The 55,369-nt window shown below is 31.5% G+C and carries 70 protein-coding genes and 24 pseudogenes (2 of these 94 running past the window's edge); 21 read left to right on the top strand and 73 right to left on the bottom strand.

Annotated features, from left to right (window positions below; genetic code table 11):
* The 11 genes and pseudogenes from PL321_RS18455 to PL321_RS18510 all read right to left on the bottom strand — a co-directional run.
* A protein-coding gene (locus PL321_RS18455; protein ID WP_273962945.1) for a glycosyltransferase crosses the window boundary here: on the bottom strand, positions 1-189 show its 5' portion. Its footprint begins 147 nt before the window's first position; the window shows 189 of its 336 coding nt (coding positions 1-189); it begins with the start codon at positions 187-189; the stop codon falls past the left edge of the window.
* Between the two features lie 20 nt (positions 190-209).
* Complete coding sequence (locus PL321_RS18460; protein ID WP_273962946.1) at positions 210-356, bottom strand: hypothetical protein; 147 nt, start codon at positions 354-356, stop codon at positions 210-212.
* Positions 357-417: 61 nt separating this feature from the next.
* Positions 418-1,038: an acetyltransferase gene (locus PL321_RS18465; RefSeq protein ID WP_273962947.1), complete on the bottom strand. Its 621-nt coding sequence runs from the start codon at positions 1,036-1,038 to the stop codon at positions 418-420.
* A gap of 32 nt (positions 1,039-1,070) precedes the next feature.
* Positions 1,071-1,709 (bottom strand): annotated as a pseudogene (locus PL321_RS18470) (sugar transferase).
* Positions 1,710-1,886: 177 nt separating this feature from the next.
* Positions 1,887-2,970: pseudogene (locus PL321_RS18475) on the bottom strand (DegT/DnrJ/EryC1/StrS family aminotransferase).
* Positions 2,971-3,086: 116 nt separating this feature from the next.
* Positions 3,087-4,938: pseudogene (locus PL321_RS18480) on the bottom strand (polysaccharide biosynthesis protein).
* A 186-nt stretch (positions 4,939-5,124) separates the two neighbouring features.
* Complete coding sequence (locus PL321_RS18490) at positions 5,125-5,625, bottom strand: tyrosine-protein kinase family protein (protein WP_273962950.1); 501 nt, start codon at positions 5,623-5,625, stop codon at positions 5,125-5,127.
* Between the two features lie 149 nt (positions 5,626-5,774).
* Complete coding sequence (locus tag PL321_RS18495) at positions 5,775-6,053, bottom strand: GNVR domain-containing protein (protein ID WP_337961238.1); 279 nt, start codon at positions 6,051-6,053, stop codon at positions 5,775-5,777.
* A gap of 263 nt (positions 6,054-6,316) precedes the next feature.
* Positions 6,317-6,466 (bottom strand): Wzz/FepE/Etk N-terminal domain-containing protein, encoded by a 150-nt coding sequence (locus PL321_RS18500; protein ID WP_273962951.1) that lies wholly within the window; start codon positions 6,464-6,466, stop codon positions 6,317-6,319.
* 47 nt (positions 6,467-6,513) lie between these two features.
* A complete protein-coding gene (locus tag PL321_RS18505) occupies positions 6,514-7,200 on the bottom strand; it encodes a tetratricopeptide repeat protein (protein ID WP_273962952.1) in 687 nt (228 codons plus the stop codon).
* A 69-nt stretch (positions 7,201-7,269) separates the two neighbouring features.
* Complete coding sequence (locus PL321_RS18510; RefSeq protein WP_273962953.1) at positions 7,270-7,482, bottom strand: hypothetical protein; 213 nt, start codon at positions 7,480-7,482, stop codon at positions 7,270-7,272.
* Positions 7,483-7,780: 298 nt separating this feature from the next.
* Between PL321_RS18510 and PL321_RS18515 the strand changes: the two genes are divergently transcribed.
* The gene (locus PL321_RS18515; RefSeq protein WP_273962954.1) at positions 7,781-9,172 is read left to right on the top strand and encodes a transposase; all 1,392 of its coding nucleotides are present in this window, start codon (positions 7,781-7,783) and stop codon (positions 9,170-9,172) included.
* A gap of 251 nt (positions 9,173-9,423) precedes the next feature.
* Here the strand turns inward: PL321_RS18515 and PL321_RS18520 are convergent, their stop codons facing one another.
* The 3 genes and pseudogenes from PL321_RS18520 to PL321_RS18530 form a co-directional block, all read right to left on the bottom strand.
* The gene (locus tag PL321_RS18520; RefSeq protein WP_273962955.1) at positions 9,424-10,005 is read right to left on the bottom strand and encodes a 50S ribosomal protein L25; all 582 of its coding nucleotides are present in this window, start codon (positions 10,003-10,005) and stop codon (positions 9,424-9,426) included.
* A 182-nt stretch (positions 10,006-10,187) separates the two neighbouring features.
* A pseudogene (locus PL321_RS18525) lies at positions 10,188-11,369 on the bottom strand (RNA-guided endonuclease InsQ/TnpB family protein).
* Positions 11,353-11,758, bottom strand: a pseudogene (locus PL321_RS18530) (MerR family transcriptional regulator). The pseudogenes PL321_RS18525 and PL321_RS18530 overlap by 17 nt, the downstream one beginning before the upstream one ends.
* A gap of 276 nt (positions 11,759-12,034) precedes the next feature.
* On the opposite strand from PL321_RS18530, the pseudogene PL321_RS18535 reads away from it, so the two are divergent.
* Positions 12,035-13,496 (top strand): annotated as a pseudogene (locus PL321_RS18535) (aminotransferase class I/II-fold pyridoxal phosphate-dependent enzyme).
* 170 nt (positions 13,497-13,666) lie between these two features.
* Here the strand turns inward: PL321_RS18535 and PL321_RS18540 are convergent.
* From PL321_RS18540 to PL321_RS22025, 21 genes and pseudogenes are all read right to left on the bottom strand, one after another.
* Entirely contained in the window at positions 13,667-13,825 is a 159-nt protein-coding gene (locus tag PL321_RS18540; protein ID WP_273962956.1) for a hypothetical protein, read from the bottom strand.
* Positions 13,822-13,968, bottom strand: a complete 147-nt coding sequence (locus PL321_RS18545) for a hypothetical protein (RefSeq protein WP_273962957.1) — start codon at positions 13,966-13,968, stop codon at positions 13,822-13,824. Before PL321_RS18545 ends, PL321_RS18540 begins: the two co-directional genes overlap by 4 nt.
* 74 nt (positions 13,969-14,042) lie before the next feature.
* Complete coding sequence (locus PL321_RS18550; protein ID WP_273962958.1) at positions 14,043-14,498, bottom strand: hypothetical protein; 456 nt, start codon at positions 14,496-14,498, stop codon at positions 14,043-14,045.
* A gap of 123 nt (positions 14,499-14,621) precedes the next feature.
* Positions 14,622-15,070 (bottom strand): annotated as a pseudogene (locus PL321_RS22020) (VanZ family protein).
* A 97-nt stretch (positions 15,071-15,167) separates the two neighbouring features.
* On the bottom strand, positions 15,168-16,178 hold the full coding sequence (locus PL321_RS18560; RefSeq protein ID WP_273962960.1) for a murein hydrolase activator EnvC family protein: 1,011 nt from the start codon (positions 16,176-16,178) through the stop codon (positions 15,168-15,170).
* 169 nt (positions 16,179-16,347) lie between these two features.
* A complete protein-coding gene (locus PL321_RS18565) occupies positions 16,348-16,707 on the bottom strand; it encodes an FtsX-like permease family protein (RefSeq protein WP_273962961.1) in 360 nt (119 codons plus the stop codon).
* A gap of 29 nt (positions 16,708-16,736) precedes the next feature.
* Complete coding sequence (locus tag PL321_RS18570; RefSeq protein WP_273962962.1) at positions 16,737-17,234, bottom strand: permease-like cell division protein FtsX; 498 nt, start codon at positions 17,232-17,234, stop codon at positions 16,737-16,739.
* A pseudogene (gene ftsE, locus PL321_RS18575) lies at positions 17,224-17,908 on the bottom strand (cell division ATP-binding protein FtsE). The gene PL321_RS18570 and the pseudogene ftsE overlap by 11 nt, the downstream one beginning before the upstream one ends.
* Positions 17,909-18,138: 230 nt before the next feature.
* Positions 18,139-18,987 carry a YitT family protein gene (locus PL321_RS18580; RefSeq protein WP_273962963.1) on the bottom strand — a complete coding sequence of 283 codons (849 nt, stop codon included), beginning with the start codon at positions 18,985-18,987 and terminating at the stop codon, positions 18,139-18,141.
* A gap of 219 nt (positions 18,988-19,206) precedes the next feature.
* A pseudogene (locus tag PL321_RS18585) lies at positions 19,207-20,136 on the bottom strand (transketolase family protein); the annotation flags it as partial.
* Positions 20,129-20,958 (bottom strand): annotated as a pseudogene (locus tag PL321_RS18590) (transketolase). The pseudogenes PL321_RS18585 and PL321_RS18590, both read right to left, overlap by 8 nt.
* 209 nt (positions 20,959-21,167) lie before the next feature.
* Entirely contained in the window at positions 21,168-21,524 is a 357-nt protein-coding gene (locus tag PL321_RS18595) for a type II toxin-antitoxin system PemK/MazF family toxin (protein WP_273962964.1), read from the bottom strand.
* The gene (locus tag PL321_RS18600) at positions 21,484-21,783 is read right to left on the bottom strand and encodes a CopG family ribbon-helix-helix protein (protein WP_273962965.1); all 300 of its coding nucleotides are present in this window, start codon (positions 21,781-21,783) and stop codon (positions 21,484-21,486) included. The genes PL321_RS18595 and PL321_RS18600 overlap by 41 nt, the downstream gene beginning before the upstream one ends.
* 422 nt (positions 21,784-22,205) lie before the next feature.
* Positions 22,206-23,359 (bottom strand): annotated as a pseudogene (gene alr / locus PL321_RS18605) (alanine racemase).
* A 69-nt stretch (positions 23,360-23,428) separates the two neighbouring features.
* A complete protein-coding gene (locus PL321_RS18610) occupies positions 23,429-23,995 on the bottom strand; it encodes a hypothetical protein (RefSeq protein ID WP_273962966.1) in 567 nt (188 codons plus the stop codon).
* Between the two features lie 49 nt (positions 23,996-24,044).
* Positions 24,045-24,548 carry an NAD(P)H-hydrate dehydratase gene (locus tag PL321_RS18615; protein WP_337961239.1) on the bottom strand — a complete coding sequence of 168 codons (504 nt, stop codon included), beginning with the start codon at positions 24,546-24,548 and terminating at the stop codon, positions 24,045-24,047.
* Positions 24,549-24,573: 25 nt separating this feature from the next.
* Positions 24,574-24,783, bottom strand: a complete 210-nt coding sequence (locus PL321_RS18620) for a hypothetical protein (protein ID WP_337960885.1) — start codon at positions 24,781-24,783, stop codon at positions 24,574-24,576.
* 47 nt (positions 24,784-24,830) lie between these two features.
* Complete coding sequence (locus tag PL321_RS18625; protein WP_337961240.1) at positions 24,831-25,223, bottom strand: NAD(P)H-hydrate epimerase; 393 nt, start codon at positions 25,221-25,223, stop codon at positions 24,831-24,833.
* Positions 25,220-25,444: an NAD(P)H-hydrate epimerase gene (locus tag PL321_RS18630; RefSeq protein ID WP_337961241.1), complete on the bottom strand. Its 225-nt coding sequence runs from the start codon at positions 25,442-25,444 to the stop codon at positions 25,220-25,222. The genes PL321_RS18625 and PL321_RS18630 overlap by 4 nt, the downstream gene beginning before the upstream one ends.
* Positions 25,445-25,540: 96 nt before the next feature.
* Positions 25,541-25,897: pseudogene (gene acpS, locus PL321_RS18635) on the bottom strand (holo-ACP synthase).
* Positions 25,898-26,226: 329 nt separating this feature from the next.
* Complete coding sequence (locus PL321_RS22025; RefSeq protein WP_443110841.1) at positions 26,227-26,379, bottom strand: DUF6514 family protein; 153 nt, start codon at positions 26,377-26,379, stop codon at positions 26,227-26,229.
* A 734-nt stretch (positions 26,380-27,113) separates the two neighbouring features.
* On the opposite strand from PL321_RS22025, the gene PL321_RS18640 reads away from it, so the two are divergent.
* Positions 27,114-27,356 (top strand): cupin domain-containing protein, encoded by a 243-nt coding sequence (locus PL321_RS18640; RefSeq protein ID WP_273962967.1) that lies wholly within the window; start codon positions 27,114-27,116, stop codon positions 27,354-27,356.
* Here PL321_RS18640 and PL321_RS18645 read toward each other — a convergent pair.
* The 12 genes and pseudogenes from PL321_RS18645 to PL321_RS18700 form a co-directional block, all read right to left on the bottom strand.
* Complete coding sequence (locus tag PL321_RS18645; RefSeq protein WP_337961242.1) at positions 27,286-27,753, bottom strand: type II toxin-antitoxin system death-on-curing family toxin; 468 nt, start codon at positions 27,751-27,753, stop codon at positions 27,286-27,288. The two genes, PL321_RS18640 and PL321_RS18645, sit on opposite strands and share 71 nt — an antisense overlap.
* Positions 27,750-27,992 carry a type II toxin-antitoxin system Phd/YefM family antitoxin gene (locus tag PL321_RS18650; protein WP_273962968.1) on the bottom strand — a complete coding sequence of 81 codons (243 nt, stop codon included), beginning with the start codon at positions 27,990-27,992 and terminating at the stop codon, positions 27,750-27,752. The genes PL321_RS18645 and PL321_RS18650 overlap by 4 nt, the downstream gene beginning before the upstream one ends.
* Positions 27,993-28,067: 75 nt before the next feature.
* On the bottom strand, positions 28,068-28,196 hold the full coding sequence (locus PL321_RS18655; RefSeq protein ID WP_273962969.1) for a hypothetical protein: 129 nt from the start codon (positions 28,194-28,196) through the stop codon (positions 28,068-28,070).
* Positions 28,174-28,614 carry a hypothetical protein gene (locus PL321_RS18660; RefSeq protein ID WP_273962970.1) on the bottom strand — a complete coding sequence of 147 codons (441 nt, stop codon included), beginning with the start codon at positions 28,612-28,614 and terminating at the stop codon, positions 28,174-28,176. Before PL321_RS18660 ends, PL321_RS18655 begins: the two co-directional genes overlap by 23 nt.
* 2 nt (positions 28,615-28,616) lie before the next feature.
* Positions 28,617-28,889, bottom strand: a complete 273-nt coding sequence (locus PL321_RS18665) for a hypothetical protein (protein WP_273962971.1) — start codon at positions 28,887-28,889, stop codon at positions 28,617-28,619.
* 245 nt (positions 28,890-29,134) lie between these two features.
* Entirely contained in the window at positions 29,135-29,407 is a 273-nt protein-coding gene (locus PL321_RS18670) for a hypothetical protein (RefSeq protein ID WP_273962972.1), read from the bottom strand.
* Positions 29,407-29,613, bottom strand: coding sequence for a hypothetical protein (locus PL321_RS22030; RefSeq protein ID WP_273962973.1), 207 nt, complete (start codon positions 29,611-29,613; stop codon positions 29,407-29,409). Before PL321_RS22030 ends, PL321_RS18670 begins: the two co-directional genes overlap by 1 nt.
* Positions 29,586-30,040, bottom strand: a pseudogene (locus PL321_RS18680) (thioredoxin domain-containing protein). Before PL321_RS18680 ends, PL321_RS22030 begins: the two are co-directional and overlap by 28 nt.
* An 88-nt stretch (positions 30,041-30,128) precedes the next feature.
* Positions 30,129-30,269, bottom strand: coding sequence for a DUF4351 domain-containing protein (locus tag PL321_RS18685; RefSeq protein ID WP_273962974.1), 141 nt, complete (start codon positions 30,267-30,269; stop codon positions 30,129-30,131).
* Between the two features lie 100 nt (positions 30,270-30,369).
* Entirely contained in the window at positions 30,370-30,570 is a 201-nt protein-coding gene (locus PL321_RS18690; protein WP_273962975.1) for a hypothetical protein, read from the bottom strand.
* A gap of 23 nt (positions 30,571-30,593) precedes the next feature.
* Positions 30,594-30,779, bottom strand: a complete 186-nt coding sequence (locus tag PL321_RS18695) for a hypothetical protein (RefSeq protein ID WP_273962976.1) — start codon at positions 30,777-30,779, stop codon at positions 30,594-30,596.
* A gap of 541 nt (positions 30,780-31,320) precedes the next feature.
* Positions 31,321-31,476 carry a hypothetical protein gene (locus PL321_RS18700; protein WP_273962977.1) on the bottom strand — a complete coding sequence of 52 codons (156 nt, stop codon included), beginning with the start codon at positions 31,474-31,476 and terminating at the stop codon, positions 31,321-31,323.
* A gap of 135 nt (positions 31,477-31,611) precedes the next feature.
* Between PL321_RS18700 and PL321_RS18705 the strand changes: the two genes are divergently transcribed.
* The 7 genes and pseudogenes from PL321_RS18705 to PL321_RS18735 all read left to right on the top strand — a co-directional run bounded on the left by PL321_RS18705 (position 31,612) and on the right by PL321_RS18735 (position 34,911).
* Complete coding sequence (locus PL321_RS18705; protein ID WP_273962978.1) at positions 31,612-32,001, top strand: ABC transporter transmembrane domain-containing protein; 390 nt, start codon at positions 31,612-31,614, stop codon at positions 31,999-32,001.
* The gene (locus tag PL321_RS18710) at positions 31,998-32,093 is read left to right on the top strand and encodes a hypothetical protein (RefSeq protein ID WP_273962979.1); all 96 of its coding nucleotides are present in this window, start codon (positions 31,998-32,000) and stop codon (positions 32,091-32,093) included. Before PL321_RS18705 ends, PL321_RS18710 begins: the two co-directional genes overlap by 4 nt.
* Positions 32,090-32,482, top strand: coding sequence for a hypothetical protein (locus PL321_RS18715; protein ID WP_273962980.1), 393 nt, complete (start codon positions 32,090-32,092; stop codon positions 32,480-32,482). Before PL321_RS18710 ends, PL321_RS18715 begins: the two co-directional genes overlap by 4 nt.
* Positions 32,482-32,688 (top strand): annotated as a pseudogene (locus PL321_RS18720) (ATP-binding cassette domain-containing protein); the annotation flags it as partial. The gene PL321_RS18715 and the pseudogene PL321_RS18720, both read left to right, overlap by 1 nt.
* A gap of 437 nt (positions 32,689-33,125) precedes the next feature.
* Positions 33,126-34,100 carry an ABC transporter transmembrane domain-containing protein gene (locus PL321_RS18725; RefSeq protein WP_273962981.1) on the top strand — a complete coding sequence of 325 codons (975 nt, stop codon included), beginning with the start codon at positions 33,126-33,128 and terminating at the stop codon, positions 34,098-34,100.
* Complete coding sequence (locus PL321_RS18730; protein ID WP_273962982.1) at positions 34,049-34,438, top strand: ATP-binding cassette domain-containing protein; 390 nt, start codon at positions 34,049-34,051, stop codon at positions 34,436-34,438. The genes PL321_RS18725 and PL321_RS18730 overlap by 52 nt, the downstream gene beginning before the upstream one ends.
* Before the next feature lie 47 nt (positions 34,439-34,485).
* Positions 34,486-34,911 carry an ATP-binding cassette domain-containing protein gene (locus PL321_RS18735; protein ID WP_273964701.1) on the top strand — a complete coding sequence of 142 codons (426 nt, stop codon included), beginning with the start codon at positions 34,486-34,488 and terminating at the stop codon, positions 34,909-34,911.
* Between the two features lie 108 nt (positions 34,912-35,019).
* Here PL321_RS18735 and PL321_RS18740 read toward each other — a convergent pair whose 3' ends face one another.
* The 3 genes and pseudogenes from PL321_RS18740 to PL321_RS18750 form a co-directional block, all read right to left on the bottom strand.
* Positions 35,020-35,262: a hypothetical protein gene (locus PL321_RS18740; RefSeq protein WP_273962983.1), complete on the bottom strand. Its 243-nt coding sequence runs from the start codon at positions 35,260-35,262 to the stop codon at positions 35,020-35,022.
* A gap of 27 nt (positions 35,263-35,289) precedes the next feature.
* A pseudogene (locus PL321_RS18745) lies at positions 35,290-35,855 on the bottom strand (CapA family protein); the annotation flags it as partial.
* Positions 35,792-36,037 carry a hypothetical protein gene (locus PL321_RS18750; RefSeq protein WP_273962984.1) on the bottom strand — a complete coding sequence of 82 codons (246 nt, stop codon included), beginning with the start codon at positions 36,035-36,037 and terminating at the stop codon, positions 35,792-35,794. The gene PL321_RS18750 and the pseudogene PL321_RS18745, both read right to left, overlap by 64 nt.
* 170 nt (positions 36,038-36,207) lie before the next feature.
* Here PL321_RS18750 and PL321_RS22035 point away from each other — a divergent pair.
* The 4 genes and pseudogenes from PL321_RS22035 (at position 36,208) to PL321_RS18770 (ending at position 39,421) form a co-directional block, all read left to right on the top strand.
* Positions 36,208-37,138: pseudogene (locus PL321_RS22035) on the top strand (AAA family ATPase).
* A gap of 195 nt (positions 37,139-37,333) precedes the next feature.
* Positions 37,334-38,260: a DUF58 domain-containing protein gene (locus PL321_RS18760; protein WP_273962985.1), complete on the top strand. Its 927-nt coding sequence runs from the start codon at positions 37,334-37,336 to the stop codon at positions 38,258-38,260.
* Between the two features lie 415 nt (positions 38,261-38,675).
* Positions 38,676-39,164 (top strand): hypothetical protein, encoded by a 489-nt coding sequence (locus tag PL321_RS18765; protein WP_273962986.1) that lies wholly within the window; start codon positions 38,676-38,678, stop codon positions 39,162-39,164.
* Positions 39,161-39,421, top strand: a complete 261-nt coding sequence (locus PL321_RS18770) for a hypothetical protein (RefSeq protein WP_273962987.1) — start codon at positions 39,161-39,163, stop codon at positions 39,419-39,421. The genes PL321_RS18765 and PL321_RS18770 overlap by 4 nt, the downstream gene beginning before the upstream one ends.
* Before the next feature lie 84 nt (positions 39,422-39,505).
* Here the strand turns inward: PL321_RS18770 and PL321_RS18775 are convergent.
* From PL321_RS18775 to PL321_RS18800, 8 genes and pseudogenes are all read right to left on the bottom strand, one after another.
* Positions 39,506-40,519, bottom strand: a pseudogene (locus tag PL321_RS18775) (permease).
* Positions 40,520-40,592: 73 nt separating this feature from the next.
* Positions 40,593-40,769, bottom strand: a complete 177-nt coding sequence (locus PL321_RS22040) for a hypothetical protein (RefSeq protein ID WP_443110845.1) — start codon at positions 40,767-40,769, stop codon at positions 40,593-40,595.
* Between the two features lie 27 nt (positions 40,770-40,796).
* A pseudogene (locus PL321_RS22045) lies at positions 40,797-40,996 on the bottom strand (SDR family NAD(P)-dependent oxidoreductase); the annotation flags it as partial.
* A gap of 61 nt (positions 40,997-41,057) precedes the next feature.
* Positions 41,058-41,282 (bottom strand): SDR family NAD(P)-dependent oxidoreductase, encoded by a 225-nt coding sequence (locus PL321_RS20525; RefSeq protein WP_337960887.1) that lies wholly within the window; start codon positions 41,280-41,282, stop codon positions 41,058-41,060.
* Between the two features lie 12 nt (positions 41,283-41,294).
* Complete coding sequence (locus PL321_RS18785) at positions 41,295-42,239, bottom strand: SPL family radical SAM protein (RefSeq protein ID WP_337960888.1); 945 nt, start codon at positions 42,237-42,239, stop codon at positions 41,295-41,297.
* Between the two features lie 36 nt (positions 42,240-42,275).
* Complete coding sequence (locus tag PL321_RS18790; protein ID WP_273962988.1) at positions 42,276-42,437, bottom strand: hypothetical protein; 162 nt, start codon at positions 42,435-42,437, stop codon at positions 42,276-42,278.
* Between the two features lie 2 nt (positions 42,438-42,439).
* A complete protein-coding gene (locus tag PL321_RS18795) occupies positions 42,440-42,871 on the bottom strand; it encodes a hypothetical protein (protein WP_273962989.1) in 432 nt (143 codons plus the stop codon).
* On the bottom strand, positions 42,814-43,092 hold the full coding sequence (locus PL321_RS18800; protein WP_273962990.1) for a 5'-methylthioadenosine/S-adenosylhomocysteine nucleosidase family protein: 279 nt from the start codon (positions 43,090-43,092) through the stop codon (positions 42,814-42,816). The genes PL321_RS18795 and PL321_RS18800 overlap by 58 nt, the downstream gene beginning before the upstream one ends.
* 214 nt (positions 43,093-43,306) lie before the next feature.
* Here PL321_RS18800 and PL321_RS18805 point away from each other — a divergent pair, with 214 nt between their 5' ends.
* The 5 genes from PL321_RS18805 to PL321_RS18820 all read left to right on the top strand — a co-directional run bounded on the left by PL321_RS18805 (position 43,307) and on the right by PL321_RS18820 (position 44,937).
* Positions 43,307-43,438, top strand: coding sequence for a DeoR family transcriptional regulator (locus PL321_RS18805; RefSeq protein ID WP_273964704.1), 132 nt, complete (start codon positions 43,307-43,309; stop codon positions 43,436-43,438).
* 101 nt (positions 43,439-43,539) lie between these two features.
* Positions 43,540-43,869 (top strand): hypothetical protein, encoded by a 330-nt coding sequence (locus PL321_RS18810; RefSeq protein ID WP_273962991.1) that lies wholly within the window; start codon positions 43,540-43,542, stop codon positions 43,867-43,869.
* A 188-nt stretch (positions 43,870-44,057) separates the two neighbouring features.
* Positions 44,058-44,240, top strand: a complete 183-nt coding sequence (locus PL321_RS20530) for an HAD family hydrolase (protein ID WP_337960889.1) — start codon at positions 44,058-44,060, stop codon at positions 44,238-44,240.
* Between the two features lie 98 nt (positions 44,241-44,338).
* Complete coding sequence (locus tag PL321_RS20535; protein ID WP_337960890.1) at positions 44,339-44,725, top strand: hypothetical protein; 387 nt, start codon at positions 44,339-44,341, stop codon at positions 44,723-44,725.
* The gene (locus tag PL321_RS18820) at positions 44,668-44,937 is read left to right on the top strand and encodes an HAD hydrolase family protein (RefSeq protein ID WP_273962992.1); all 270 of its coding nucleotides are present in this window, start codon (positions 44,668-44,670) and stop codon (positions 44,935-44,937) included. The genes PL321_RS20535 and PL321_RS18820 overlap by 58 nt, the downstream gene beginning before the upstream one ends.
* Before the next feature lie 129 nt (positions 44,938-45,066).
* Here the strand turns inward: PL321_RS18820 and PL321_RS22050 are convergent.
* The 12 genes and pseudogenes from PL321_RS22050 to nagB all read right to left on the bottom strand — a co-directional run bounded on the left by PL321_RS22050 (position 45,067) and on the right by nagB (position 51,940).
* Positions 45,067-45,368, bottom strand: a pseudogene (locus tag PL321_RS22050) (alanine:cation symporter family protein).
* Positions 45,338-45,487 (bottom strand): annotated as a pseudogene (locus tag PL321_RS22055) (alanine:cation symporter family protein); the annotation flags it as partial. The pseudogenes PL321_RS22055 and PL321_RS22050, both read right to left, overlap by 31 nt.
* Positions 45,488-45,648: 161 nt before the next feature.
* Positions 45,649-45,828: pseudogene (locus tag PL321_RS18830) on the bottom strand (zinc ribbon domain-containing protein); the annotation flags it as partial.
* A gap of 11 nt (positions 45,829-45,839) precedes the next feature.
* Positions 45,840-47,190, bottom strand: a pseudogene (gene rlmD / locus PL321_RS18835) (23S rRNA (uracil(1939)-C(5))-methyltransferase RlmD).
* A 261-nt stretch (positions 47,191-47,451) separates the two neighbouring features.
* Positions 47,452-48,708: an MFS transporter gene (locus tag PL321_RS18840; protein ID WP_273962993.1), complete on the bottom strand. Its 1,257-nt coding sequence runs from the start codon at positions 48,706-48,708 to the stop codon at positions 47,452-47,454.
* Positions 48,709-48,767: 59 nt separating this feature from the next.
* A complete protein-coding gene (locus PL321_RS18845; RefSeq protein WP_273962994.1) occupies positions 48,768-48,893 on the bottom strand; it encodes a hypothetical protein in 126 nt (41 codons plus the stop codon).
* Positions 48,890-49,246, bottom strand: a complete 357-nt coding sequence (locus tag PL321_RS18850) for an ArsR/SmtB family transcription factor (protein ID WP_273962995.1) — start codon at positions 49,244-49,246, stop codon at positions 48,890-48,892. Before PL321_RS18850 ends, PL321_RS18845 begins: the two co-directional genes overlap by 4 nt.
* A gap of 292 nt (positions 49,247-49,538) precedes the next feature.
* Positions 49,539-49,874, bottom strand: a complete 336-nt coding sequence (locus PL321_RS18855) for a hypothetical protein (protein WP_273962996.1) — start codon at positions 49,872-49,874, stop codon at positions 49,539-49,541.
* 276 nt (positions 49,875-50,150) lie between these two features.
* Entirely contained in the window at positions 50,151-50,300 is a 150-nt protein-coding gene (locus PL321_RS18860) for a hypothetical protein (RefSeq protein WP_273962997.1), read from the bottom strand.
* 35 nt (positions 50,301-50,335) lie between these two features.
* Positions 50,336-50,632, bottom strand: a complete 297-nt coding sequence (locus PL321_RS18865) for a chromate transporter (RefSeq protein WP_273962998.1) — start codon at positions 50,630-50,632, stop codon at positions 50,336-50,338.
* Positions 50,619-51,095 (bottom strand): annotated as a pseudogene (locus PL321_RS18870) (chromate transporter). The gene PL321_RS18865 and the pseudogene PL321_RS18870 overlap by 14 nt, the downstream one beginning before the upstream one ends.
* Positions 51,096-51,213: 118 nt before the next feature.
* Positions 51,214-51,940, bottom strand: a pseudogene (nagB, locus tag PL321_RS18875) (glucosamine-6-phosphate deaminase).
* A 182-nt stretch (positions 51,941-52,122) separates the two neighbouring features.
* Here nagB and PL321_RS18880 point away from each other — a divergent pair.
* The gene (locus PL321_RS18880) at positions 52,123-52,302 is read left to right on the top strand and encodes a hypothetical protein (RefSeq protein ID WP_273962636.1); all 180 of its coding nucleotides are present in this window, start codon (positions 52,123-52,125) and stop codon (positions 52,300-52,302) included.
* Positions 52,299-53,513 (top strand): transposase, encoded by a 1,215-nt coding sequence (locus PL321_RS18885; RefSeq protein ID WP_273962637.1) that lies wholly within the window; start codon positions 52,299-52,301, stop codon positions 53,511-53,513. Before PL321_RS18880 ends, PL321_RS18885 begins: the two co-directional genes overlap by 4 nt.
* A 197-nt stretch (positions 53,514-53,710) precedes the next feature.
* Here the strand turns inward: PL321_RS18885 and PL321_RS18890 are convergent, their stop codons facing one another.
* The 3 genes from PL321_RS18890 to PL321_RS18895 all read right to left on the bottom strand — a co-directional run.
* Complete coding sequence (locus PL321_RS18890) at positions 53,711-54,772, bottom strand: PTS transporter subunit EIIC (RefSeq protein WP_337961246.1); 1,062 nt, start codon at positions 54,770-54,772, stop codon at positions 53,711-53,713.
* Positions 54,773-54,923: 151 nt separating this feature from the next.
* Entirely contained in the window at positions 54,924-55,070 is a 147-nt protein-coding gene (locus PL321_RS22060) for a PTS transporter subunit EIIB (RefSeq protein ID WP_443110679.1), read from the bottom strand.
* A gap of 40 nt (positions 55,071-55,110) precedes the next feature.
* Positions 55,111-55,369: the 3' portion of a hypothetical protein gene (locus PL321_RS18895; RefSeq protein ID WP_273963000.1), read on the bottom strand. The gene runs 164 nt beyond the window's last position; the window shows 259 of its 423 coding nt (coding positions 165-423); the start codon falls outside the window, past its right edge; its stop codon occupies positions 55,111-55,113.

The raw sequence follows: 55,369 nt of genomic DNA on the forward strand, positions 1-55,369 counted from the left end.
AAAGAAGTGAAAACCGTGGGCTGTGTAAATAACTTTAGTATATTCTACTTTTCTGCAAGCTAATCTTGTTAAAAATGACGCTACTGGTGTATGACAATGAATAATATCATATTTACCATTTCTTATTATTTCTTTAATTTTTTTATATGCGGTAATATTATTTTTATTTAAAGGATTTCGATTAAACACGATTTCAAATGAAGTTGTAATTATTTTTTTAATTTATCATCTATTGGGTTTACGATATTGCAAGCTATATCAACTTGATATCCCATATTAACTAACATATCTATATGTGGTATTAAAAATGCATTTAGTGTATTGGATATTGTTGTAACATACAATACCTTTTTCATGTAAGCACTTCCTTTATTAAAGCTATTTATAAATTTTATTTATTAATGCAGCTAAATAAATTTAATCTATCTTTCTTGCAGGTACCCCTACATACGTTCCTGGTTCACTAATATCATTTACAACTACAGCACCTGCACCGATTTTACAACTACTAATAACATTTATATTATTAATTATAGAACTACCTATCCCAATCCAACTTCCCTTACCAATTGTAACTGTTCCTGCTAAATTCGCACCCGGAGAAATATGAACATAATCTCCTATAATATTGTCGTGATCTACACTCGAATTTGTATTTATTATGCAACCTTTGCCTATTTTAGTAGAACTGTTAATAACAGCACCTGCCATCACAACTGTACCAACACCTATTTTTACATCTGTTCCTATAACTGCGTTTGGATGAATTAAACTTACTATATTAAATCCTTCATATATTAGATTCTCCTGTATTTTTTCTCTAACTTCATTTTTACCTATAGCTATAAAAAAGTCTGCAACTTCTTTATACTTATAAGCTTCCGAAATTTTTCCCACAACTCTAAAACCTAAACACTCTTTAGTTGATTCATTATCATCAAGAAACAATATATCATTCCAATTACCCATTTTACTTGCAATATCTGCTACAACTTTACCGTGACCACTAGCACCTATAATAATTAGATTACCTTTCATAAATACAAGCTACCTCCAAAACAAACTATATATTAATAGTTTTGTACTTTTGTTCCTGTAAATTTTTCCATAGTTACAGATGTATTTGAACTAATTCCTTCTCTTATGAATACTTTCTTTAGAGTCAGCACTATTATTTTTAAATCTTTCATAAAACTGATATTATCTATATATTCAATATCCAAATTAAACTTTTCTTCCCAACTAATTGCATTTCGACCACTTATCTGAGCAAGTCCTGTTAGCCCTGGCCTAACTTCATGTCTTCTTTTTGATGCTCATTATAAAGTTCTAGATACTCTACTAACAGTGGCCTTGGCCCTACAATACTCATATCACCTTTTAAAATATTAAAAAGTTCTGGTAATTCATCAAGGCTTGTACTTCTTAGGAACCTACCAAACTTAGTTAACCTTACTGAGTCAGGGAGTAGGTTGCCGTTTTCATCTCTTTCATCTGTCATTGTTCTAAATTTGTACATTGTAAATATCTTTTCGTTTAGCCCAGGTCTTTTTGTTTAAATATTACTGGACTACCTAAATTAATCCTAACAAGAAGAGCAACAATAAGCATTACAGGACTTAAAACTACGATTGCAATTAAAGATAATATTATATCTAATGGCCTTTTGAAAAATCTTTCATAAATTCCTTTATTTTTGTAGTCCTTATCCTTGGTCTTGCATTAGTTTGAACTTCACTTTTCAATTGATTCACCTCTTTTGGAACGATAGTTTAACAATAGTGGAGCGGTAGTTGAACGATTGTGGAGTGATTGTTGAACAGTTGTTGAACTATTGCTTAACTACCGTTTAACTACTGTTCAACTACTGCTAAACCATCGTTTAACTATAATTCAACCACACTTTTTATAATCCTACATACTCTCTCAAGATCCTCATCTGTCATCTTTGTATCACTTGGCAGACATACACCATTCTCAAATAATTTCTCACTAACATTTCCTCCAATATAATCATAATCAGCATAGAATGGTTGCATATGCATTGGCTTCCATACTGGTCTTGATTCTATATTTTCCTTTTCTAAAGCTTCCATTATATCAATTGGTCTTACCTTCCCATTCAATGTAATTACACTTAACCAATAGTTTGGCTCATTCCATTCATTAATTGGCATAAACTCGATTCCTTCTAATTGTCCTAATTCCCTTTTATAATATTCAAAAATATATTTCTTTTAGCTACTCTTTGTTCAAGAACCTTTAACTGTCCCCTTCCAATACCAGCAACTATGTTACTCATACGATAGTTGTAGCCTAATTCGCTATGTTGGTAGTATCTTGCTGCGTCTCTTGACTGAGTTGACCAAAATCTAACCTTCTTTATCCTTTCCTCATCATCAGAAACTAACATTCCTCCACCTGATGTGGTAATTATCTTATTACCATTAAAACTAAACACACCAAATTTACCAAATGTTCCTGTATGTTTTCCTTTATAATAAGTACCTAAAGATTCTGCTGCATCTTCTATAACAGGTACATTATATCTATTACATATATTCATTATTCTATCCATATCTGTAGATAAACCATATAAATGTACAACTAAAACCGCCTTTACCCTTTCGCCATATTTTTGAAGTGCTTCCTCTAATGCATTTGGATCCATATTCCAAGTTTCATAGTTGCTATCTATGAAAACTGGAATAGCATTTTGATAAATAATTGGATTTGCAGTTGCTGCAAAGGTTAGGCTTTGGCAAAGAACTATATCTCCTTCTTTAACCCCTAAGGCTTTTAGGGCCATATGAATAGCTGCAGTACCTGAAACTAATGCGGCTGCATGTTTTGCTCCAACCTTGCTGCTAATTCCTTTTCAAACTCGTTAACATTTGGTCCAAGTGGTGCTACCCAATTTGATTCAAAAGCCTCTTTTATGTATTGCATTTCGTAGCCTTCATCACTCATATGAGGTGAAGAAAGCCAGATCTTTTTTATTTGTAGCTTGTTCTATCATAATACATTACTTCCTTTCTTCATAACGTGGTTAAAACTACTGTTCAACAATCGTTAAACTATTTTTTCTACTCATCCCCTGCCGCAATCTCATCATACACCTTATATGTATCTACAATCTCCTTAAGCTGCATCTTTATTTTTGTCTTATCCGATGAGTTTGCTGCAAATTTGAGGGAGTCTAATTTTTGTTTTAGCTCGTCAAGGTCAATTTCAAGGGGTTTTGCAACGTATATTTTGCTGTTTTGTGTTTTTGTTAGGCCCTCTTCTGCAAGAAGAAGCTCTTCATAAAGTTTTTCTCCAGGCCTTAAGCCTGTTACCTTTATTTCTATATCCCTTCCTGGTTCAAATCCTGAAAGCCTTATTAGGTTTTCTGCCATTTCATATATTTTCACAGGCTCGCCCATATCAAGTACAAATATCTCACCACCCTTTGCAAAGGAGGCAGATTGAAGTACAAGTTGGCAGGCCTCAGAGATTGTCATAAAGTATCTTGTAATGTCTTTGTGGGTAACTGTAACAGGGCCGCCCTTTTCTATTTGCCTTTTAAATAGAGGAATTACAGAACCGTTGCTTCCAAGAACGTTGCCAAATCTTACTGCAACATACTCAGTACTGCTCTTTTTGCATATGCCTGTACAATCATCTCAGCAACCCTTTTAGTTGCACCCATTACATTAGTTGGGTTAACTGCCTTATCAGTTGAGATAAGTACAAATCTTTTTACACCGTATCTATCTGCACACTCAACAAGATTTAAGGTTCCAAATACATTGTTCTTTACAGCCTCCGATGGATTTTTCTCCATCAGTGGAACGTGCTTATGGGCTGCTGCGTGAAATACAACGTAGGGCTTATATTCTTCAAAGATAGTCTCTAATCTTTTTTGTCTCTTATTGAAGCTATAACTACTTCTATGTTTGATGCATAGTTTTGCATCTTAAGTTCATTTTCAAGGTCGTATACACTGTTTTCATATATGTCAAGTATTACTAATTTTCTTGGGTTGAATTTTATAATCTGCCTGCAAAGCTCAGAGCCTATTGAGCCTCCTCCGCCAGTAACCAAAACAACCTTGTTTTCTATGTACTCCCTTATTGCCTTGTTATCAAGCTTAATTGGGTCTCTTTTTAAAAGGTCCTCAATTTTAACTTCTCTAATTTCCCTTACCCTTTCAGTATTTGACAGTACCTCATCCATAGAAGGCATTATCTTAACATCAAGTCCGGTTGACTTACAAATCTTTATTATTTCCCTCTTGTCATATATGTTTAGAGTTGGAATTGCAATTATTATTACATCAACCGCGTATCTTTCTGCAATCATTGGGATGTCGTTTCTATTTCCTAAAACCTTTACAGACATTATTGTTTTTCCTATTTTAGCAGGGTCGTCGTCTATAAAGCCTACTACTTCGTAGTTTAAAAGTATGTTTTGTCTAATCTCCTTAAGAAGAAGTGTTCCGCCAGAGCCTGCACCAAATATTAAAGTTCTTTTTCTTCCAAAGGCTTGTTTTTGTAAAACCAATCGATAACCTTCTGAGAAATCTAAAGCTGATTCTAATTATATTTGTTAAAAATAATATAATTAGAACATATAATAGAATAAATCTTGTTTCAAACTGTTTAAAAATAAAATTGTTTAGTATAAGATTTAATATAAGAACAGAAACATTTGCAAATAAAGAATTAATAAGTTCATCAAGGCTTGCAAATGTCCAAAGGCTTTTATATAGACCAAATAATGCAAATATAAATACAATTAATATTGCATTTAAAAAAGATATTTGTTATTAAATGAATATGTAACTTTATTTCCATATACAAAATATGAAGACAATATAAAGGACATATTTATTAATACTATATCGGTTAATATTAAAAATATATATCTATATCTTCTAACCTCCTCTATCATCATATCACCTGCCATTTAGTTCCATAGTTTTATAGGAATCATATTATCTAGTCATAGCAATACCTTTTTATAATTTTGTTTTTGAGTATGTTTTCATTTTTTGTCCAAAGTAATGTTGATAATAACGTTCATTTATAGATAAGTCTAACTTATTTAGAACCACTCCTAAAATATGTGCTCCTACTTTTTCTATTTGCTCCTTTGCTTTTTTAATGCATCTTTATCAGTCTGGCCAGATGCTACAACTAATAATGTACCATCTGCATATTTAGAAAGTATTTGTGCATCAGTTACCATTAAAACCGGTGGCGTATCTATAATTATGTATTCATACATATCTTCAAGAGTATTTAAAAAGTTTATCATACTATGTGAAGCAATAAGTTCTACTGGTGTTAGAGTGCTTGTCCCAGATATAATTAAATCAAGATTATCAACAGGTCCCTTAATTAATGCCTCACTAAAAACACATTCACCACGTAGAATATCTGATAGACCTTTTTGTTTTGAATAAACATTAAATATTTCTTGTATACCAGGATTTCGCATATTTGCATCCAATATAAGCGTTTTATATCCTCTTTGTGCCAATGTAATTGCAAGATTAGAAGTAACTGTAGATTTACCCTCTGATTCACACGAACTGGTAACAACAATCTTTTTTATTGTTTTTTTGAATTTGAAAAACAAATGTATGTTGTTAATTTTCTATATTCCTCTGTAATATATGAATTTGGATTAGTTAATGTAATCAATTTTGCTTTATCCATATTTACTTCTCCTTTTCTTATTTTTTAAAGTAGCAAGGGTTGATATCAACCCTATAAATCTATCTAACATTATTCATTATGATGTGGTATAATTCCTAAAACCTGTAAACCTAATACATCCTCTATCTCTTTTTCTGTTTTTACTGTGTTATCTATATACTCTAAAACAAATATAAGCCCAAGTGAAATCATTATACCTAATACAAAAGCAATTATGATATTAATTAAAGTTTTATTCTCAACTTTCTTTTTAACAACCCTAGCTGTATCTATTATTTGTATATTTTCTTCTTCATTATTAAACTTCTTAACCTCACCTATTATATTTTCAAGATGTTTATTTAATATTTCTTGGCCTTTTTTACATCATCTGACTTGTAAATTAAATTAATCATTTGTGTATCTGGTTGAACAATTACAGAATATTTTTTATTAAATATATCTAGATCTAGATTTAGATTTAAATCATCATTGTTTTTGTATTATTTTTTCCGATTTTGCGATTTCTGCATATATCTTTGTCATTTTTTCATCTATCATTATTTTATAATTTAAATCCTTTAATTCTTTATATCCTTTTTCCTGTGCAGGTTTAACTATAAAACTGGCCTTTAATTCATATTCGTTTTTGGAGTTAATACAAAAACACTAATCATTGTACTTAACAATGTTAGTGTTACTGTTATCCAAACAATCAACTTTATCCTTCGTTTAATCATATAGAACAGCTCTACCAAATCAATTGTCATTTCTTGTTCCATTTTCTTAACCTCCTTAAATTTTTGAAATACCTGTCTAACCTAAATAATTATAGCATATTTTTCGCTTTTTTACAAGTTACCCTGTATTTCCTCAATCCACTTTTTGCAATTTTATCATCTTTATCTATTTTAAGTGCAAGTTCAAAACTTTCCTTTGCCTTCTGTGTTTCATTTAAATAAAGATAGCATACTCCTATGTTGCATATTATGCTTGAGTCATTTGGTTTTAATTTTAATGCATCTTTAAAATATCTCAATGCTTCTTGATAATATCCTAAACTTGCTAAGTTAAGACCTATTTCAATATTTACCTCTGGTACTTCTAATTTTGAATATAGTTCATAAAGATACATAAGTGCCTTTTCATTTAGACCTAAGTTCCTATAACATACAGCAATATAATATATAACATCTAGATTATCAGGATTATTTTCATATAAATGTATTAGTATTTTTAATGCTTCTTGATAATTTTCTAGCTTAATAAGTTCAACTGCCTTATCATAATTTTCAACAGCTTCTATCTTTTCAATCATCTCCTGTGCTCTTTCTCTCGTTAATTCATTATGTATACATTTTCTAAAATGATACTTTGCCAAATCCATATCAATATCCAAATAAAGAAGTGCTAAGTTGTAGTTTGCAATTGCATTGTTTTCATTTATGTTTAAAACTTCCTTAAGTGATTTTTCTATTTCATCTTTAAAATCAAGCCCTGTTTTGTTGAAGTTCAAATAAAAGGTAAATCCTATTTATTAAGTTAGTTTCACTTTTATTTAAAATACAAAGTGTGTTTGCATATATTAGTGACTTTTTAGGGTTTTGTGATTTATTTTTTCTATTTGACTAATAATATAACTTTCAATCGATGATATATTTTTTAATAAATTTATATATGTATATTTGTAGATAAAATCATTATCTACCCCAAGAAGTGTTATTATTCCATCTAATATGTAACTTAATTTTATATTGGTTTCACCTTTAAAGGCCATTTGTTTTAAATCTTTAATCAATATTGGATATTCACCTTTTTTATTGTAAAGGTATCTTTAATTTGATATGTTATATCTTTGTTTATTTCTATAAAAATTATATTTTCAACTTCTTTTTTAAATAATCTACATATTTCAAGAAATTCACCCCATTTTTATTTTTATTTAGCCTTGAGCATAACTCAAAGACCTTGATTTTACTAGCCCGATAGGGCCAAATTTTTTATCACTCAAATTTATGTCATAGGATTTCCTCTCTTTTTGTCGAATTATACTATATAACCACACATAATACAAAAACAATAAGGAGGAAATCTCTATGTACCAACGTCAAGAAATATTTAATATAATTGAACTTTTTACTTCTCAAAAACTTATCAATTTTTATACTAAAATCTTTGATAGTCTTGATTTATCTATATTACCCGATAGGATTCCTTCTAAATATGGTCCTAATGGCTATTCTCGCTATGCTCTTTTTAGAGCCTTTATTGTTATGAAATGTGAGAAGTTCGGCAAAATTACTGACCTAAAAGATTTTCTAGAAAATAATCTAATCATTGCTCAGCTTTGTGGTTTTAATATTCTTAAGCCTTTGCCTTCATACTCAGTTTTTCAGAGATTTATTAAAAATTTATCTAACTCTTATCTTAAGGAAATCATGAAAAATCAAGTTAATATTCTTAAAGAACTAGGATTTATTGACAACAACTTTATATCAGTTGATGCAACGCCTGTTAAAGCTAACACTAAATTTAATAATCCTAAATGCTTCGCAAATAACAAGTTTTCTAAAAATAACCCGCCTTCTTCTGATAAAGATTGTAAATTAGGTGTTCATACTGCTAATAACTCTATGAATGTTCAAGTTTCAGAAGATAAACCTAATAATTCAAAGAAAAAATATGAATTCTACTGGGGATACAAAAATCATGTTATTTGTGATGCTATCTCTGGTCTTCCCATTGCTGAATTTACTACAACCGCTGATGTCAATGAAATTTCTAACTTTACAGAAATCCTATCTGATACAAATGAGTGGTTCCCACTCAAAGGTAGTTATATTATTGCTGATAAAGGCTATGATTCAAAGCAAAATCATGACTTTATTCGTAATACCCTTAAAGGTCATGCTTTCATTGCATTAAATAAACGTGGAAGAAAGCCTAAAGACTTAACATCCACAGGTAATGTAATATGCGATGCTGGATTAGCAATGCATAAAGATGGCAAACAATATTTTGATTCCTATATTAAACAAAAGTTTTGCTGTCCTTTTAGAACTTCTAAAGATGATTCTTTATGTCCATGTAACCACGAAAAATTCTTTAACGGTAAGAAAAACAGAGGTTGTGTAAAATACATAAGTATTGGCACTGATTATAGATCTTCCATAAATCGTGATTCTATATTTTTCAAGAAAATATACAGTCTTAGAACTGAATCTGAAAGATACAATTCTAGATGGAAGAATCTAAATACTGAGCAAGCTTATGTTAAAAATATTAACTCTGTTGCTAATCTAAATACAATCGGACATATTTGTCTTTTAACTATTGCAATTGCTGCTATAAAATCTGGCTGTGTTGATAAATACAAATCCCTATCGGGATTAAAAGGACAGCTTAAACTAAGTTATATCAAAATTTTTAAGCATCAATTTCACCAAGGGGATAGTCTACCCTTTTTTGTTTCTTTCATTTCAATTTAAATTCCATTTTTGATAGTTAAGCTACGCTTAATAAAAATTGTAATAATTTAACTTTTGTTGTTTTATTTTTTATTTAATTATGCTCATATCTATTTTTATTTTTAATTTTATCACGCTCCATTTTAAAATTCAATTAAATAAAGCATTAGGCTTCATAACCTAATGCTTTTAGTATAGTTACTACCAATATATATTATCCAATTATAAAATAAGCAACTTCTGTCGAAAAACATTTTTTACAATAGTTTTATTTATATTATTTGTACCTCGCTTGTATCTTGATTCCTTTGTTCTTTGAAATAGAAGATTTGAGCTATTGTTGCATCCTTTGGTAGGTCTATAGCTATCTCTCTTGCTATTTCTACATCCTTTAGGGTAACCTTGTAGTTTCCTGTAATGCTTGATAAATCTATTGTAATATTCTTAGGTATTCTATCAGCTGGGGCATCCACATCTACATAGGATATTTCCTTTTGGATTAGAAGACCTCTTGATTTTAGGTAATCTTCTCCTGTAAAGTTTATTGGAACCTTTGTATGTACCTTTTTGTTTCCCTCTACCCTTTCAAAATCAATGTGGAGTACCTTACCATCTATTGGGTCCCTCTGTATGTCCTTTATCATTGCATTTTCGTGTTTGCCGTCTATATTGATGTCGACTACAGCGTGAGGGCCGCCATTTTTTAAAACTTCAAATAAATCCTCCATAGCAACTTCTATGTTGAAGTTTTGTTTGTTTAGGCCATATATAACTGCAGGAAGTTTTCCTTGTTTTCTTAGTCTGTGATTTTCGGTTTTTGAAACCTTTTGTCTAATTTCTGCTTTTATTTGCATCAATACTCCGTTACAGAAAACTTATAAAACTCTGTAAAGTTTTTACCAAACCTTATAAAGTTTATGTTTCCTTCCTTGTTCATCGTGTCCAGTTTCGCCTAAGCTACTCCTGTTTGTTTGACACTCCGAAGGCTTAAATTCCCCACTAACGTATGGGTACATATCAATAACTGCTTTAAGTGCTATGCTACTCCTTTACCATAATTCTTTAGGTTTATACTTGCGTTTAAATCCCTATCTATTTCATAACCGCACTCATCACATATAAACGTTCTTTCTGATAAAGAAAGTTTATTTTTATAGCACCACATCTGCTACAAGTTTTAGACGAAGGGTAAAATCTATCCGCAACTATAAACTTTATTCCATTCCAAGCACACTTATATTCCATCTGCCTTTTAAATTCGTGGAATGTCGCCTCTTGTATTGCCTTAGATAGCTTCCTATTCTTTAGCATTCCACAAGTATTTAAGTTTTCCATTACCACATACTCTGGCTTGGTTTTCGCCAAAGATGTAGTTATTTGATGAATATAATTGTGTCTTATATTTTTAAGCCTTCTATGTGTCTTTAAAACAAGGAATTCCAACTTCTTTATATTGTTAGTTTTTCTGTAACGGTATTCACCTCCTTCTGTTTGAATTTTATTTAACTCATATTTTTTAGACAACTTACGTTGTAATCTTTTAAGTCTTTTTCTAACTTCTTAACTTTGCTTGATTTGTTTATATTTTTAAACTTCTGTCCACTGCTTACTATTGCTAAATCTTTTACTCCTAAATCTATACCTATACCTTCGGTATAATTTTGATGTTTAGTTTCAACTTCTTCTACTCCCACACTTAACCACCAATTTAATCCATCAAATGTCACTCTTGGATTAGAATATTTAACATCGTTTCCTGTTGGTATCCTGCCTTTTTCAGCAAGTTTAACAAAGTTAAGTTTTTGCTTATTACTCTTTTTAGAAGTAGTTAATTTTTCTAACTTTACATATGTATCAGTTATTTTAATTTTCGCAGTATCAACATAAAAACTTGGTCTACTTTTCTTTTTTGACTTAAACTTAGGAAACTCTGCTCTGCCGTCAAAAAATTCTTAAAGCCTTGACAAGCGTCTTTAATAGCTTGTTTTGTTATATTGTTTGAGTAGTTATTAAGCCAAGCATATTTTTCTTGTTTCTTTAACTCAGTTAACTTTTTCCTAAGTTCTCCATCATTTAAAAACTTGCCGCCATTTTTGTAGTTTTCTTGTTGTGTTGATAAAGCAAAGTTATACGCCCATCTTGCAACCCCTGCACACTCGAATAACTTTGTTCGTTGTTTATTGTTAGGTAGAAGCATTACTTTATAGGTCTTTATCATCATCTACCAGCTCCTTAATCATTTTCTTGGCTTTATTAGCTCTTTTACCTTTCAATTTACAACTAAAAACTGTTATTATCTGTATTAAATCTTCTACAAGTTCTTGTTCTTCAATTTTTTCTGTGTTGTCTATTACTTCAATGTTTGTTCCATACTTTGAACATAAATTCTCTATTAATTCATATCCCAATCTAACAAGTCTATCTTTGTATAGAATAACTATTTTCTCAACCTCCAAGAAAATGATTAAGTTGTTCCTGTGAATAATATCTAAATTCTGATGGTGCAACGTGTGCAGGTTTTAATACACCTGTTTTGTCCCAATTTCTTAATGTTTGTTCTGTTTTACCTATCAGTTTGGCAAATTGTCCTATGCTATAATATTTCATTAGTATCACCTCTATATACACCAATATTCCAAATTTTACAAATTGTATATAGAGTTTTATATAATTTTATAAATTTTATTTTAACTGTTGCTTCCCTCCTTATCATTTTTTACAAATATCTATTACATTAGAGGAGTTTTCCCTTTTTGTTTTATTTTTATACACTGAATATTATTAAAAATTAAGGAAAAAATTTATATAGGTAATTGCATTTTTATCTTTAGTGGAATATAATTATTAAGGCTTAATTATATAGGAAAGAGGGTGGATATAACATTGTATAAGATGGATCAAACCAAAACACCAATTTTTGATGCTTTAATGGAATATGTAAAAGAGACACAATCCCCTTCCATGTACCTGGGCACAAAAAGGGCGATGGAATGGACAATAAGTTTAAGGAGTTTGTTGGAACAAACATTTTATCTATTGATGTTACTGTTTTTAAGCTTGTTGATAGTTTGCACCATCCAAAGGGACCTATAAAGGAGGCAATGCAACTTGCTGCTGATGCCTATGGTTCTGATATGGCCTTTATCTCAATTCACGGTACAAGCGGTGCAATTCAAACTATGATAATGTCTGTTGTAGGAGAAGGAGATAAGATAATAATCCCAAGAAATGTACATAAATCAGTTACAGCAGGTATAATTTTATCTGGTGCAGTACCTGTTTATATGCAACCTGAAGTTGATAAAAACTTAGGTATAGCTCATAATGTGACTCCAGAAACAGTTGAAAAAACGCTAAAGGAAAATCCAGATGCAAAGGCTGTTTTAATAATTAATCCAACATATTATGGTGTTGCAACAGATATAAAAAGATTGCAGATATTGTTCACAGCTACAACATTCCACTAATTGTAGATGAAGCCCACGGACCCCACTGTGGTTTTAATGAAAAATTACCTATGTCTGCTATGCAGGCAGGTGCTGATATATGTGCCCAAAGCACCCACAAGATAATAGGTGCAATGACACAGGCATCCTTTTTACAGGTTAGAGCTGGAAGGGTTGATATAAATAGAGTTCAGCAGATTATGAATTTACTTCAAACAACCAGCCCATCTTACCCTCTTATGGCATCCCTTGATGTTGCAAGAATGCAAATTGCAACAAAGGGAAAAGAACTTCTTAATAGGGCAATAGAGCTTGCAAGCTATGCAAGACGTGAGATAAATAAAATACCTGGACTTTACTGCTTTGGTGAAGAGATACTTGGTCAACCTGGGGCCTTTGCCTTTGACCCAACTAAGATTACAGTTAATTGTAAGGGACTTGGGCTAACAGGGTATGAGCTTGACCAAATACTTGCAGATGAATATCATATACAGATGGAACTTTCAGATTTATATAACATTCTTGCTGTAGGTTCCTTTGGTGATACTAAGGATAAGATGGATAAGTTTATAGAGGCACTAAGGGAAATATCTGATAGATACTATGGAACAAGGCCAGCAATAGGAAGCGTTCTTGATTTACCAGGCATACCAAAGAGGGCTGTTACTCCAAGACAGGCCTTTAATGGGAAGAAGAGAACAGTTCCACTTAGGGAGAGTACAGGGCTTGTTTCTGCAGAGTTCTTACTTGCATATCCACCAGGAATTCCAATTGTGTGTCCTGGTGAGATAATAAATGAAGAAGTGTTAGACTATGTTCAGGCACTAAAGGATGCAAACCTATATGTTCAAGGAACAGAAGATCCAAATGTAGAATACATAAAGGTGCTTGAGTTATAGAAAAATCCACCCACCTGATCGGGTGGATTTTAGTTTATATAACTAAAAACATTCTATATTTAAATTCAAATTTTAAGTCTTATTATTAGTAAAAGATAAACAAAGTAAATCAAATATATTACACATTATAATTAATGCAAATATATTTCATAATTTATCGTTATAATAATCTATCTTATTATACTTAATTTTTCTTCTACATTTTTTCTATCCATTGATTCAAGATATTGTATATATTCTTTTTCATTCATATCAAGCACAGGGGCATAAACAGTTAAAACTCTTTTAAAATAATCTATGCCGTAGTCAAGTCTATTTAGGCAGTTCATAAGTTCTGTACCTGATATTCTAAATCTAAGAGATTTTCTTTTTTGTTTAAGGCTGCCTTTACATCATCAATTTCCTCTTTTGTATTGTTAATTAACTTTATTTTTTCAAAGTTCTTTAAGAGAGCTTTTCTGTAATATGGCATTGCTTCATCTAAAACTTTTTTATTAAATACTAAGTTTTCCTTTGAAAGGGAATTAACCTTATCTATTAATTCCTTTAATGCCTTATTATTTTCTCTTTTAGTGGTGTTAGTTTTGAAAAAGCTTCCATCAATCTATCTGTTTTTGCAAGTCCCTCTGCCTTTAAAGCATCAAGTGCAACGCACATTTTTTCAAAGTCCTTTTCTTCTCTTTTTAATTGTTTTTCATCCATAACCGCCTTAGGAATTCCACCGCTGAACACATCATCAAATAAAACCTCAAATTGATAAGCAAGGTAAGCAAGCTCCTCTATGTCCTTTTCGTCCTCAACCTTTTGTCCATCCTCTGTAACATATAGGTAGCCATTTACAGTTTGACGCACACTGCCTAAAAATACTTTGTTAAATTGAATTTCGTGAAAGAGCTTTCCTTTATATTCTATAGGAAGGGAGACACGAGCAACTTCACGTTTTTTTATATATTTATCTGCTATTTCTTTAAATCTTCCCTCAACCTTATTAAAAACAAGCATAAAAAACCTCCCTGTTTAAGGTATTTTTATTAACAATATAATTTTTTATCTTAATATAATATTAGAAAAGTTTTAATTACTCTACTAAATAATAATATAAAACTAAAGCCTTAATCAATACATTTATTTTACCATAATGCTTTTATGTTTCCAATTAAATATTTTTATTAATCCTATACCAACTATTGCACCTAAAGAGTCAATTAATACATCCTTTACTCTTGGTCCCCTACCTGGAACAAAATACTGATGAAACTCATCAGATGCTGCATATACAAAGCAAATTAAAAAGGCTATTAAAAACTTATTGTTTGTTTTAGTATGTTTTAGGTATGTATATGTAAGTATGCCTAAAAGCATAAATAAAAGAAATGCGCATTTTTTCTAACTAAAAAATCTGCACGCTCTTGCCCAATTTTGTTATCTATATCTTTACCTGTTGTGACTTTAACTGTTTGTATTACTTTTCTATTCCTTGTGTGAGATATGTATGCAGGTTCTGAGGATAGGTAAAATATAATTGACATTTGAATAATTAGAAGAAGAAATGGTACTTTTCTTTTCATTAGCATCTACCTCGTTTTTTATTTTTAATTATATGATTTACATATTATTACTATATTATAACATTAAGCTAAAATATGAAGCTATCCCTTTAGGATAGCTTCTTTACTGCCCTACTATATAGTATGGAGCTGGGTCTACTGGTGTACCATTTTTTCTTATTTCAAAGTGAAGATGTGGTCCTGATGAAAGACCAGTATTTCCTGATTTTGCAATCATTTGCCCCTTTTCAACAACTTGTCCAACAGAAACCAAGATTTTTGATAAGTGGGCATAGGTTGATGTTAATCCATCTCCGTGATCTATTATAACAACATTTCCGTAGCCAGACATATATTTTGCTATTATTACTTCTCCCTTTGCCATAGAATATATTGGCGTTCCTGTTGGTACTGCAATATCCATTCCATTGTGCATTCTTGCATATCCAAGAACTGGGTGCATTCTCATACCAAAGGGTGATGTAACCCTTGGTATATATCCTAAGTCACTTACCTTTATAATTCCTGTTTTGGAAAAAGTTCCATAGTTTTTGTTTTTATTTTGTCTTGCTTGAATTTCCTTAATTTGTTTTTCTAAAAGCTTAGACTCCTCTTGTTCTGCCTTTAAAACTTTTTCAAGGTATGCTTTATCCTTTTCAAGTTTATCATAAAGCTTTCTTTGTTCCTTACAAGCTGCATCAAGTTCGCTCTTTTGTGATGAATATTCATACTGCATATTTATAAGATTTTGTTCCTTTTCTCTAATCTCCTTCATTTTATTTTCTATTTCTAACTTCTTTTCATAGATTGATTGCAATATGTTTCTGTCGTTTTCTACTATTGCCTTTATTATTTCAGCTCGTCCTAAAAAATCTGAAAAGCTTTGGGAATCAAAAAGTACTTCCAATATACTTGTGGGTCCATTCATATACATAACCTTTATTCTTTCTCTATACAATTCCTGTTGTTCTTCAAACTCTTGTTCTAGCTTTTTTATTTCCTGATTTAGTTGCTTTATATTTCTTCTTGTCTCTATAATTTGGTTATCTAATTTTTCTATACTATTTTGCAGTTTTTCTATTTTTGCATTAAGATCATTGATTTCCTTTTCTACATCCTCCTGCTTATCCTTCACATCTTCAATCTTACCCTTTAGATTTTCTATGTTTTTCTTTGTTTCATTGAGTTGTTTTTGTTTTTCCTTTAACTCATCCGCTAATACATAGGATGAAGAGAATGTAAAAATATAGTCATAATAACTACCACAATCTTCCTATTCAAAGGCCATCCCCCAAATAAAATTTTTATACTACAAGAAATCTTCTTATAGAAATATAGCTTCCAAATCCTCCAATTAAAGTTCCAAGAAGACTAAATTGCCACCAAAACTCTTTTACAGCCTCCTGTGGTGGAACTAACGTAAATACCATTATATTTTGCTGAATTGCACTTGCTGCATAAGAATATGCATTTTGTACTATGAAGGCAGCTATAAACCCTCCTATTAATCCCAATAGTAATCCTTCAAGTATAAACGGCCATCTTATGAACCAGTCTGTTGCTCCAATAAATTTCATTATGCTTATTTCTCTTTTTCTTGCAAAGACTGTAAGTTTAATTGTATTTGAAATTAAGAATATTGATATTGTACCTAAGATTACCATAAGCACTGTTGAAGAATATCTTACTATCTTTACAAGCTTTGAAATTGTTTGAACTGTTTTTTGGCATCTTTAACCTTTAATATTCCTTCTAACTGTGCTATTCTTGGGCTTACATATTCTACGCTATCTGGACTATCAACCTTTATTATAAAGGATGCTGGAAGCGGGTTTGATTTCTCTAAGCCCTTTGCAAGGTCCTTGTTTTCTCCAAGTTGTTCTTTAAACTTTTCAAGGGCCTTTTCCTTTGATTCAAATTCAACACTTACAACGCCCTGTATTTCTTTTATCTGTTTTTCTAATTGCTGTTGTTTTAGAGTTGTTACGTCGTCCTTTAAAAAGGCGGTTATTTCTATCATATCTTCAACATTTGTAGCAAAACGATTTACATTTATTGCTAGTACCATAAAAACACCTAATATAAACAGTGTTGCTGCCACTGTTGTTATTGATGCAAGACTCATTATTCTGTTTCTATATACACTTTTTAAAGTTTCTTTTATATAGTACTTTATCGTATTAATCCTCATATCCGTATACACCTCTTTGCTGATCTCTTACTATAACTCCCTTTTCTATTGCTATAACTCTTTTTTCATTCTATCTACTAAATCCTTTGCGTGAGTTACCATAAGCACAGTGGTTCCACTTTTGTTTATGTCGTTTATCAAGGACATAATTTCCTGTGCTGTATCTGGGTCAAGGTTTCCTGTTGGCTCGTCGCAGATTAAAAGTTTTGGACTGTTTACGATTGCCCTTGCTATTGCAACCCTTTGTTGCTCTCCACCTGACAATTGGTGTGGATAGTTCTTTTGTTTGCTGTAAAGTCCAACTAAATCTAAAACTTGTGGCACTCTCTTTTAATCTCCTTATGACTTGCTTCAACTATTTGCATAGCAAATTCAACATTTTCATAGACAGTTTTATCTGGAAGTAGCCTAAAATCCTGAAATACTACTCCTATATTTCTTCTATAGTAAGGCACTTCCTTTCTTTTAAGCTGTGTTATATTTACATTGTTAACAACTATGTCTCCACTTGTAGGTTCTATCTCCTTCATTAAAAGTTTTAAAACTGTTGATTTACCTGCACCACTTGGTCCAACCAAAAACACAAATTCACCCTTTTGAACTTTAAAGCTGACATTTGATAGGGCAATATGGTTATTTTTGTAGACCTTTGACACATTTTTTAGTTCTATCATCAGCAACAACTCCTTATTTCGTCGTATTGTATAATAGTTGTGTATTTTTCTACAACATATATAATAACATAAATTTGTTTTTTGTGTGAAAAAAATTTGTAAATGAAAAAATTTCTTATACAAAAACCACCTTGGTGATAATGCGATAAATTGTAAGCTTTTCACATTTCACTCAAGGTGGTTATTATTTTACATAAATTAACATAAGTAACATTTCACCTGGGTGGCACTTATTCTAATTCTGTGAACCCTTCACCTAACACTTCGTGAACATTACTTACGCTAATGAAGGCCCTTTTGTCAAGTTCCTTTATGAATTCTCTAAGCTTTATAAATTCCTTTCTGCTTATTATTGTCATTAAAACTTCCTTCTTTTCTCCTGTAAAGGCACCTCTTCCATCGTAGATGGTTACCCCTCTTCCAAGCTCTTCTATTATATATTTCTTTATATCTTCGCTTTTTGAACTAATTATTGTAACTTGTTTGCATACGTTAAGACCTTGAATAACGTTGTCTATAACAAATCCATTTATTACAACCCCTAAAAGTGCATACATACCTATCTTAGGACCAAAGGTAAGTCCAGCTGCAAGTGTTATTAAAAAGTCTGATAAAAGAAGTGACTTTCCAATATCAATGTGAAAGAACTTATTGATAATTTTTGCAATAATGTCTGTTCCGCCTGTTGAGGCGTTTTGGTTAAAAACAATTCCCATACCTATACCCGATATTAAGATTCCAAATAAAAGTTGTAGTAAGAGGTCATCTACTACAGGTTGTGATATTGGATAAAGTTTTTCTAAGAGCCATATCATACCAGATAGTCCTAAGCTTGAATATATAGTCTTAGCTCCAAAGTTGCTTCCTATTACAATGAAGGCGATTATAAAAAGTATTATATTCATACCGAGCATTAATAGTCCAACAGGAAGTGCAGGGAAAAATTGATTTATAACTATTGCAAGACCACTTACTCCACCTGCCGCAAGGTTGCTTGGTACTAAGAAGTAGTATATACCTACTGCAACTAAAAATATACCTATGGTTATAAAAATATATTCCTTTATAGCCTTTTTCATTATATTCCTCCTTTCATATGGTAGTGTCCTTCCAATTCTGCATATTCATTTTATCATTTCCCCAAGAATAAAGCAAATTCAACCTCTTTGGTTTTATGCATTCATTGTATATTTTTGTGTTTTTCTTCTATTTAGACAAATTTACATTAGTTTGCTTAAAAAGTGCCACCCAGGTGAAATGTTACAAGATTTCGCCTGGGTGGCACTCATCTTACTTTTAGCTACAGCTTCCTTTACAGCCTTTATTATATCTTCCTTTGTTAATCCATATTTCTTTAGAAGTTCTGCTGGTTTTCCTGATTCACCAAATGTATCTTTTATTCCAACCCTTACAACTGGTGCTGGGCATTTTTCTGCCACAACTTCACAAACAGCACTTCCAAGTCCACCTATTATGTTGTGTTCTTCGCAAGTTACTGCTGCCTTTGTCTTTTTAACTGAGTTTACAACAGCCTCTTCATCAAGCGGCTTTATTGTGTGGATGTTTATTACCTCTGCGTCTATTCCTTCCTTTTGAAGCTCTTCTGCTGCCTTTAGGGCTTCGCTTACCATTATTCCTGTTGCAAAGATTGAAACATCCTTACCTTCCTTTAGTAAAACTGCCTTACCTATTTCAAACTTATAGTCTGGTCTATCGTTTATTGTTGGAACTGATGATCTTCCAAGTCTAATATACACTGGTCCATAGTATTCGCTTGCCGCCTTTATTGCTGCCATTGTTTCAACGTCATCAGCAGGACATATTACTGTCATATTTGGTATGCTTCTCATTAGAGATATATCTTCAACTGATTGGTGTGATGCACCGTCTTCGCCAACTGTAAGGCCTGCGTGGGTTGCTGCTATTTTTACATTTAGCTTTGGATAGCAGACAGAGTTTCTTATTTGTTCAAAGGCTCTTCCCGCTGCAAACATTGCAAATGTACTTGCAAAAGGAATCTTGCCGCAAGTTGAAAGTCCTGCTGCTGTTCCTATAAGGTCAGCCTCTGCTATACCAACATTGAAAAATCTTTCTGGAAATGCCTTTGCAAAATCAGCAGTTTTTGTTGATTTTGAAAGGTCTGCATCTAAAACAACTATATTTTTGTTTTCCTTACCAAGTTCTACAAGTGCCTTTCCATAGGCTTCTCTTGTTGCTAAATTAGCCATTTATCGCACCTCCTAACTCTTGTAGTGCCTTTTCACATTGTTCTTTGTTTGGTGCTGTTCCGTGCCAGCCTACTTGGTTTCCATAAAGGATACGCCTTTACCCTTTACAGTCTTTGCAACAATCATAGTTGGCATTCCCTTTGTAGCCTTTGCCTTATCTATGGCATCGAATATTTGGTTGTAGTCGTGGCCATCTATTTCTATTACGTTCCAACCAAAGGCTCTAAACTTATCTGCTATTGGAGTTACGTTCATAACGTCCTTACAAGGGCCGTCTATTTGAAGTCCGTTAAAGTCAACAAAGGCTGTTAGATTATCAAGTTTGTAGTGTGCTGATGTCATTGCTGCTTCCCAAACTTGACCTTCTTCAAGTTCTCCATCTCCTAAAAGTATGTACACTCTGTAATCTTTATTGTCAAGCTTTCCTGCAAGTGCCATTCCATTTGCAACTGAAAGACCTTGACCAAGGGAACCTGTTGACATATCAACACCTGGAGTGTTCTTTATGCTTGGGTGTCCTTGTAGATTTGAGTCAATCTTTCTTAAAGTCATAAGCTCTGATTTGTCAAAGAAGCCCTTTTCTGCAAGAACTGCATATAGAACTGGAGCTGCATGTCCCTTTGAAAGAATGAATCTGTCTCTGTCCTCCCACTTTGGATTGTTTGGGTCTACCTTCATTTCACTAAAGTATAGTGATGTTAGGATTTCAACTGCTGAAAGTGAACCACCTGGATGTCCTGATTGAGATTCAGTTAACATCTTTATAATGTTTTTTCTAACTTCAACTGCTATTTCTTTTAGTTTGTTGATGTCTCTATTCATCACATATTCCCTCCTTTTAGTCTTTATATTTATTATGCCATAAGGCCTATTTTTCTAACCGCAGAAATATTATAGCACATATTTTGACAAATTACACACTATTTTTATGTTGACAAATTGTAAATTTTAATTTTAAAAATACAAAAGAGTGTCAACCCATTGATTGACACTCTTAATATCTCTGCGGTTATATTTTTTCGTTGGTGGTACTAAAAGTCTACTAATCCTAAACTTATAAGTAATGCTTCATCTACTTTCTTCATAAGCTCATCACTTATATGTCCTATCTTTTCCTTAAGCCTTCTTTTATCTATTGTTCTAACCTGCTCTAAAAGTATAACGGAGTCCTTTGTTAGCCCATAATCCTCACAGCATATTTCAACGTGGGTTGGAAGTTTGGCCTTGTTTATCTGTGATGTTATGGCCGCAACAATTACAGTAGGACTGTACCTATTACCTACATCATTTTGTATTATAAGTACAGGTCTTACTCCTCCTTGCTCTGAACCTATGACAGGGCTTAAATCAGCATAGAATATATCTCCTCTTTTCACCACCTGAACCATCTAATATATCACTCTCCGCAAGCTCTGCTTCATATTTGGCAAGTTCCTTTAAATCGCAGTCCATTCCACATTCTGCAATTTCAAGGTTTATGCTACCCATCTCTTGATAGCCCTTCTTCATAAGTTCCCTGATGTTTTTCTTTTTATGTTCCTTAATATATAATATTACAGCTTCCTTAATAAATTGACTTCTATTTTTACCATTTTCACATTCTATAAATTTATCAAATTCATCGAGTAAGCTCTCGGGGAGGCTCACTGTTATTTTTTGTTTTTCATCATCATACCCCCTAAATTTACCTATGTAGGCGAGGCTTTAATATGTATATTATACCACTTTATTTACTTTATTTGCAACCTTTATTCCTCTTTATCATTATTCCCAATTTAAATAATAATATTATATTTTAAGTTGTAGATTCTATTGTTTTTGATTTTAATATGCAGTACTTGATGATTTTAAAAATACGATGAATTTGCCATATGGATTGCTTATTTTAAAATGCCAATAAAAAATTACTGTTCTTTTTGAACATATTATATAACTATTATATATTGAGTTTTGTAAATGTCAAACTAAATTAATCGCAGAAGTTCATATAAAAATTGAGTGGTTATTTGAACAGATTTATTTCTATTTAATTGCAATTTATAACTTCAACTAAGTTGGATTTATAGGCTCTATTTTTCCATAAATTGGTTGTATTCACCTTCACCTGGGTGGCACTTATATATTCTTGGTACGCGTTTTGAAACCATACATAACACTTCATAGCTTATGGTTTGGAGCCTTTTGCTATTACGTCTGCTGTTATTCTTTTGTCGCCTGACGTTCCCATTATTACAACTTCGTCTCCTATTTTCACATCTCCTACTTCTGTGACATCTGCCATACACTGGTCCATACATATTCTGCCTACAACATCTACTTCCTTTCCCTTTATTAAAACCGTTGCTTTTCCTGACATTATTCTTGAAAAACCATCGGCATAGCCAAAGGGAAGTGTTGCTATTATTCTTTCTCCTTCTGTAATATACTGTCGTCCATAGTTGATTGAGGTGCCCTTGTCTACTTTTTTACCATTGCAACCTTTGCCTTAAGGCTCATTGCCGGAATTAGATTAACCCTCGTTTTGTCTACTTCATCGGAGGGATAATAGCCATAGAGCATAATTCCAGGGCGAACTGCATCAAAGTAGCTCTCCTCTAAATCTATTATTGCTGCACTGTTTGCCATATGCTTTATTTTAAAGTTTATTCCTTCTTTACTTAGTTCTTCTATAATCCCTTTAAAGGCTTCAATCTGCATCCTTGAATAGGTTTTATCTCTAATGTCGGCACAGGAAAAATGAGAATATATTCCCTCTACATAAAGATTATTGAGGCTGCATATTTTTATTATATCCATTTTTGCACCGTCATTTACTACAAAGCCTAATCTTCCCATACCAGTATCTATTTTTATGTGAACCTTTGCTATTTTATTCATTTTTGTGCTATAAAATTAAGTTTTTCTGCTAAATTAACATCGTATATTGTGAGGGTTATGTTGTTTTCTATTGCAGTTTCAAAGTATTCTTCAGGAGTGTAGCCTAAAACAAGAATATCCTCCTCTATTTTTGCCTTTCTTAGTTCTAATGCCTCGTTTATTATTGCAACCGCAAAAAATCAACGCCCTCCTCCTTCAAAACCTTTGCTACTTCTATTGCTCCGTGTCCATAGGCATCTGCCTTAATAACTCCAATTACCCTTCTATTCTTTACAAGTCTTTTTACTTCTTTTATATTATTTCTAATACTATCAAGATTAATTTCAGCATAGTAGGGTCTTAACATCCATTATTCCCCTTTAGTTTAACCCAATAGTAAAAACATCATCCTTTATTTCTTTGTTACATTCAAAGTTTATAAACTTTGCTCTGTAGCGTAAAGTGCCACTGTTATCGTAAATTTCAAAGTAAAGTGGTATAATGTCTTTTTGGTAAAATAAACGATAGCTTCGTTTTTGTATATGTTATCACCCTCTAACCTTAACCTTAGTTTTATAGTCTCTATACCATCTAAGACAGTATAGGTTGTTGTATATTCTTTATTTTTTAATAAACTTGTTTGAATAATACCAAGATGAATAAAGGTAGGTTCTGTTAAAATATCACCCTCAAATTTTTGGTTTATAAGTGGATGATATATTTCAAATCTTCCATTATTTAAAATCATAACCTTTCCCTTTAAAAACTCTGGCTCTAATGTCTCAATTTTAACTTTGTCGGGGGATTTATATATCTGTAGCTGTCTATACTTTGATGTGCCTTTATTGCTGTATATTTCTATTTCTACTTCAGATTTATATGAATCTAAGTTTAAAATGAAGTCCTGTACACTTTTGTCCTTTTTGATAATTTTACAGGAAATTGTGAATATTGTGAATATTAAGATTAAAAAATAGCAATATGTCTTTTCATAAAAAATCACCTACAAAAATACTACAGTTATACATATTCTTTTTGTAGGTGATTTATTACTACAGCATTGCCTGTCCTATATATTCAATTATATCACTGGCCACTAATCCATTTCCATACTTTTTATAGGCTAAATCTCCAGCACATCCGTGAATATACGCACCAAGTAGGGCTGCGTCATAGGGTGCATACCCTTGTCCTATTAAAGAAAGAATTATTCCAGTTAAAACATCTCCTGAACCTCCAGTTGCCATCCCTGGGTTGCCTGTAGTGTTTATGTAAACCCTATCACCATCTGTAACAACTGTACTTGCACCCTTTAGGAGAAGTATACATCCATATTCCTTTGCAAAGTTTACTGCAACATCTACTCTGTTTTTGTTTATATACTCAACATCAAGGCCTGTAAGCCTTGAAAACTCTCCAGGGTGAGGTGTTAAAACTACCTGACATTTTTTAGTTTTTAATCTGGCCTTTATACTTAAGAGCATATTTAGTCCATCTGCATCTATTACAAGTGGTTTGGTTGATTTTTCTAACAAATATGAGATTATTGATGTTATATGGCTTCCCTTCCTATTCCTACTCCTACAGCAACTGCATCGTAGGTTTGCATAATCTCATCCAGTTCCCTTGTTGTAAAGAGTATATAACCGTCCTTTTCATTGGATATTCTATAGGTTGCCTCTGGTAAAAGGAAGCAATCCTATCAACTATGCTTCTTTGGACAACACCCGTTACAAGTCCACTTCCTGTCCTTAGGGCTGATTTTAATGATAGGGTTACAGCCCCCGACATATTAAAACAGCCTCCAATTATTGCAACTTTACCACAGCTGCCTTTATTTACGTCATAATGTCTTTTTTTAAAAGGCTTTTGGGAAACTCTCCATAGTTTGTTATTATTTTAAGCCCTTCTTCATCTATACAGGCCTTTGGGATTGATATGTTGTCTATATAAACAGTTCCACTATATTCTCTTCCGTCATTTATTAAAAGCCCAAGTTTTGCTGTACCAAAGGTTACTGTTTCATTTGCCAAAACAGCACATCCCATTTTTATCCCTGTATCTGAGTTTATTCCAGAGGGGATGTCTACTGATATTGTGTATTTTGAGTATAGGTTTACAGCCTCTATTACTTGTTTAAAAATACCATCAACTTCTCTGTCAAGGCCTGTCCCAAAGAGGGCATCTACTACAGCATCAAAACATTTTAAGTCCTGTATTAGTTCATCTATTTGTTTTTTATTGAAATACCCATATTAAGCAGTATTTCATAATTTATTCTTGCATCGCCCTTTATTTTGCTTTCATCCCCAAACAAGTAGACGCTGACAACATATCCGTTTATCATAAGAAGCCTTGTTAGGGCAAATCCATCTCCTCCGTTATTTCCAACGCCGCAAACAATAACAACCCTTTTTATGTCCCTTTCCTTTATTCTCTTAAAAGGGCCCAGGCGGCGTTTTCCATAAGAACAATACCTGGAATTTTGTATTTTTCTATTGCTCTTTTATCTATGTTTCTCATATTTTGAGATTTTGCTACCTTCATTTTACCCCTCCATTACCACAAAGGCCACTGCATATTCTCTGCAGTGGGAAATTGATAGCTGTATGTTTTTTATATCTTTTTCCTCTGCAATTTTTTTAGCACCTCTATGTAATAAGACATAAGGTGCTCCATCCTTTTTAGTATTTCAATATCTTTAAAGGAAAATCCCTTTATCCCTGTGCCAAGTGCCTTAGACACTGCCTCCTTTGCTGCAAAGTATCCTGCTGCACTTTCTATGTTTTTGCTTTTTATGTATTCAAGTTCCCTTTGGGTGTAAACCCTCTCTAAAAACCCCTTTTTCTGAAGCTCTTTTTATGCGGTTAATTTCTATTATATCTGTTCCTACTCCTTTTATCACATAAATCACCTTTTGATGTAATTTTTTGTATTCTGCTACAGGATAAAGCTAACTCTATTTTATTTGACACCCTTAAATTTTGTATCTTTTCATTTAAAAAATAACATTTCACCTGGGTGGTAGGTTATTTATATTTTATACTTATATTTTAGATTTGGTCAAATTCTATTCATCCCAAGCATTTTTTAACTTATGGACTAATGCCATAAATTAGGCTAAAATTTGTATTTGTGTTTTATTTTCAAAGATAAAAACATAAGAACTTAAAATTCCTTGTTTACTTAAAAAGTTTATTTTTGCTAATCATATATTATTGTCAATATTTCCATTTATTTACTCAAGTAACATTTCACCTGGGTGGCACTTTCAAAATCAACGTATTCTCCAACCACTTCAATTAGATGAATAGGTGAGACTTCATTCTTCTGCAGGTCTATTAACAGCTTTAATACCTTTGTTCTGTCAGTGCTTACAAAGTCTATTCTCTCTTTTCAATTCCTACCATTTTATTTTTATCATAATCCTCCCTTACAACCTCAATTCCATAGAATTTTAGTTCTATATCACTTTGTTCAATATTGAATTTTTACAATTTATAACCATATAGTACCTATAAATATAGCTTCTGTTGTCGTCTAATATTGTTCTACAGCTTGCTATTTCAACAACGTCCTTCATATTTACCCCCTTAGTTCTATTTTCTATTATATTTTAGCACCTACCCTATTTAATTTTTGTTGAAATTTGATAAGGGATAAAAATATTTTTTCAACATTATTTCTAAATTTTAGAGTCAATTAATTTTATTTTTTATATTTATATACAATATATTCCATTTTATTATTGTCTCTTAATATATTTTGTCGTAATATTATTTTGTGGTATAATTTGTATGTAGGAAAATGATAATGAAATACTGCCCAAAAGTACTTTTAACCTAATCAACGACAGAAGTCACCCACTTCTATAAGTGGATGATGAATGTCGCTGAAAATTAGTGAAAAACAAGCTACTAAAATTAGCTATGCAAATAGTAAAACTGGGGATGGAACGGCCCTATGAGCGTGGGTAAACTTGCTCCGATAGGAGTATTGACCACGAAACCACCACCTCTATAGATGGTGGTAATTCACGAATACATATGTAAGTTAAAGAAAACTTTATATTATACAAGGAGGTCAGATTATGGAAAAAATAAAGATTAAGCAAATGTCCCTTGAAGAGGCAAAAGCTTGGAATTGACACTTGGGGAAGATGGAGCTGCGGAGTTTCTAAGTTTGACTGGCAATACGATGAAACAGAAACGTGCTATATTTTTGAGGGAGAGGTTATTGTTACAACTCCAATTGAAACTGTGGTTATAAATGAAGGAATGCTTGTTACATTTCCTAAGGGATTAAAGTGTACTTGGGATGTAAAAAGGCCAATAAATAAGGCATATACATTTGATGCAATCTAAAAGCCTCAGTGGATACTGAGGCTATTTTTGTGTTTTTTATCCAGTTTACAATATCTTTTTGCCTTAAACTACCACACGCAATGTCGAGTCCTAATTTAACAAGCTCCTCTTGTGTATATTCAATATATACATTGTTATATTCTAATAAAACAAGCATAATATAAATTCCCATTCTTTTATTACCATCCACAAATGGATGATTATTTATTATTGAATAGCATATATTTGCACATTTTTCTTCAACAGTTGGATAAAGTTCAATTCCTTCAAAGGTTATTTTTGAGTTTTCTATTGCTGATTCAAGAAGCTCAATGCTTCTTATGCCATAAGTTCCTCCTGTTGCCTCAACCATTTTCATATACATTTTTAAAATAAAGGATATCTCTATATACTTTATTTAGCAAGCTCCTTAAATGCCTCTAAATTTTTCATTAAAATTTTGTTTGCTATATCTTCTAATTTTTCTTCTTCTCCTGTTGTTTCTTTGTTAAATTCTTCATAGTCTAATAAAATATATTTAGGTTTATTATTTTTTAATATTATTACAGGCTTATCCTTTTCAACCATTCTTGCTATTTTAGAAAAATTTTGATTAGCCTCTGAAATTGATACTAAATTTTTAGTATTTACCAACATATCATCACCTCCACATCCTCTATTTATATTATATCATATTTTAGGATAAATTTATCCTATTGTTTAAAAATTCATCTATTTTTGTGGTAATCCGCAGGTGAAATTTTTGCATACATAGGCGTAGGGTTCGTCCTTTATTTTAATTTCTTTAATGTGGGGTATAATTTCATCTACCTTATCATCAGTTTTTACAAGCACCAGCATATTTTTGTATATTTTTTCTCATCTGTTCAAGGAATCTATCTATTTCCTTTTTATCCCTTGAAGCTATTACTATATCAATAGGCTCTGAAAAGAGTAAATCCTGTACAAGCAGTGCAAAGCTATGGGCAGATTTTATAGCCTTTATTTCCTTTGCAAAGCTGTTTAAGGTTTCATTTGCATATTTTTGATATCTTGTATCGCCAGTAATTCGATATAGAAGATATAGAACATAAGCTGCAACTGAATTTCCTGAAGGAACAGCACCATCATATATTTCCTTATTTCTTAATATTAATTCAGAGGACTCTTTTGCCTGGAAAAATGCACCTCTTTCACTATCCCATAATTCTTCTATCATCTTTTCGACTAATTTTATTGTCTCACTTAAGTACCTTGCTTCAAAGGTTGATAAATACAATTCTAAAAGTCCGAAGGTAAAAAGGCATAATCATCAATTAACGGTTCAAAGCTGTATTCACCATCTTTATATCTATGCTTTAATCCGTCCTTTGAAAGAGAGAGTATAAAATCTGCTGCCTTTTTTGCCATATTTATATATTCATTATTGTTTAATACAAAACCTGCCCTTGATAAGGCTGCAATCATAAGACCATTCCAGTCGGTTAATATCTTTTCATCCCGTAAAGGTCTTATTCTATTTTCTCTAAATTTAAATATTTTGTCTCTAATCACTTCTAACTTATCTCTATATTCCTCATATTCCTTTATTTTATATAAAAGGTTTTGGCCTATTTTCTCGCCTGTTGCCTCCTCTTCAAAATTACCCTCCTCCTTTATGTTATATACCCTTTTAAAAAGTTCAAACTCATCGTTTGTTAATATGTTTCTAAGCTCATCATATGTAAAGGTGTAAAACTTTCCCTCAACCCCTTCACTATCTGCATCCTCTGCTGAATAAAAGGCACCTTCCTTTGAGGTTAAATCTCTTTTACATATTCAATAACCTTTTGTGCTACGGTTTTATATTTTTCTTCTCCAAAGACTCTATAGGCTTCTATATAGGCCAAAGTAAGTAGGGCTTGGTCGTACAGCATTTTTTCAAAGTGAGGAAGTTTCCATTCTCTGTCGGTAGAATATCTATGGAATCCATACCCAATATGGTCAAATATTCCACCCTGCATCATTGCATCAAGCGTTTTTGTTACCATATCCTTTATATCCTCATCCTTCTTTTCAACATATATGTTCATTAAAAATAACAGGTTGTGGGGATTGGAAATTTTGGTCTTTTATTAAATCCTCCATATAGTCTATCAAATATTACTTCAAACTCATTTACTGCCTCAAGCACATCCTCCTTTGTTATTTTTCCCTTTTTATCTTCTTGATTGAGTTTTGTAAGTTCTCTAAAAATTTTCTCGGATGAGTCTAAAAGCTTTTTCTGTCCTTTTTCCAAAGTTCGTCTATTCTCTTTATCAAATCCTTCATTCCTATTCTGTTATATATAGTTTCCTTTGGAATATATGTGGCAGAAAAGAAGGGTTTTTGTTTGGTGTCATTATAATAGTTAAAGGCCAACCTCCGTGTCCTGTCATCATCTGACAATACATCATATATATACTGTCTATATCCGGTCTTTCTTCTCTGTCCACCTTTATGCAAATAAAGGTTTCATTTAGAAGTTTTGCAACCTCCTCATCCTCAAAGCTCTCCTTTTCCATAACGTGGCACCAGTGGCAGGTGCTGTACCCTATACTTAAGAATATTGGCTTATCCTGTTTTTCTGCCTCTTTAAAGGCCTCATCACACCAAGGATACCAGTCAACTGGATTGTGGGCGTGCTGAAGTAGATATGGGGATTTTTCATTTATTAACCTATTCATTTTAACCACTCCCTCATAATTTTAAACTTATTTTTCCCTTTTTTATCAAAATAATAAAGCAAAAGATGGGTAAACATCTCTTGCTTTATTATTCAAGATACTTATTTAATTCATTTATATCCTTCATATCGATAATTTCAATTAAGATTATATCTATTATTTCTAAAGGTAAATTTTTTAATTTTTCTTTATAGTCTTCTGGTACCTTCCCAAACTTCTTAACGAGCAATCTAAGTAAAGTCTCTATCTTTCCATCCTTTACCCCCTCTAATTTTCCTTCTTCTCTTCCTTTTTTATGCCATCTTCATAAATCATTCTGCCTATATCTGTCATTTCAAACACCTCCCATATGCTCTTTTTATTTCATTATCACCAAACTTATTAAGTAGTGCAAACAACATACTTATACACTGTATTTTATTTTCATTATTTTTTATATTACTTGCCAGTCTAATGCAATTTGCTGCTCTTTCTGATTTGCTTATTTTACTGTTCATTAATGGAACAAAAGTTAGTTTTAATATATCCACATCTTCAAGTTCTTTTTCTCCCTCTATTTTTGTCTTATATCCTCAAATATATTATCACCATCTAAACTACTCATACAAAAGGTTTTTATATAATATTTAATACTTCCCATATTTAATTCTGACCTTACATCTTTAATATCAGATGAATAAATTACTATTGTTTCTATTCTTCTGTTTTCTTTATATACAAAAGAAGCATCATAAAACAAAAATCTTCTTAAATCACTTTCTTTATTTGTTGTTTGAAATTCAAAATGAATATAACTTCCATCGTCAGCATAAAAAATATAATCGGTATAATTCGTATTAATCTCAATATTTTTTATTTCTGTATTTGCTGGTGCTATTATTTTTTTGTTTATACCAAAAACTTTACTGCACTTTGTGAAAATAAATTAAGAGCATTTTTCATAACCGCATCCTCAATTTTATTATAATCCATATACACACCTCTTTTCCATAGTGTAATCTAAATCACTACTATTATGTGTAATTATTTCAATAATATACGAACATATGTTTGTAATATATTTTCATAATTTTCTTGATTTGTAACTTAAACTATGTTATAGTTAATTTTGAAATGTAAATTTGTTCTAACTCAAGTTTAAAGGAAGGGAGGTTGTACTGATGCTTAATAGAGTATTTTTATCAGATAAAGTGAATATTTTTGTCTATTTGGTACAACCTGACCTTAATACGTCCAATTAAGCTTTTACCCTTTTGAAGATGCGGTCATAGGTTTAGTACCTATGACCTTTTTATTTTATCTGGAGGTGAGATTATGTTCTTTAAATTTATGAAGGGATATAGATTGAAATATATATTTGCCAGTATTTCTATTATTATTTCTCTCTTTTTATCTATAATCATACCTATAATAATCAAAACAAGTATTGACTCCATTATTGGAGATAAGGAAGTTGAAGGTAGGTATATACTCTATCTTTTAACTACCTTGGAGGTAGGGATTATTTAAGAAAACATCTTTACATTGTTGCTTTTTTAATTGTTTTAATCACTTTACTTAATGGAATTTTTATGTATATTAAGGGAAAATGGTCAAGCCAGGCTGCAGAGGCTGTTGCTAAAAATTTAAGAGACAGACTCTACAGTCACCTTCAAAGGGTATACTACAACTTTCACGTAGAGGCTAAAACTGGAGATTTGATTCAAAGGTGTACCTCCGACGTTGAGACTATAAAGAGCTTTTTGGCTGTTCAATTTGTAGAGATAGGAAGAACTGTTTTTATGGTTATCTTTATACTCTCTATAATGTTTTATTACAACGTAAAATACGCCTTTGTTTCTATTTCAATTTTACCCTTTATATTTGCTGCATCCTTTGTATTTTTCAAAAGGGTTAAAAGGGAGTTTCAAATGTGTGATGAGGCAGAGGGGAAATGTCTGCTGTGCTTCAGGAGAATTTGACAGGAGTTAGAGTTGTTAAGGCCTTTAATCGTGAAGAGTATGAAATAGAAAAGTTTGAAGAAAAAATAGAAGGTATAGGGATCTTCTTTTGAAGTTAATGAAGACCTTTGCCTACTTTTGGTCTACCTCCGATGCAATGTGTATGCTCCAAACCTTCTTGGTTGTGGTATATGGTGTATATCTTGCATCAAAGGAAATAATTACACTTGGAACGCTTTTTATATTCATAAGCTACATCGGGATGCTTCTTTGGCCTATAAGACAGCTTGGAAGAATTTTATCGGATATGGGTAAGAGCTTTGTTGCAATAGGACGTATAAACGAAATATTACAGCAACCCCTTGAAGATTTAGACTCTGGAGTTAAGCCAAATATAGAAGGAAATATTAGTTTTAATAATCTATCCTTCGCTTATAAGGATGGAAAGGATGTATTAAAGGATGTTACCTTTAGCATAAAAAGGGAGAAACTGTTGCAATAATTGGGCCTTGCGGTTCAGGTAAGTCTACCTTAGCCCATCTACTACTTGGTCTTTATGATTATGATAGAGGTTCTATTGAGATTGATGGGGTTGAGGTTAAAAATATAAACAAAAACTATCTAAGGCAAAATATTGGGCTTGTTTCGCAGGACTGCTTCCTCTTTTCAAAGACTTTAAGGGAAAATATTGCAATTTCAGTAGAAAGTGCAAAGGATGACAGTATTATTCAAGCAAGTAAGATTGCTGATATACACGACACCATTTTGTCCTTTGAAAAGGGATATGAAACACAGATTGGTGAAAAGGGGTTACCCTATCTGGAGGACAAAAACAGAGGGTTGCCATTGCAAGGTGTGTTATAAAGGATTATAAGGTTTTAATATTTGACGACTCCTTAAGTGCCGTTGACACTGAAACAGAACAGCATATAAGAAGAAGGCTTAAAGAAAGAAGCAAAGATACCACAACAATTATAATCACCCACAGGCTTACAACAGCCCAAGAATGCGACAGGATAATTGTGCTTGATAAGGGAAGGATTGTTGAAATAGGAAGCCACAAGGAGCTTATGAGCAAAGATAGTTTATATAAAAAGCTTTGGGATATTCAAAGTCAGCTTGATGAGGAATAAGGTGGTGATTTTATGGAAATTAGGGAACAGGAGTTTAAAAAGAGATTCGACCTGCATCTTTGGAAAAGGTTGTTTGATTTTTTAAAGAAATATAGGAACTCTGTTATTCTTTTGGTTTTTGTTATGATTGGGGTTGGAGTAATTGATGCAACCTTCCCCATTTTAAACAGGTATGCAATAGATAATTATGTTAAAAACAATAGCCTTGAAGGTTTTTGGAAATTTATGTTGGTTTATTTAGCTTTGATAATAGTTCAGGTATTTAATGTATGGTGGCTTATTGCCCTTGCAGGTAAAATAAATATGGGGCTGTGCTACGATATTAGAAAAAATGCCTTCATTAAACTTCAAAAACTATCCTTCTCCTTCTTTGACAAAACACCTGTAGGGTGGATTATGGCAAGATTAACCTCAGACGTTGCAAGAATCGGCGATACTTTAGCTTGGGGGATTGTGGATTTTATTTGGGGAATTTCAATAATGACTTCAATTGTCATATATATGTTTATACTAAACGTTAAACTTGCTTTAATTACATTGAGTGTTGTACCATTCCTTGCTCTTTTAAGCATATATTTTCAAAAGAAGATATTATTTGAATATAGAAGGGTAAGGAGAATAAATTCACAGATAACAGGTGCCTTCAACGAGGGAATAATGGGGGCAAAAACTTCAAAGATATTAAACATTGAGGATAAAAATATACAGGAGTTTGAAGGTTTGACAAAGAGTATGTTTTCATCATCTGTACGGGCTGCCGTTTTATCCTCCATATATATGCCTCTTGTTATGACTCTTGGAAGCATTGGTACTGCCCTTGCCCTAAACTTTGGTGGAAGGAGCGTCATTTTAGGAGGCATTAGCTTTGGTACTCTAACTGCCTTTATCTCCTACTCTATTCAGTTTTTGACCCTGTTAGAGAACTTGCAAGGGTTATGGCAGAATTTATTTCTGCCCAGACTGCTGCCGAAAGAGTTATATCTTTAATTGATACAGAGGTTGAAATTAAAGATTTTGGAGAGCTGTCAAAAATCAAGAGGATAAAGGGAGACATTGAATTTAAAGATGTTTACTTTTCTTATAAGGAGGGAGAAGACGTACTTGAGGATTTCAACCTTAAAGTAAAGGCAGGACAGAGCATTGCCCTGGTTGGAGAAACAGGCTCTGGAAAAAGCACTATAGTTAATCTTCTATGCAGATTCTATGAACCAACAAGGGGAACAATTTTTATTGATGGAATGGATTATAAAACTATTCCTTTATCAAAACTGCACTCGAGCCTTGGATATGTGCTTCAAACTCCTCACCTTTTAGCGGCACTATAAAGGAGAATATACAGTATGGAAACTTAAATGCAAGTTTTGAGGAGATTATTGAGGCTGCAAAGCTTGCAAATGCTCACGAATTTATTATGTCCCTTGAAAAGGGATATGATACCGAGGTTGGTGAAGGTGGAGCTAAGCTTTCTGTTGGACAAAGACAGCTAATCTCCATTGCAAGGGCAATTGTTGCAAACCCAAGTATTTTTATATTAGACGAAGCAACCTCCTCTGTGGATACAGAAACAGAGCATATGATACAGCAGGCAATTTCAAAGGTCTTAAAGGGAAGAACCAGCTTTATAATTGCCCACAGATTATCTACAATAAAATCCGCCGACAGGATACTTGTAATAAGGGACGGCAGGATTATAGAGGATGGAAATCACAGAGAGCTTATGAAAAGAAAGGGATACTACTATAGGCTTTATACAAATCAATATATACTTGAACAGGAAAAGAATATATTTGGGACATAAAACATTTAAAAGATATAGAGCCCCAATAAGGATTTTTGAAATTATTCTTTAGCTAAAGAGCTGTGTAATCCTTTTTGGGGCTACTACTATATAACAGTTTTTTATATTTTATTTACTATATTTCTTTATTCTATCTAACACCCTTTGGGCGTCTTTTCCTGTAAACAGAGTTGGTTGGAAGTTGTTTCTATATTTAACTGATGAAACTGATGCAGGTATTATCTTATAGTTTTTACCGTCTATTAGTTTTCCGTCTTTAAACTTGAAGGTCTGTTGATATATAAAGGTGTCTTTATCAAAGGGATTTACATTGCCTCCAAAGCAAAAATTTCCAAGGCTGTAGACAATCATTTTTCCCTTATATTGTTCAATTCCCTGAATTACGTGGGGATGATGTCCTAATACTAAATCTGCACCCGAATCAATTGTGTATCTACCAAGGCTTTTTGTGTTTTATTGGCATAGTTTTTCTTCTCTTCTCCCCAATGAAAACTTACAATTACAATATTTGCACCCTTTGATTTCAGATATTTAATATCGTCCTTTATTCTTTTTCTCAAGGCCTTTGTATCTGCCCAGCCGGTATATCCTAAAAGACCAACCTTTACGCCTTTTATTTCTTTTATTTTTCTCTGTTCTCTTCCAAAATATTCTATTACACTTTTACCTAAATAATACAGTGTATCCCTGTAACCCTTTTCTAAAAAATCGTATGTATGGTTGTTTGCAAGATTTACAGCCTCTATACTACCTTCCTTTAATATGTTTGTGAATTCTGGCAAACCTTTAAACCTATAGTCTTTATTAGCCATTTTAGTTGAATTTGTTAGCGTTCCCTCAAAATTTACTATTGTTAAATCATCCTTTTCAAAAATATGTTTTACATTTCTAAAAAATAAGAATAGTCTTTGTTTTGTGTGTAAAATTCGTTCATAAAGGTTAATTTATATCGTGTTGTTGGGTCTGTACCGAGTGTACAATCTCCAGCTGCAGATATGGTTATTTCAATCACGTCGCTTTGCTTATTGTCTATATTTTGTGATGTATCTGCAAAAGCTGTTTTTATAGTATTGGTATTTGTAATTATAAATAAAGATAAAACAAAGCTTAACAGTGTTTTTTTCATTACTACTTCCCCTAAAATCATATATTTTAAATTATACCATTTTTTATTATATGTGCTATAAAAAATTTATAGACATAAAATCTATACTATATATCGACATCAATATAATTATAAGTTATTACATTTACTGATTTTATATGTTATTATATAAATGAAGGGAGTGGTAATCTGTGAAAGAATTTGTTGATTTTTCTAATAAGATAAGAAAAAATATATCAAAGGTTATTATAGGTAAAGAAGAAATAATAGATTTAATTACTGTTGGTTTTATATGCGGTGGACATATTCTTTTAGAGGATGTGCCTGGGCTTGGAAAAACTACTTTAGCAAAGGCCTTTTCAAGAACCTTAGGCCTTAATTTTACAAGAGTTCAGTTTACTCCAGATTTAATGCCCTCTGATTTAACGGGTATAAACTTCTATAATCAAAGGTCTATGGAATTTGAATTTAAAAGAGGTCCTATCTTTACGAACATACTTCTTGCTGATGAAATAAATAGAGCTACACCTCGTACACAGTCAAGCCTTCTTGAAGCTATGGAGGAAAAGCAGGTTTCAGTTGATGGAAACACCTACATTTTAAACAAGCCCTTTATGGTTCTTGCTACCCAAAACCCTGTTGAGTCCTTTGGAACCTTCCCTCTTCCTGAAGCACAACTTGATAGATTCCTAATGAGAATTTCATTAGGGTATCCAAGCAAAGAGGAGGAAAAAATATTATTAAAAGATATAAAGAGGAAAATCCTCTTGAGGAGCTTTTCGAAGTTGTAACAAGGGAAGAAATAGATTATGTTCAAAGGAATTATAAATATGTAAAGGCATCAGAGGAGGTAATAAACTACATACTTGACATAGTTGAATATATTAGAAATTCAGAGGAAGTTATACTTGGTGCAAGTCCCCGTGCTACTTTAAGCCTTTTAAGGCATCACAGGCCTATGCTGCAATAAATGGTAGGGACTTTATTATTCCTGAGGACGTTAAATTCCTTGCCCCCTATGTACTAAACCACAGAATAATAACAAAAACAAAGTCAAAATCAATTTATTCCTTTGTTTTAAAGTGCTTGGATAATGTAAAGGTTCCACTTGAAGAGGTTTAGGAGGAACTATTATGTTTTACGTTCTTTTGTTTTTGATTGGACTTTTTTTACTGTAAATGAAATGATGAAAAAGTATATTTATAAGGAAATATACTTCGACATAAACCCCTCCTGCGACGTTGTTGAATTTGGGCAGGAGATAAAGTTAAGTTTTAAGTTGGAAAATAGAAAAAAATTCCCGTAACCTTTCTTGAGGTGTTTTTAGAAGTTCCAAAGGGAATGTACTTTAAAAATGCTAAAAATAAAATAAGAGACGAACAGTATTTTGGTTTTCAGACAGTACTTATGCCCTATCAAAGAAGAATAAGAGATTATAATGTAGGTTTTAAAAAACGTGGACTTTATATAATACATAGTGCATCTTTGCAGGTTGGAGATATTTTAGGACTCTCTACTAAGGATGTCTCCTTCAATATGAATAGGTCCATTATTGTATTGCCCCGGAAATTAAATTTTGAGGAAATACTTCTACCCTATGGAAGTACAATGGGTAACATTTCTGTTAAGAGATTTATTTTAGATGATCCTACAATGATTATAGGACTTAGGGAGTATACGGGTTTTGAACCTCAAAAGCACATCCACTGGCCAACTTCTTTAAGACTTAATAAACTTATGGTTAAAAACTTTGACTACACCACCGATAGTACGGTTATGGTTGTTGTAAATGTTGAAAGTTATAAGCCCTTTTATTACAGTATAGACTACAGAAGAATTGAGGCCTGTATTTCTGTTACAAGGGATATTTGCGAAAAGTTCCACGACAATAATATACCCTATGGTATAGCAGTAAATTCACAGATAACAAGTACAAATGTAGAAGTAATACACTATGGATTAACAGAATACCACAAATACAACGTTTTAAAAATGCTTGGTATGGCCGATTACAATATATCAATGCCCTTTGAGGACTATTTAGAATATTTAATGCCAATCTGTTCAAACTACAGTTCCTTTGTTTTAATACTTCCAAAGGTTTTTAAGGAGTATGTCCAAAATATAGAAAAACTTTCAAAACAAATAAATAAGCTAACCATAATTACTGCATCTAAAGAAAACCTTGAACTTTTAAGTAAAGATAACATTGAAACCTTTATAATTGGGGGCGATTTTAATTGAGGTTAATTTCATTAAGCAGTGTATTGAACAGAGTGTCCTTTGTGTTTTTGTTTTATTTTCTATTATTACGCTAAATAGGGTTGAAATACTTTTTATATATACTATATTTGTGGTTAGTCTTTTTACTATAAAGGATTTAAACTTTATATTTTTCTATCCTTTTATGCTTCTACCTGTATTTTTTATAGAAACACTCAAACTCTGTTCTTTTTACTGGCTGCTTCTATAATGCTAAATTGGCTTTTAAAAAATAAAAAAGCTTTACAGACTACTACTATTTTAAGGACTACTTTAAAACTGCCAACAGATTAATTTTTGCCTCTCTTTTTATACATCTTATTGTATATATGACATTTAAGGACATAAGCTTTTATTGCAGTCTTTTTTAATATTTTATGCTGTGACATCTGTCCTTTTGCTAAGAACGCTGAGGGTATTATCTATTGAAGGTGAAGCAAAAATTAGTAGCTTCAATGTATTCTTTATGTCTTCTGTTCTTTTGCTCTCAGTTATTTTATCCATACCACAGATTAGAGGAATACTGTTTAAACTACTATTCTATTTATACTACTACACAACTTTATCTATAGCCTATGCAGCTGCATTTTTAATTTTCTCCTTTGCTAAGATATTTACATTGATTTTTGGAAAAGTAGATTTTAAGTTTAATCTTGATAATTTACCGCAAATTAAAAACTCCTCTAATGAATTTGCAAAAATTTCACCCAACGAAAAAACTTTAATAGATGTTTTTATGAATTCGCCAATTGTAAACCTACTTATTAAAATAGTTCTGTTTTTGATTTTAATAAAAATTGTAATGTCAATATTAAAAAGAATACAGATAGGCAATTCTTATGATGAAGAATTTGTTGAACATAAGGAATCTATAAAAGTTCTGTGATAAAAAGAAGTCCTAAAAGGTACAATCTTGATGATGAGATTGAATATGTAAGATATAGGTACTATAAATTTTTAAAGGGATTAAAGAGGATGAGGATTGATATTTTATCATCTGATACAAGCCTTGATGTCAACAAAAAGGCAGAAGGTATAAAAAATAATTTAGATAAGATTAGGGATGTTTATATAAATGCACGATACAACAATGCTAAAATAAAGAAAGAATTAGTGGATGATGTGTTTAAATTAAAAAAATGATTAAGTTAACCCCTTGAAGGATTCAGAAGTTCCTTCAAGGGGTTTTGTAAACTCTTTAAGTTTATAGAAATGGTGGCTTCACCTTTATATAAATAGGTAAGATACTGCATTAAATAGATAACCTATTATGAGTATTCCTATTGAAACAATTGATACAAATATCGTTAAAAGTTTTGGCTTTACTACTTTGCTCAGCATTATCATTGATGGTAGAGAAAGAGCTGTTACTGCCATCATAAAGGAAAGTATTGTTCCTACTCCAACTCCCTTTAGGAATAGTGCCTCTGCTATTGGCAGTGTACCGAATATATCTGCATACATTGGTATTCCAACTACTGTTGCAAGCACAACTGAAAATGGATTTTTACCTCCTACAACATTTTCAATTATGTTTTGCGGTATCCAGTTGTGTATTGTAGCACCAATTCCTACACCTATTAAAATGTAAAGCCAAACCCTTTTTATTATGTCTTTAACTTGTTCCTTTGCATAATCAATTCTTTCTTTTCTTGACATTTCTGGTACTTCTATATCCACATTTTCAATCTCTTTTACATAGCCTTCAACGTACTTTTCAAGACCTAACTTATCTATTATAGTACCACCAATTACAGCAAGTATTAAACCAACTATAACATAGGCTAAGGCAATTTTAAGTCCAAAGAAGGACATTAAAAGTAAGAAGGATGCAAGGTCTACAAGGGGTGATGATATTAGAAAGGAGAAGGTTACCCCTATTGGAAGTCCTGCTGAAGTAAAGCCTATAAATAATGGAATACTTGAACAACTGCAAAAGGTGTTACAGTTCCAAGCAGTGCACCAAGTATATTCCCTTTATTCCCTTTATGTTGCCGAGTATCTTTTTGTTCTCTCTGGTGGGAAGTAACTTTGTATATAGGATATTAAAAATATCAAGACAGAAAGAAGTATAAATATCTTTATTGTATCATAAATAAAGAAATGTACACTTCCACCTAATCTTGTATTAAAATTTAGTCTGAGAACCTTTTCAACAAATATTCTTACTAACTCATAAAGCCACGTCATCTTCAAAAGCTGGTCATTTAACCACCTAAAAATTATACCTAATATAGACATTTTTCTGCCTCCTTATTTAAGAATTTAATTATATAATTATATTATAACTTTTTAAGATTATGTCAAGGGAAGTTTACTTTCTTACAATCATATGCCTTTGGGGTTTTATTGTTACATCCGTTACTACAATTCCTTGCCTCTGGGACAGGATAAAATCTACAAAGGCTGCAACTTCCTTAGCCTCAATAAAGGTATCCTCCTCTTGCCCCTCTTTAAAATTTGCACTTCTGTAAAAGTTTGTCTTAGTCATATCTGGATGAATAGTTACAACTTTTACCCCATACTTTCTAACCTCGTCAAACAGACTATTTGCAAAGTGGGTAAGACCTGCCTTAGTTGCTGCATAGGCACAGCCATAGGTGCTTGATTTTTGGCAGTTATTGATGAGATATTTATTATATATCCCTTATTTTTCTTTAAATCCCTAAGAAGCTGTTGAGTTAAAATTAGCGGAACTTCTAAGTTGGTCTTAACCATTTCATCTATCTTTTAGGATTTAGTTCTTCGTGGGGGCCAAAATATCCGACACCAGCATTATTTATGAGTATATAGATTTCTTCTTTTTGCCTATTTCTTTTACTTTATCACACAGTACCTCTATATTCATCAAATCACAAACAATTTTATTAAAGTTTTGGTGTTCATAGCTTATCTTAGAAAAATCCCTTCCAAATCCATATACTTTAAATCCTTTTTCCAATAAAACTCTGCTTATTTCAAAGCCTATTCCTGATGATGCTCCTGTAACTATTGCTGCCTTCATACTATCATCCCTTCATATGTATATTTTCTCTCTATCTACATAGGACTTTATAAGACTGTAAACATACTCTATCATCTCTTTTCCAAGTTCCCTATCATAGCTACATACACCCTCTATAGTATCATAGGGATAATTTAAAACGATTGAGTTAGGCCTTTGTTTTCTCATCCTCTTTAGGTAATCCTTTGAAACCCTGAAAAGTCCAATGCTGACATCAATTATTTTTTCACCATCTATGATGCTAAAGACTTCTTCAACTAAAGTTTTATAATCCTCTCTCCAATCTTTTATATATAGTATTGGGTCAAAGCAAAGTCTAACCCTCCATCCCTTATCTACTGCATTCTTGATTGCTTCAATTCTTCTTTTTAAACTTGGCGTCCTGTGCTCATACTTTTCTATTACTCCATCTGGAGATAGTGTCCAAGCTAAAATCACGTTATCTTGAGGTTCTAAATCCTTTATTGATGTAAAATTTGCACTTTTTGTTCTTATCTCTATTGTTAAATCTCTATTTACCTTTGCAAATTCAATAAATCGTCCTACATAGTTTGTTAATCCTTCAAAGGCCAAAAGGTCTGTATCATAGGATATACAAAGATAAACAGGATGCTTCTTTAACAGCTCCCTTATTTCTTTAAAATAGTCATCGATGTTTACAAAAATAACAATATTAGCAGATGTATACATTCCCTGAAGATAGCAGTATTCACAGTCGTATATACAATTCATCATTATTGAAGTATAGTAAAAATACTTGTTTCCAAAATCTTCACAGACCTCAGCACCTTTATATATTAGGTTATTCTGTTTTACTGCCAGTATAAGTTTTGGACTTTGCTTTTGAAGATAAAAATCTTGATTTGCTCTTGAAAACACATCCTTATAATGTTCTATTTCAATTATTTTTGAGCATTCAAACCTTTTTAATATGTCCTTTGTTAAACTATATTTCATTGCCCTTTTTCAACATATATATGGGAAAAGGCCCTATTAAACAATTCTTCCCTTAAGCTCTGCAAGATACATCTTCCCTTCATTCTTTGATTTACAATTTATACTTAAATATGTATTAATGAGTTTTGTTATGTCGTTGTTTGAAAGTTTATGGTATATCATAAGCTGTCTAAACTCATTTTGCATTGTTGCAGACATCTTTAGGTTTTCAGACGCCTTTTTATAAGCTCCTCTTCCTCTCTTGTTAAGACTTCCTCTTTATAATTTAATGCATCTTTAATGTTATTTATCCATTCTACTACTTTATCTACGCTTTTTCCTATTATATTTAATATGATATCCTTATCTATATTTTCTATGTTTAAGTAGTCAGAAACTATCTTTATAAAAAATATTTGGTGAGGTTTTAAAAACACAGATGCCGCCTGATACAGGGCAGAAGCTTCCATATCTACTAACTGTTCACTAACCTCCTCTTTTATAACTACCCTTGAGAAGGTTTCAATACCAGCTTCTTTAAAGGGGTGTTTTAGTAATATATCTGGATAAAAGGTGAAATTTGTTTCGTTGTCCTTTATTTTGTTGCATAAGAATACTTCCCTCGAGGAACTTCTATATCCCTTGTACCGCATACTCCAAAGTTAATATACACATCTTTATCATTTACTTGTTGCCTTGATAAAAGATATGTTAAGGCAACTGCAGACCTTACTTTTCCAACACCTGTTATTATCAATGTAACTTCATCATTTTTAAAAACCTCAAATTTGTTTATACTATTGTCTCTTTTCAAGCCGAACTTTTTTATTAATTCCTGTGCTTCTACATACATTGCTGTTGATATGTAAACCATATCCCATACCTCGCTTATGAATTTTGTGGTTTATACATAAGTAATTATAATATAAATTTTTAATTTAATGAAATATTTTCTAAATAAGTAGAATTTAATTCTTTTACTTATAATTCATTATATTTACTTACAATTAATTGACTTTTTACTTACAATACATTACAATTAAATTAAAGAATAACTATCGAGGTGGCGTATGTTTCAAGAAGAAAGAATGCAGCATATATTAGAATACCTTAAAATAAATAAGCGAATTAGTGTTGAGGATATATGCAAGTTGTATAATGTATCCCGAGATACTGCAAGAAGGGATTTGGTTAATCTTGAAAAAAGGGTCTTATCGTAAGAACCCACGGAGGAGCAATTCTGCCTCTTGCCCACGAAAAGGTAAAGCCATATGTTGAAAGACTTCATTATGATGTTGAAGAAAAACATAAGATTGCAAAAATGGCAACTTCTCTAATTAAAGAAGGCGATACAGTTATATTAGATACATCAACAACAGTGCAAGCCTGTGCTGAACTTATGCAGGATATTGAGTGCAACGTTATTACAAATTCAATTAATGTTGCTGATGTATTGTCCTCTAAAGCAAAAATAAAAACTATTTTATTAGGTGGAAAGTTAAACCCAGAGCATAGATTTTTATACGGCCACAATACGATAAATATGCTTTCTAACTATTATGCAGATAGAGCCTTTTTAGGTGCACTTTCAATAACAAAAATGGAATATTTGTTGCTGATGACGAGGATGCTGCTGTTATGCAAAGCATAATAAAACAATCCAAAGAGACTATTGTATTAGTTGACCACAAAAATTTAGTAATACTGCTGCCTTTAGGGTGTGTAGTTTATCTGAAATAGACATTATTATTACAGATGCAAGTCCAAATGAAGGTATTATAAAAACTCTTAAGGAAAATGGAGTTAATCTTATTATAGCAAAATGATGGAGGGATTTAATTGAAGCTTATTGTTTCTGATTTAGATGGTACTCTACTTAATTCTAAGCACGAAATAAGTAAACAAAACATAAGGGCCTTAAGGGCTGCTAAGGAAAATGGATATGAAATTGCAATTGCAACCGGTAGAATATATACAGATGTGCTTAATATATTAAAAAGGCTCAAATCGATGCACATATAATTTCAGGAAATGGTTCAACAGTCCACACTATAGATGGTAAAAAATTAAAAAGCTGGACTATTCCTAAGGATGAACTTAAAACTGTTGTAAACTGGTTAATGGAGAATAAATTCTTTCTTCAGATTCTAACTGACAATAATGTATATCTGCATAAAGGCTTTGAAGATACTATAATAGAAGATTTTAAATTAGCCAAAGGTAACAATCCAAAAATAACTAAGGAGTATATTGATGTTACAATGAATTTGATTTTTTCACAATACGGAATTAAATATTTCAACGATGTTGATGAACTTTTAAATTCCGACTTGGAGTTCTGCTGCATTTCTTCTATGTCCTTTGATGAAGAAAAATTAAACTATGGTAGGGAATTTGTTAAAAATTTCAAAAACTATCCTTTGTTATATCCCATAAGTATAACTTTGAAATGGTTTCAAGGTATGCGTCTAAGGGTAATGCACTTGAATATCTTGCAAAATATTTGAACATAGGCCTTGATGATGTAATCGCCTTTGGAGACAATTTTAATGACATTTCAATGTTTAAAAAGGCTGGTATTAGCGTTGCTATGGGAAATGCAGAAGGTGAAATAAAAAGAATATGCCGCTTTGTTACACTAACAAACAGTGAAGATGGAGTAGCTGATTTTATATTTAAACATCTTGAAAATACAAAAGCTGAATCTACCCCAGCGTGACCATTTGGGCGTTATGGGGAAAATAAAAGAGGGATAATAAGTGATTTAAAACTTATCTTATTATCCCTCTTTCTTTATTACATTTGGTTGAATGGCTTGTATCCAATATCTATTTATAAGTAAAATACATTACTTATTTTCCTCATATTCTTTCAAAGATTTTACAACCAAACCAGACAATCCAAGTAGTGCTATAAGGTTTGGAATGACCATTATTCCATTAAAGAAATCTGCTAACTCCCATACTAAAGGAACTTCAAGAACTGTACCTAATGCTATGAAAATAACAACAAATATTCTATAGGGCATAAGTCCTTTTTACCAAATAAGAATTTTACGTTTGCTTCACCAAAGAAATACCACCCAATTATTGTTGAAAATGCAAAGAATAATAGGGTCTTGTACTCATACCAAAGAAAGCACTCAACCACATCCAAAATATAGCTCCAGGTTCACCTGAGGCAATTGCTGTCGCTGCACCTGCTAAATTACCTGTTCCAACCTGTGCGGCTATTGCTGTTGCTAATGCCTGAAAGGATGTCATTCCCTCTTTTCCTGCCTTTTCACCCATTAAGGTTATATTTCCAAAAACTCTTTTACAACCTTCTGTGAACTACCCCCACCTATAGAGGTTGGGGCTTCGTGGTCAAGATAGCTTCTGCTACCAGATTACCCACGCTCAAAGGGCTGTTCAATCCCCAATTTTACCATCTAAATGGCTAATTTTAGCAAGCTTCTTGACGCATTTATATCTCTATCTTGATTAGCACCACAAATTGCACATTTCCATTCTCTTAATTCCAATTTTTGCATCAGGTTTTTTATATCCACACTCTGAACATATCTGACTTGATGCATAGTTTTTGGTGCTATTATTACTTCTCTACCATACATATTTTAAGCTACTTCCTCTCTAACTTTACTACACTCTCCACGTGTGGAGTTTGTGGGAACATATCAACTATTTTTAACGCCTTTACTTCATATCCACTCTCTTTTAGCTGTTTTAAATTTTCAACTAATGTCTTTGGATTGCAGGAAACATAAACTATATCCTTTGGATTAAAATTTATAACATTTTTTAAAGCATCAGGTGTAACACCTGGTCTTGGTGGATCAAGAATTATAATATCTGGTTTTTCTTCGATATTTTTAATTACTTCCTTTACATCCCCTGCAATAAATACACAGTTGTCTAAACCATTATATTTTGCATTATTATTTGCTGCTTCAACTGCCTCTTCAATGAGTTCAACCCCTATAACTTTTTTGCATTTTGAGCAGCAATCTGTCCTATTGTACCTGTACCACAATAAAGGTCAAATACAACCTTATCCTTAGAAGCACTTATAAATTCTCTAACAACTGAATATAGCCTTTCTGCACCTAATGTGTTGGTTTGGAAAAAGGAGAAGGGAGAAATTTTAAATTTAAGACCTAAAAGTTCTTCTATTATATAGTCCCTTCCATATAAAACTTCTACCTTTTCAGGCTTAACCGCATCAGAGAGACTGTCATTTACAGTATGAATTATTCCAGTTAGAGTTCCATCATATGTAGTGTTTTTTAAAACTTCAACATAGTCATTTAAATTAAAATCAATTTGTGATGTTGTAACAAGATTTACCAATATTTCCCCTGTTTTCTTTGCCTTTCGTACAACAAGGTGTCTTAAGTATCCTTTATGGCTTAATACGTTGTAGTGGGGAACTTCCCTTGATTTAAAATATTCAAGTGTTGATTTAACTATAGTTCTAAAATCTTTATCTACAAGTAAACAAGTAGTAGTAGAAACTACTGCATTTCTTTTACAGGAGTGTGGAGTCCTAAAGTTAACTCCCCACCCTTTTCATAATCTCCAAAGGTAAACTCCATTTTATTTCTATATTCATATATACTTGGGCTCTCTACAATTCCTCTGTATTCAAATCCATCTATATTAGCCTCTTTAAAAAGTTTTAATACCTGCTCTTCCTTCAACTCAAGTTGCTTTTTATAATCAATAAATTGGTGAGTACAGCCGCCGCATATACCAAAGATTGGACAAGGTGCCTCTATTTTATAATCTACTTCTTCAAGAACCTCAAGTATTTTAGCCTCAACCTTCTTTTTCTTTTTTGTAATTTTAGCCAATACCTTCTCTCCTGGTAGTGCTCCCTTTACTAAAACCTTAGCATCTTCATAATACCCTACTCCATAACCTGGAAACTCTGTTTCAACAATATCTACTACTATTTCTTGGCCTTTTTTCATATCCTTCCTCCTTCTTTAGATTTACAAAATAAGGTTCTATTCACCCTTCACCTGGGTGGCACTTTTTCTATATTTTTCTTTTTGTAATTTTAGCTAATGCCTTCTCTCCTAAGTGCTCCCTTTACTAAGCATCTTCATAATATCCTACTTCATAAACAGGAAACTTTGCTTCAACATTATCTACTACTATTTTTCATATCCTTCCTCTTTCTTCTAATTTACAAAATATGGTTCTATTCACTTTTCACCTGGGTGGCACTTTTAAAAGAAGAATCCTGATATACTTATTATTGCTAAAATAATAGAAGTTATAAGAAGAAGTATATTCATTGGTAGTAGGTCAGTAAGTACTCCTCCTAATAGCATACCAAGTGGCATTGCTGCCATCGATAGTGTTCCTAACATTGCCGACACTCTTCCTAAAAGTTCATTAGGAATTTTTCTTTGAATGAATACACCAAAGGGAATATTAATAATAGAACTAAAGGTACCTAATACCAAAGCCATTAATACAAATATTATAACAAAAACCTGTGAACTAATATACCCATTTATATAACTATTAACACCTAAATAGGCTAAAAACACAAGTACACTGTAAACTATTATACCAATTTTAAGATAAATATTTATTTTATCCCTTTGAGGAAGAGCTGAAATTATAATTGCACCTAAAAGAAAGCCTATGGATTCTGATGCTCCAACATAGGAATATTCTAAAGCTGATGTTTTAACTATTTGATTGAATATATACGGTAAATAAACTGCAAAAACAGGAACTAAAATAAAATTTAATAGTGTTGCCATAAGAATAACAACAAAAACTGGCCTTTGGTGTTTTATATATATGAAGGTTTCTAATAATTCTTTTATAAAGCGCTTTTCTTTTTCCTCATTTATATCAATTTTGTTTTCATAATCTATAAACATTCTAGATATTCCACTTAATATATAGGAAACTGCATTTAATAAAAATATGAATTTTATACCCAAAAGTGCATATAAAACTCCACCTGCAACAAGCCCAAAAATGTTAGATAGACTGTTTATAGAACTTGTCATTGAATTTGCCTTTGTTAAGTGTTCTTCTTCAACAATGTTTGGAACAATTGAATTTGAAGCTGGTACAAAAATTGCACCACAAACGCTTAAAATAAATGAAGAAATATACAAAAGCGAAATAGATTTTATATTAAAAAACATCAGCATTCCTATAGTAGCTACTGCTACTCCTCTTATTATATCCATTAAAACTATTAGGTATTTTCTGTTATATCTATCCGCAACAACACCACCAAAGGGACTTAAAACAACATAAACAACTGTTCCAAAGGCCATATAAAAGGACATCTGCGTTGCAGATTTAGTTATAGTTAATATATACCATCCAATCGCCATATTGTATATAACGTCTCCAAGTTGCGATACTAATTTTCCCCAGAATAAAAGCATAAAATTTTTATTTGAAAATATACTGTTTACTCTTTTTGCATTATTTATTTCTATTTCTCTCTCCATATTTATTCCCCTTATTTAAAAATTAATAAATTTTTTTACAAAAGGTTTTTAACTAATATCTATAGATTATTTTGACTTTCCTCTTTTTCATCTAATAATATTTCCTCTGTTATTTTAAATAGTTCTCTAACTTTATCAATCTTTAATGAAAAATAAACTTTGTTGTCTTTTTTGTTGAAGGTCACAATATCTGCTTCAAATAAAAATTCATATGGTGATTTACAGTTGCAGGAGTAAGATTTAAAATTGAGGCAATTTCATATCCATAGTAGGGCCTTTTTGCCAAAAGTTTTATTATTTTTACTCTCCTTGTATCGGATAAAACTTTTAAGAAGTTATCTACCTGTTCCTGCAACTTATTTTTATAAACTAATTTATCTGTATTTATTCCAAGCAGCACCCATCCAAATTTTTCTTTATAGTCGTGCATATTTAAAACCCAAAAATATATCTCTTTAAATAGACTAATGTGTATATTTAATTTATACTGCCAAGTCTCATTTTCAATTTTGAAGAAATTTAGAAAATACCTCTCCATAAAATCCTTTGGGTTTTCTGCGAAAATAATTTTATACTTTTCTATTCCCTTAATGCAAATATCCTGTATTCCTTCTTCATATTTTTGTATATCTTCTCATAGAAACTTCTAAATAAAAAACAAGCCTGTTTTTGTTTCATCTGGATTTTTAAACAACTCTACTATTCTTTCTTTTATTTCGTTATCTTCTACTTCTACTTTTGAATATACTTAAGCATCTTTTCTATACTGTTTTTAACGTCATCCCACCCCTCGTGACTATTTGATTCGTGTTCTGAAATATAAGTACCTCCTAAATAATTGAAAAAATTACGTCGTTAGATTTTTCAATAAAATCTAACAATGATTTTACATCCTTTAATTCTTCAAAATCTGCACAATATGCAGCAAGAATACCTGCAATCGGGCAAACTTTATTAAAATACTCTATCTCTGATTTCATATATTTTGTTAGGGAATTATGCATTTCTTCATATAATTGTATATCCTCTTTAGGCGGTTCATAGTTTAAATCCTGTGAAAGCTTCATCATCTCCTCTAATCTTGATATTAAATTAAAGGCACAGGCAAACTCGAGACAAGGATTAAATACAAAATTAGTATTTTCAATTATATCTTTTTCTAACATTTTACTTTATCACCTCAAGTTTTATATTAGATTTCTATCTAATATAATTATATTCAATATTTTTCTAATTGCAAACATAAAATATAAATATAAATTCATCTAATATTGTTCTAAAAAACAAATAAAAAAGGGGTTGTTGAAATTAACAAACCCTCAAAATACTTTGTGGCAATTGTATTATCTTTTATATACGTACCAACTTGAAATATTTTACTTAATAATTAATTTCATAATATGTTTTATTAAAATAAAAAATTCCTATTAATGCGGACAAAATTAATACTCTAATAGGATCCAAAAATTTTTGTATAAAGAAATAAATGAAACAATGAAAATAAAAAAACTCTTTAATTCAGTTACATTTGACTTTATTACAGTATATGATGTAGATACTAAAAGCCCAAATACAACCGGTCTTATTCCCATAAAAACTCCTTGCACCTCTTTATTATCACAAAACTTCACAAAAATTTTGTTATTAAAACTATCAACAAAAATGATGGAAGTACAATACCTAAAGTAGCTGAAAAACTTCCTAAAATTCCTGCTACTTTATATCCAACAAAAGTCGCAGAATTAATAGCAATAGGTCCAGGAGTCATTTCTGATATTGCAAGTATATCTGAAAACTCATTAATTTTTATATATTTATTAACCTCAACTATTTCTCTTTGAATAAATGAAAGCATTGCATAACCTCCACCGATTGAAAAAGAACCAATTTTAAAAAATATAAAAAACAAACTAATTATTTTCATTTTGATCACCCCTAATCCTTGTATAAAGGATTGATATTATTGCTACAGATATTATAATTATTGTTGGATCTATTTTATAAAAACTTATTAGCATAAAAGTAATCGGTACAATAAAATACCAATGGTATTTAATATGACTTGTTCTACCTATATTTAAAACAGAAAAAACAATTAGTGCTGAAACAGCCGGACGTACTCCACAAAATGCTTTTTCTACAAAATTAACTCTCATAAATCGTTCAAAAAAATCGCAATAGCTAGTATAGTAAAAAGGAGGGCAATACACAGCCTAAAGTTGCACATAAAGCACCTATTATACCTTTTTTCTATAACCTATGCTAATTGACATATTAACTGCTAATGCACCTGGAGTTGATTGTGCTATAGCTAATATATCAAGAAATTCATCTTTACCAAACCAATTTCTTTTATCTACAATTTCAGATTGTATAAGGGGAATCATTGCATATCCCCTCCTAATGTAAAAGAACCTATTTTCAAAAACACTTTAAATAATTCCAAATTCAATTTTATCATTACCTCCTTAAATACTCTTCAATACAATTTTTATTTTAAAAATCTTATAAAATTTTTGATGCTGCATCTTTATCTACTATTAATACAACATCTTTATGCAGTTTTAATATAGAAGCTGGCAAAAACGTACTTATTCCTGTATAAATAAGTTGCTTTATAATATTAGCCTTATTTTTTCCACTTGCCAACAATAAAATTTTGTTTGATTTCATTATATCTGCTATACCCATTGTTATTGCTTTTTTAGGAACATTATCTACATCTCCAAAAATTTTGCATTTGCCTCTCTTGTTTCTTCTGTTAAGTCAACTATATGTGTTCTTAGATTTAAATTAACTGATGGTTCATTAAATCCTATATGTCCATTTGTTCCTAACCCCAATATTTGAATATCAATTGGTCCATACTCATCTAACAATGTATTATATTTTTCACATTCCTCATTTAAATTCTGAGCTATTCCGGAAGGTATAAATATATTTTGTTTTTTTATATTAATATAATTAAAAAATACATTATTCATATAACTGATAAAACTTTGTTTAGAATCTTCTCCAAGGCCCACATATTCGTCCAAATTAAAAGAAACAACTCTTGAAAAATCAATTTTATTTACTTTATATAATTCTATAAGTCTTTCGTATAAACCAATAGGTGTTGCTCCTGTTGCAAGTCCAAGTACAGAATTAGGTTTTTGTTTTATTTGTTCTACTATTTTTTAGCGGCAACTTTACTCAATTCACTATAATCTTTTACTATTTTTATTTTCACATTATCACCTCTATTGTTAATATCTAATTTAGCCTTGAGCATAACTCAAAGACCTTGATTTTACTAGCCCGATAGGGCCAAATTTTTTATCACTCAAATTTATGTCATAGGATTTCCTCTCTTTTTGTCGAATTATACTATATAACCACACATAATACAAAAACAATAAGGAGGAAATCTCTATGTACCAACGTCAAGAAATATTTAATATAATTGAACTTTTTACTTCTCAAAAACTTATCAATTTTTATACTAAAATCTTTGATAGTCTTGATTTATCTATATTACCCGATAGGATTCCTTCTAAATATGGTCCTAATGGCTATTCTCGCCATGCTCTTTTAGAGCCTTTATTGTTATGAAATGTGAGAAGTTCGGCAAAATTACTGACCTAAAAGATTTTCTAGAAAATAATCTAATCATTGCTCAGCTTTGTGGTTTTAATATTCTTAAGCCTTTGCCTTCATACTCAGTTTTTCAGAGATTTATTAAAAATTTATCTAACTCTTATCTTAAGGAAATCATGAAAAATCAAGTTAATATTCTTAAAGAACTAGGATTTATTGACAACAACTTTATATCAGTTGATGCAACGCCTGTTAAAGCTAACACTAAATTTAATAATCCTAAATGCTTCGCAAATAACAAGTTTTCTAAAAATAACCCGCCTTCTTCTGATAAAGATTGTAAATTAGGTGTTCATACTGCTAATAACTCTATGAATGTTCAAGTTTCAGAAGATAAACCTAATAATTCAAAGAAAAAATATGAATTCTACTGGGGATACAAAAATCATGTTATTTGTGATGCTATCTCTGGTCTTCCCATTGCTGAATTTACTACAACCGCTGATGTCAATGAAATTTCTAACTTTACAGAAATCCTATCTGATACAAATGAGTGGTTCCCACTCAAAGGTAGTTATATTATTGCTGATAAAGGCTATGATTCAAAGCAAAATCATGACTTTATTCGTAATACCCTTAAAGGTCATGCTTTCATTGCATTAAATAAACGTGGAAGAAAGCCTAAAGACTTAACATCCACAGGTAATGTAATATGCGATGCTGGATTAGCAATGCATAAAGATGGCAAACAATATTTTGATTCCTATATTAAACAAAAGTTTTGCTGTCCTTTTAGAACTTCTAAAGATGATTCTTTATGTCCATGTAACCACGAAAAATTCTTTAACGGTAAGAAAAACAGAGGTTGTGTAAAATACATAAGTATTGGCACTGATTATAGATCTTCCATAAATCGTGATTCTATATTTTTCAAGAAAATATACAGTCTTAGAACTGAATCTGAAAGATACAATTCTAGATGGAAGAATCTAAATACTGAGCAAGCTTATGTTAAAAATATTAACTCTGTTGCTAATCTAAATACAATCGGACATATTTGTCTTTTAACTATTGCAATTGCTGCTATAAAATCTGGCTGTGTTGATAAATACAAATCCCTATCGGGATTAAAAGGACAGCTTAAACTAAGTTATATCAAAATTTTTAAGCATCAATTTCACCAAGGGGATAGTCTACCCTTTTTTGTTTCTTTCATTTCAATTTAAATTCCATTTTTGATAGTTAAGCTACGCTTAATAAAAATTGTAATAATTTAACTTTTGTTGTTTTATTTTTTATTTAATTATGCTCATATCTAAATATCTAATTTTTTAAATTATAACTCCAGCAAACATTGTAGTTTATTCCCAAATTACAATGTATTACTGGAGTATAAATTTACTTCTCTATTTTATTTTTGAAATTATATATTTTTCTTTTTAATGTAAAATGCTGTTAATACTAAAGGTACAGCAATTGTAATAATACTTTGTAATAGATATAAATATAACTTATTGCTACCTAAGAAATAAAGTATGCCTGGTATCCCTGCAGTTCCCATACCTGGTGCTGCAAGCCCTATTGAAGTTGAAAACAATCCACCAATTGCACTTCCTAAAACACCAAACATAAAAGGTATTCCATAAACTAGCGTTGTACCGAATATAGCAGGTTCTGTTATACCAAATAATGCAGAAATAGTTGAAGCAATTGAATTAGTTTTTAATTGTTTATTTCTTGCAAATATAGCAAACGCCATACACGCACCTGCTTGTCCTAAAACTGATGCATTACGAACAGGCTGATATAGATTAAATCCAGTTTTATCTAAGAAATTAATATCAATTATCCATAGTGCATGATGTAAGCCAGTAATAACTAGTATTTGTTGTAATCCACCTATTATAAATCCACCAATTCCTAATGGTAATGTAAATAAAAATCTAAATATTGCTACTATCATTTCTTCTAATAATCTTGTAACAGGACCTATTCCAAATAAAATAATAAATAGTGTTATAGTTAGAGTTAATATAGGAGTTAAAATCATATCTACTACATTTGGTACAAATTTTCTAACCTTTTCTTCAACAAATGAAACAAGCCAACCTGCTAAAACAGCAACTAATACAGATCCTTGATAACCTTTTAATGCAAATTTTACTCCTAGTAAACTTACCATTAATGGCTGTGCTTTTCCTCTTCCTACAGCACCTGCAGCTGGTAAGTTAGAACTTATTAGCATTAATCCAATTACAATACCAAGCACTGGTGTACCGCCAAATTTTTTAGTAGCAGACCAAGCAACTAATGCAGGTAGAAATGTAAATCCTGTATCAATTAAAATTGCTAGTATACTGTACCAAGGTGAATTAGTATTTAATAAATTGGCACCTTGTAGATATGAACGTATTCCCATCAATACACCACTTGCAACAATAACAGGTATAATAGGTATGAAGATATCTCCAAATAATCTACTTATTTTTGTAGTGAATTACCACCCTTTACTTGTATCTCCTCTTTACCTTCATCTTTAAATATTTTTATTACCTCTTTATATACTTTATTAACTATACCTGTTCCATAAATGATTTGTAATTGTCCTGCCGAATCATTAATGCCTTTTACAAATTTTAATTTTTTAGCTCTTCATCATTAACTAAAGACCTTTCTCTAAGTGTCAATCTTAGTCTAGTCATACAATGTTGTACTGAAATAATATTGTCTAATCCACCAACTCTGTCGATCAACTCTGTTGCTGCTTGTAAGAATTCGTTCATATAATTTCCCCTTTTTTATTATTTCTTTATTTTTTAATTTTTAATCTTTAAAATTAACCTTTAATCCATATTGGGGAGCTCCAAGCTGTATCTCCATTTTTTGTGTAACTTTTACAAAAATATTATCTTCTTTTGTTTTTAATGAATTAAACTTGTATTTATATGAAACACTATATGCATCTTTAGGATAAGCTTTATGAATTACAAATTTATATGCGTTGTGCCACCACGGATCTTCTCTATAAAATTCTTTAAACCCATATCTTTCCTTCAATAATTCTTTAACTTCTTCTTCCTTA

The organism is Caloramator sp. mosi_1, from assembly GCF_028622835.1.
GTDB lineage: Bacteria > Bacillota > Clostridia > Clostridiales > Caloramatoraceae > Thermobrachium.

What these genes read in the sequence shown, in the direction of transcription:
- PL321_RS18460 (WP_273962946.1), bottom strand. Translation starts at nt 356, where the DNA reads ATGAAAAAGGTATTGTATGTTACAACAATATCCAATACACTAAATGCA.
- PL321_RS18465 (WP_273962947.1), bottom strand. Translation starts at nt 1,038, where the DNA reads ATGAAAGGTAATCTAATTATTATAGGTGCTAGTGGTCACGGTAAAGTT.
- PL321_RS18500 (WP_273962951.1), bottom strand. Translation starts at nt 6,466, where the DNA reads ATGGAACAAGAAATGACAATTGATTTGGTAGAGCTGTTCTATATGATT.
- PL321_RS18515 (WP_273962954.1), top strand. Translation starts at nt 7,781, where the DNA reads ATGTACCAACGTCAAGAAATATTTAATATAATTGAACTTTTTACTTCT.
- PL321_RS18520 (WP_273962955.1), bottom strand. Translation starts at nt 10,005, where the DNA reads ATGCAAATAAAAGCAGAAATTAGACAAAAGGTTTCAAAAACCGAAAAT.
- PL321_RS18540 (WP_273962956.1), bottom strand. Translation starts at nt 13,825, where the DNA reads ATGAACTGCCTAAATAGACTTGACTACGGCATAGATTATTTTAAAAGA.
- PL321_RS18545 (WP_273962957.1), bottom strand. Translation starts at nt 13,968, where the DNA reads ATGCCATATTACAGAAAAGCTCTCTTAAAGAACTTTGAAAAAATAAAG.
- PL321_RS18550 (WP_273962958.1), bottom strand. Translation starts at nt 14,498, where the DNA reads ATGCTTGTTTTTAATAAGGTTGAGGGAAGATTTAAAGAAATAGCAGAT.
- PL321_RS18565 (WP_273962961.1), bottom strand. Translation starts at nt 16,707, where the DNA reads ATGGTAATCTTAGGTACAATATCAATATTCTTAATTTCAAATACAATT.
- PL321_RS18570 (WP_273962962.1), bottom strand. Translation starts at nt 17,234, where the DNA reads ATGAGGATTAATACGATAAAGTACTATATAAAAGAAACTTTAAAAAGT.
- PL321_RS18580 (WP_273962963.1), bottom strand. Translation starts at nt 18,987, where the DNA reads ATGAAAAAGGCTATAAAGGAATATATTTTTATAACCATAGGTATATTT.
- PL321_RS18595 (WP_273962964.1), bottom strand. Translation starts at nt 21,524, where the DNA reads ATGGTTCAGGTGGTGAAAAGAGGAGATATATTCTATGCTGATTTAAGC.
- PL321_RS18620 (WP_337960885.1), bottom strand. Translation starts at nt 24,783, where the DNA reads ATGTCGGGGGCTGTAACCCTATCATTAAAATCAGCCCTAAGGACAGGA.
- PL321_RS18650 (WP_273962968.1), bottom strand. Translation starts at nt 27,992, where the DNA reads ATGTTGGTAAATACTAAAAATTTAGTATCAATTTCAGAGGCTAATCAA.
- PL321_RS18655 (WP_273962969.1), bottom strand. Translation starts at nt 28,196, where the DNA reads ATGCTGGTGCTTGTAAAAACTGATGATAAGGTAGATGAAATTATACCC.
- PL321_RS18670 (WP_273962972.1), bottom strand. Translation starts at nt 29,407, where the DNA reads ATGAACATATATGTTGAAAAGAAGGATGAGGATATAAAGGATATGGTA.
- PL321_RS18700 (WP_273962977.1), bottom strand. Translation starts at nt 31,476, where the DNA reads ATGGAGTCAATACTTGTTTTGATTATTATAGGTATGATTATAGATAAA.
- PL321_RS18705 (WP_273962978.1), top strand. Translation starts at nt 31,612, where the DNA reads ATGTATATTAAGGGAAAATGGTCAAGCCAGGCTGCAGAGGCTGTTGCT.
- PL321_RS18725 (WP_273962981.1), top strand. Translation starts at nt 33,126, where the DNA reads ATGGAAATTAGGGAACAGGAGTTTAAAAAGAGATTCGACCTGCATCTT.
- PL321_RS18730 (WP_273962982.1), top strand. Translation starts at nt 34,049, where the DNA reads ATGGCAGAATTTATTTCTGCCCAGACTGCTGCCGAAAGAGTTATATCT.
- PL321_RS18740 (WP_273962983.1), bottom strand. Translation starts at nt 35,262, where the DNA reads ATGATTGTCTACAGCCTTGGAAATTTTTGCTTTGGAGGCAATGTAAAT.
- PL321_RS18750 (WP_273962984.1), bottom strand. Translation starts at nt 36,037, where the DNA reads ATGAAAAAAACACTGTTAAGCTTTGTTTTATCTTTATTTATAATTACA.
- PL321_RS22040 (WP_443110845.1), bottom strand. Translation starts at nt 40,769, where the DNA reads ATGACTAAGACAAACTTTTACAGAAGTGCAAATTTTAAAGAGGGGCAA.
- PL321_RS20525 (WP_337960887.1), bottom strand. Translation starts at nt 41,282, where the DNA reads ATGAAGGCAGCAATAGTTACAGGAGCATCATCAGGAATAGGCTTTGAA.
- PL321_RS18785 (WP_337960888.1), bottom strand. Translation starts at nt 42,239, where the DNA reads ATGAAATATAGTTTAACAAAGGACATATTAAAAAGGTTTGAATGCTCA.
- PL321_RS18790 (WP_273962988.1), bottom strand. Translation starts at nt 42,437, where the DNA reads ATGTCTGCAACAATGCAAAATGAGTTTAGACAGCTTATGATATACCAT.
- PL321_RS18795 (WP_273962989.1), bottom strand. Translation starts at nt 42,871, where the DNA reads ATGCGGTACAAGGGATATAGAAGTTCCTCGAGGGAAGTATTCTTATGC.
- PL321_RS18800 (WP_273962990.1), bottom strand. Translation starts at nt 43,092, where the DNA reads ATGGTTTACATATCAACAGCAATGTATGTAGAAGCACAGGAATTAATA.
- PL321_RS18805 (WP_273964704.1), top strand. Translation starts at nt 43,307, where the DNA reads ATGCAGCATATATTAGAATACCTTAAAATAAATAAGCGAATTAGTGTT.
- PL321_RS18810 (WP_273962991.1), top strand. Translation starts at nt 43,540, where the DNA reads ATGGCAACTTCTCTAATTAAAGAAGGCGATACAGTTATATTAGATACA.
- PL321_RS20535 (WP_337960890.1), top strand. Translation starts at nt 44,339, where the DNA reads ATGGAGAATAAATTCTTTCTTCAGATTCTAACTGACAATAATGTATAT.
- PL321_RS18820 (WP_273962992.1), top strand. Translation starts at nt 44,668, where the DNA reads ATGGTTTCAAGGTATGCGTCTAAGGGTAATGCACTTGAATATCTTGCA.
- PL321_RS18840 (WP_273962993.1), bottom strand. Translation starts at nt 48,708, where the DNA reads ATGGAGAGAGAAATAGAAATAAATAATGCAAAAAGAGTAAACAGTATA.
- PL321_RS18850 (WP_273962995.1), bottom strand. Translation starts at nt 49,246, where the DNA reads ATGGAGAGGTATTTTCTAAATTTCTTCAAAATTGAAAATGAGACTTGG.
- PL321_RS18855 (WP_273962996.1), bottom strand. Translation starts at nt 49,874, where the DNA reads ATGTTAGAAAAAGATATAATTGAAAATACTAATTTTGTATTTAATCCT.
- PL321_RS18860 (WP_273962997.1), bottom strand. Translation starts at nt 50,300, where the DNA reads ATGGGAATAAGACCGGTTGTATTTGGGCTTTTAGTATCTACATCATAT.
- PL321_RS18865 (WP_273962998.1), bottom strand. Translation starts at nt 50,632, where the DNA reads ATGAAAATAATTAGTTTGTTTTTTATATTTTTTAAAATTGGTTCTTTT.
- PL321_RS18880 (WP_273962636.1), top strand. Translation starts at nt 52,123, where the DNA reads ATGTACCAACGTCAAGAAATATTTAATATAATTGAACTTTTTACTTCT.
- PL321_RS18885 (WP_273962637.1), top strand. Translation starts at nt 52,299, where the DNA reads ATGAAATGTGAGAAGTTCGGCAAAATTACTGACCTAAAAGATTTTCTA.
- PL321_RS22060 (WP_443110679.1), bottom strand. Translation starts at nt 55,070, where the DNA reads ATGAACGAATTCTTACAAGCAGCAACAGAGTTGATCGACAGAGTTGGT.